This is a genomic window from Chloroflexota bacterium (assembly GCA_026710945.1).
GTDB lineage: Bacteria > Chloroflexota > UBA11872 > VXOZ01 > VXOZ01 > VXOZ01.
This window is the reverse complement of sequence record JAPOQA010000046.1, coordinates 1-57,671: the sequence shown is the minus strand read 5'-3', so window position 1 is coordinate 57,671 and position 57,671 is coordinate 1. Positions and strand designations below refer to the sequence as shown.

The 57,671-nt window shown below is 59.0% G+C and carries 47 protein-coding genes; 20 read left to right on the top strand and 27 right to left on the bottom strand.

The window, feature by feature from the left end:
• The first annotated feature begins 271 nt into the window (after positions 1-271).
• The 4 genes from OXE05_09380 (at position 272) to pstB (ending at position 4,265) form a co-directional block, all read left to right on the top strand.
• Positions 272-1,327, top strand: coding sequence for a PstS family phosphate ABC transporter substrate-binding protein (locus tag OXE05_09380; protein ID MCY4437527.1), 1,056 nt, complete (start codon positions 272-274; stop codon positions 1,325-1,327).
• A 253-nt stretch (positions 1,328-1,580) separates the two neighbouring features.
• The gene (pstC, locus tag OXE05_09375) at positions 1,581-2,474 is read left to right on the top strand and encodes a phosphate ABC transporter permease subunit PstC (GenBank protein MCY4437526.1); all 894 of its coding nucleotides are present in this window, start codon (positions 1,581-1,583) and stop codon (positions 2,472-2,474) included.
• 53 nt (positions 2,475-2,527) lie between these two features.
• Complete coding sequence (gene pstA / locus OXE05_09370) at positions 2,528-3,370, top strand: phosphate ABC transporter permease PstA (GenBank protein ID MCY4437525.1); 843 nt, start codon at positions 2,528-2,530, stop codon at positions 3,368-3,370.
• Between the two features lie 121 nt (positions 3,371-3,491).
• A complete protein-coding gene (gene pstB, locus OXE05_09365) occupies positions 3,492-4,265 on the top strand; it encodes a phosphate ABC transporter ATP-binding protein PstB (protein MCY4437524.1) in 774 nt (257 codons plus the stop codon).
• Positions 4,266-4,941: 676 nt separating this feature from the next.
• Here the strand turns inward: pstB and OXE05_09360 are convergent.
• From OXE05_09360 to OXE05_09310, 11 genes are all read right to left on the bottom strand, one after another.
• The gene (locus tag OXE05_09360) at positions 4,942-5,622 is read right to left on the bottom strand and encodes a DUF433 domain-containing protein (protein ID MCY4437523.1); all 681 of its coding nucleotides are present in this window, start codon (positions 5,620-5,622) and stop codon (positions 4,942-4,944) included.
• Positions 5,623-6,398: 776 nt separating this feature from the next.
• Positions 6,399-7,463 (bottom strand): Gfo/Idh/MocA family oxidoreductase, encoded by a 1,065-nt coding sequence (locus OXE05_09355; GenBank protein MCY4437522.1) that lies wholly within the window; start codon positions 7,461-7,463, stop codon positions 6,399-6,401.
• A 308-nt stretch (positions 7,464-7,771) separates the two neighbouring features.
• Entirely contained in the window at positions 7,772-8,836 is a 1,065-nt protein-coding gene (locus OXE05_09350) for a Gfo/Idh/MocA family oxidoreductase (GenBank protein ID MCY4437521.1), read from the bottom strand.
• 57 nt (positions 8,837-8,893) lie between these two features.
• Positions 8,894-9,658, bottom strand: coding sequence for an aldolase/citrate lyase family protein (locus OXE05_09345; protein ID MCY4437520.1), 765 nt, complete (start codon positions 9,656-9,658; stop codon positions 8,894-8,896).
• Between the two features lie 524 nt (positions 9,659-10,182).
• A complete protein-coding gene (locus tag OXE05_09340) occupies positions 10,183-11,175 on the bottom strand; it encodes a mannonate dehydratase (protein ID MCY4437519.1) in 993 nt (330 codons plus the stop codon).
• A 315-nt stretch (positions 11,176-11,490) separates the two neighbouring features.
• Entirely contained in the window at positions 11,491-12,696 is a 1,206-nt protein-coding gene (locus OXE05_09335; GenBank protein ID MCY4437518.1) for an MFS transporter, read from the bottom strand.
• 63 nt (positions 12,697-12,759) lie between these two features.
• Positions 12,760-13,290, bottom strand: coding sequence for a transposase (locus tag OXE05_09330; GenBank protein MCY4437517.1), 531 nt, complete (start codon positions 13,288-13,290; stop codon positions 12,760-12,762).
• A gap of 195 nt (positions 13,291-13,485) precedes the next feature.
• Positions 13,486-16,443, bottom strand: coding sequence for a glycosyl hydrolase (locus tag OXE05_09325; GenBank protein MCY4437516.1), 2,958 nt, complete (start codon positions 16,441-16,443; stop codon positions 13,486-13,488).
• A 203-nt stretch (positions 16,444-16,646) separates the two neighbouring features.
• Positions 16,647-17,660, bottom strand: coding sequence for an AAA family ATPase (locus OXE05_09320; protein MCY4437515.1), 1,014 nt, complete (start codon positions 17,658-17,660; stop codon positions 16,647-16,649).
• 13 nt (positions 17,661-17,673) lie between these two features.
• A complete protein-coding gene (locus OXE05_09315; protein ID MCY4437514.1) occupies positions 17,674-18,885 on the bottom strand; it encodes a putative DNA binding domain-containing protein in 1,212 nt (403 codons plus the stop codon).
• 52 nt (positions 18,886-18,937) lie between these two features.
• Positions 18,938-20,275, bottom strand: coding sequence for a PQQ-dependent sugar dehydrogenase (locus OXE05_09310; GenBank protein ID MCY4437513.1), 1,338 nt, complete (start codon positions 20,273-20,275; stop codon positions 18,938-18,940).
• Positions 20,276-20,601: 326 nt separating this feature from the next.
• Here OXE05_09310 and OXE05_09305 point away from each other — a divergent pair, with 326 nt between their 5' ends.
• Positions 20,602-21,018 (top strand): hypothetical protein, encoded by a 417-nt coding sequence (locus OXE05_09305; GenBank protein MCY4437512.1) that lies wholly within the window; start codon positions 20,602-20,604, stop codon positions 21,016-21,018.
• A 752-nt stretch (positions 21,019-21,770) separates the two neighbouring features.
• Here OXE05_09305 and OXE05_09300 read toward each other — a convergent pair.
• From OXE05_09300 to OXE05_09290, 3 genes are all read right to left on the bottom strand, one after another.
• A complete protein-coding gene (locus OXE05_09300) occupies positions 21,771-22,430 on the bottom strand; it encodes a methyltransferase domain-containing protein (protein MCY4437511.1) in 660 nt (219 codons plus the stop codon).
• A 242-nt stretch (positions 22,431-22,672) separates the two neighbouring features.
• Positions 22,673-23,074, bottom strand: coding sequence for a hypothetical protein (locus OXE05_09295; GenBank protein ID MCY4437510.1), 402 nt, complete (start codon positions 23,072-23,074; stop codon positions 22,673-22,675).
• Between the two features lie 9 nt (positions 23,075-23,083).
• Positions 23,084-23,728 (bottom strand): hypothetical protein, encoded by a 645-nt coding sequence (locus tag OXE05_09290; GenBank protein MCY4437509.1) that lies wholly within the window; start codon positions 23,726-23,728, stop codon positions 23,084-23,086.
• Positions 23,729-24,024: 296 nt separating this feature from the next.
• On the opposite strand from OXE05_09290, the gene polA reads away from it, so the two are divergent.
• The 3 genes from polA to OXE05_09275 are packed head-to-tail and all read left to right on the top strand — an operon-like array spanning position 24,025 to position 28,177.
• Positions 24,025-26,736 (top strand): DNA polymerase I, encoded by a 2,712-nt coding sequence (gene polA, locus OXE05_09285; protein MCY4437508.1) that lies wholly within the window; start codon positions 24,025-24,027, stop codon positions 26,734-26,736.
• Positions 26,733-27,461, top strand: coding sequence for an NAD(P)-dependent oxidoreductase (locus OXE05_09280; protein ID MCY4437507.1), 729 nt, complete (start codon positions 26,733-26,735; stop codon positions 27,459-27,461). Before polA ends, OXE05_09280 begins: the two co-directional genes overlap by 4 nt.
• Positions 27,458-28,177 (top strand): NAD(P)-dependent oxidoreductase, encoded by a 720-nt coding sequence (locus tag OXE05_09275; protein ID MCY4437506.1) that lies wholly within the window; start codon positions 27,458-27,460, stop codon positions 28,175-28,177. The genes OXE05_09280 and OXE05_09275 overlap by 4 nt, the downstream gene beginning before the upstream one ends.
• A gap of 126 nt (positions 28,178-28,303) precedes the next feature.
• Here the strand turns inward: OXE05_09275 and OXE05_09270 are convergent, their stop codons facing one another.
• From OXE05_09270 to OXE05_09260, 3 genes are all read right to left on the bottom strand, one after another.
• Positions 28,304-29,137: a sugar phosphate isomerase/epimerase gene (locus OXE05_09270; protein ID MCY4437505.1), complete on the bottom strand. Its 834-nt coding sequence runs from the start codon at positions 29,135-29,137 to the stop codon at positions 28,304-28,306.
• Between the two features lie 461 nt (positions 29,138-29,598).
• Positions 29,599-30,267 carry a sulfite oxidase-like oxidoreductase gene (locus OXE05_09265; GenBank protein MCY4437504.1) on the bottom strand — a complete coding sequence of 223 codons (669 nt, stop codon included), beginning with the start codon at positions 30,265-30,267 and terminating at the stop codon, positions 29,599-29,601.
• A 324-nt stretch (positions 30,268-30,591) separates the two neighbouring features.
• Positions 30,592-31,632, bottom strand: coding sequence for a dipeptidase (locus OXE05_09260; GenBank protein MCY4437503.1), 1,041 nt, complete (start codon positions 31,630-31,632; stop codon positions 30,592-30,594).
• Positions 31,633-32,012: 380 nt separating this feature from the next.
• Here OXE05_09260 and OXE05_09255 point away from each other — a divergent pair, with 380 nt between their 5' ends.
• Positions 32,013-32,663, top strand: a complete 651-nt coding sequence (locus OXE05_09255; protein ID MCY4437502.1) for an NYN domain-containing protein — start codon at positions 32,013-32,015, stop codon at positions 32,661-32,663.
• Between the two features lie 457 nt (positions 32,664-33,120).
• Here OXE05_09255 and OXE05_09250 read toward each other — a convergent pair whose 3' ends face one another.
• Together OXE05_09250 and OXE05_09245 are read right to left on the bottom strand one after the other, a co-directional pair.
• A complete protein-coding gene (locus tag OXE05_09250; protein MCY4437501.1) occupies positions 33,121-33,273 on the bottom strand; it encodes a hypothetical protein in 153 nt (50 codons plus the stop codon).
• A gap of 140 nt (positions 33,274-33,413) precedes the next feature.
• Positions 33,414-34,376 (bottom strand): mannonate dehydratase, encoded by a 963-nt coding sequence (locus OXE05_09245; protein MCY4437500.1) that lies wholly within the window; start codon positions 34,374-34,376, stop codon positions 33,414-33,416.
• Positions 34,377-35,224: 848 nt separating this feature from the next.
• Here OXE05_09245 and OXE05_09240 point away from each other — a divergent pair.
• On the top strand, positions 35,225-36,283 hold the full coding sequence (locus OXE05_09240; protein ID MCY4437499.1) for a hypothetical protein: 1,059 nt from the start codon (positions 35,225-35,227) through the stop codon (positions 36,281-36,283).
• Positions 36,284-36,363: 80 nt separating this feature from the next.
• Here the strand turns inward: OXE05_09240 and OXE05_09235 are convergent, their stop codons facing one another.
• From OXE05_09235 to OXE05_09225, 3 genes are all read right to left on the bottom strand, one after another.
• The gene (locus OXE05_09235) at positions 36,364-37,524 is read right to left on the bottom strand and encodes a Fic family protein (GenBank protein MCY4437498.1); all 1,161 of its coding nucleotides are present in this window, start codon (positions 37,522-37,524) and stop codon (positions 36,364-36,366) included.
• Between the two features lie 137 nt (positions 37,525-37,661).
• Positions 37,662-38,033, bottom strand: a complete 372-nt coding sequence (locus tag OXE05_09230; protein MCY4437497.1) for a VOC family protein — start codon at positions 38,031-38,033, stop codon at positions 37,662-37,664.
• A 254-nt stretch (positions 38,034-38,287) separates the two neighbouring features.
• On the bottom strand, positions 38,288-38,512 hold the full coding sequence (locus tag OXE05_09225; protein ID MCY4437496.1) for a hypothetical protein: 225 nt from the start codon (positions 38,510-38,512) through the stop codon (positions 38,288-38,290).
• Between the two features lie 230 nt (positions 38,513-38,742).
• Here OXE05_09225 and OXE05_09220 point away from each other — a divergent pair, with 230 nt between their 5' ends.
• Positions 38,743-38,973 carry a hypothetical protein gene (locus tag OXE05_09220; GenBank protein MCY4437495.1) on the top strand — a complete coding sequence of 77 codons (231 nt, stop codon included), beginning with the start codon at positions 38,743-38,745 and terminating at the stop codon, positions 38,971-38,973.
• A 129-nt stretch (positions 38,974-39,102) separates the two neighbouring features.
• Positions 39,103-40,170, top strand: coding sequence for a serine/threonine-protein kinase (locus OXE05_09215; GenBank protein MCY4437494.1), 1,068 nt, complete (start codon positions 39,103-39,105; stop codon positions 40,168-40,170).
• 73 nt (positions 40,171-40,243) lie between these two features.
• On the opposite strand, the gene OXE05_09210 is transcribed toward OXE05_09215, so the two are convergent.
• Together OXE05_09210 and OXE05_09205 are read right to left on the bottom strand one after the other, a co-directional pair.
• Complete coding sequence (locus OXE05_09210) at positions 40,244-43,078, bottom strand: hypothetical protein (protein MCY4437493.1); 2,835 nt, start codon at positions 43,076-43,078, stop codon at positions 40,244-40,246.
• A gap of 209 nt (positions 43,079-43,287) precedes the next feature.
• On the bottom strand, positions 43,288-44,106 hold the full coding sequence (locus OXE05_09205) for an amidohydrolase family protein (GenBank protein MCY4437492.1): 819 nt from the start codon (positions 44,104-44,106) through the stop codon (positions 43,288-43,290).
• A gap of 804 nt (positions 44,107-44,910) precedes the next feature.
• Between OXE05_09205 and OXE05_09200 the strand changes: the two genes are divergently transcribed.
• The 8 genes from OXE05_09200 (at position 44,911) to OXE05_09165 (ending at position 54,814) form a co-directional block, all read left to right on the top strand.
• The gene (locus OXE05_09200) at positions 44,911-45,927 is read left to right on the top strand and encodes a hypothetical protein (GenBank protein ID MCY4437491.1); all 1,017 of its coding nucleotides are present in this window, start codon (positions 44,911-44,913) and stop codon (positions 45,925-45,927) included.
• 19 nt (positions 45,928-45,946) lie between these two features.
• Positions 45,947-46,714 (top strand): type III pantothenate kinase, encoded by a 768-nt coding sequence (locus OXE05_09195; GenBank protein ID MCY4437490.1) that lies wholly within the window; start codon positions 45,947-45,949, stop codon positions 46,712-46,714.
• A 267-nt stretch (positions 46,715-46,981) separates the two neighbouring features.
• Positions 46,982-48,187 carry a bifunctional phosphopantothenoylcysteine decarboxylase/phosphopantothenate--cysteine ligase CoaBC gene (gene coaBC, locus OXE05_09190; protein ID MCY4437489.1) on the top strand — a complete coding sequence of 402 codons (1,206 nt, stop codon included), beginning with the start codon at positions 46,982-46,984 and terminating at the stop codon, positions 48,185-48,187.
• A gap of 212 nt (positions 48,188-48,399) precedes the next feature.
• Positions 48,400-48,705, top strand: a complete 306-nt coding sequence (gene groES / locus OXE05_09185) for a co-chaperone GroES (protein ID MCY4437488.1) — start codon at positions 48,400-48,402, stop codon at positions 48,703-48,705.
• A gap of 397 nt (positions 48,706-49,102) precedes the next feature.
• Positions 49,103-50,716, top strand: a complete 1,614-nt coding sequence (locus OXE05_09180) for a molecular chaperone GroEL (GenBank protein ID MCY4437487.1) — start codon at positions 49,103-49,105, stop codon at positions 50,714-50,716.
• Between the two features lie 628 nt (positions 50,717-51,344).
• Positions 51,345-51,770 (top strand): DUF6069 family protein, encoded by a 426-nt coding sequence (locus OXE05_09175; GenBank protein ID MCY4437486.1) that lies wholly within the window; start codon positions 51,345-51,347, stop codon positions 51,768-51,770.
• Between the two features lie 165 nt (positions 51,771-51,935).
• Complete coding sequence (locus tag OXE05_09170; GenBank protein ID MCY4437485.1) at positions 51,936-53,444, top strand: sulfatase-like hydrolase/transferase; 1,509 nt, start codon at positions 51,936-51,938, stop codon at positions 53,442-53,444.
• Between the two features lie 602 nt (positions 53,445-54,046).
• Complete coding sequence (locus OXE05_09165) at positions 54,047-54,814, top strand: type 1 glutamine amidotransferase (protein MCY4437484.1); 768 nt, start codon at positions 54,047-54,049, stop codon at positions 54,812-54,814.
• Positions 54,815-55,410: 596 nt separating this feature from the next.
• Here OXE05_09165 and OXE05_09160 read toward each other — a convergent pair.
• From OXE05_09160 to OXE05_09150, 3 genes are all read right to left on the bottom strand, one after another.
• Positions 55,411-55,800, bottom strand: coding sequence for a type II toxin-antitoxin system death-on-curing family toxin (locus OXE05_09160; GenBank protein MCY4437483.1), 390 nt, complete (start codon positions 55,798-55,800; stop codon positions 55,411-55,413).
• Entirely contained in the window at positions 55,797-56,024 is a 228-nt protein-coding gene (locus OXE05_09155) for a hypothetical protein (protein ID MCY4437482.1), read from the bottom strand. The genes OXE05_09160 and OXE05_09155 overlap by 4 nt, the downstream gene beginning before the upstream one ends.
• A 289-nt stretch (positions 56,025-56,313) precedes the next feature.
• Positions 56,314-57,228: a M55 family metallopeptidase gene (locus tag OXE05_09150; GenBank protein ID MCY4437481.1), complete on the bottom strand. Its 915-nt coding sequence runs from the start codon at positions 57,226-57,228 to the stop codon at positions 56,314-56,316.
• Positions 57,229-57,671 lie beyond the last annotated feature (443 nt).

Sequence of the window (57,671 nt, the reverse complement as noted above, 5' to 3'; positions counted from 1 at the left end):
CTGCTCTTTCCCAGTCATAGCAACAATGTCCGCATCTTTATCTGATTGTTAACATGGCCCAACTGTGCGTTGACCGCAATTCGGAGCCCGTGATACTTTTCCTCACTGTTGAGAGAAGAACTTTGTTCCCTGCCCGCGTTCACTGGCGTAGGTTTGCACAGGGTGGCACCCTCCCTGCCCACGGCGAGATGAGGAAAAGGGGAGTGCACCACGTTCGGTTGGCGGGCGCGAAGGGACAGACTGCTGTCGCACCAAGAATGGGAGGAATGAAATGACAGCACCGCTTCGGATGAGCAGACGACGGTTCACTTTTGCCGCGGCAGGCGTGGCAGGCTTTGCCCTGCTGGCTGCGTGCGGAGGAGATTCCGGCGCTGGCGAGAGTGATGGACTGGCTGGCGAGAGTGATGAGCTGAAAGGAGACATCATCGTCGATGGCTCCAGCACGGTCTTCCCCATCACCATGGCCGCTGCCGAAGAATTCAGCATCATGCATAGCGGCGTGCGCGTGAGCGTAGGCGTCTCCGGCACGGGCGGCGGCTTCAAGAAGTTTGCCGCCGGCGAGACTGACATATCGGACGCTTCGCGGCCCATCAAGCCCTCCGAGATGGAGGCGGTAACTGCCGCCGGGCTTGAGTTCATCGAAATTCCGGTTGCCTACGACGGCCTCACCGTGGTCGTCAACCCCGAGAACGACTGGGTAGACTGCCTGACGGTGGACGAACTGAAGAAGATGTGGGAACCGGCAGCGCAGGGCGAAGTCACGAACTGGAATCAGATTCGTGATAGCTTCCCGGATATGCCGCTGGACCTCTTCGCCCCCGGCGTGGATAGCGGTACGTTCGACTACTTCACCGAGGCCATCGTTGGCGAGGCCCAGTCCAGCCGCGGCGACTTTCAGGCCAGCGAGGACGACAACGTGCTCGTGACCGGCGTCTCCGGCAGCAAGAGCGCCATCGGCTACTTCGGTCTTTCCTACTACGTGGAAAACACCGATAAAGTCAAGGCCGTCCCGATTGACTCCGGTAACGGCACGTGCGTGGAACCGTCCTTCGCAACGGTCGCCGACGGCAGCTACCAGCCGCTAAGCCGCCCGATCTTTATCTATGTGCGGAAAGACGCGGCAGAGCGTCCTGAGGTGGATGCGTTCGTCAAGTACTATCTCAGCAGTGAGTTCACGCCCCTGATTTCCAGTCCCGAGGTTGGCTACGTGCAGCTCTCCAGCGAGATCTACGCGGCGCTTACCCAGCGCTTCGCTGATCGCGTCACCGGCACGTTGTGGCCGAACGGCGCTGAGGTCGGCGCATCGCTCGACCGCTACATGCAGTAAGAGCCGTCTTCGCCGCAACCCAAGCAGCGTTACTGCGGCGTACATCAATCCAATTGAAGACACGCTACCGGCATTCTCCCGCGCGGAGAGTGCCGGGGCTGGCTCCCCCGCCGCGTTGCGCCTGGTGAGAAGCCAGCCTTCGAATACAGTTGAATCGTAACGCAGCAACTGCATGATGTCGGCAGTTGTGAAGAGAGGAGCTCCGATGGCAGAGGACGTATCCCCGTTCTCGCACTATCCGTCGCGCAACGACATGAGCAAACGGGCGAGCCGCAACTTGAAAGAGGAAGCCATACGCTATGCGCTCATGGCAACGGCAACGCTCTCTATCGTTACGACCCTCGGCATCCTCTTCTCCCTCATGGGAGAGACGTTGTTCTTCTTCAGGGAAGTTTCAATCTTCGAGTTTCTCACCGAGACCGAGTGGACCCCACTCTTCTCAATAAAGAAGTTTGGGATCTGGCCGCTGGTCACTGCTACCGCGCTTGTCGCCTTCATCGCGCTGGCGGTGGCTATCCCCACCGGCCTGCTCATCGCAATCTACCTCAGCGAATTTGCTCGACCGCGGGTACGCGACGTCGTCAAGCCCGTGCTTGAGGTACTCGCCGGTGTGCCCACCGTCGTTTACGGCTACTTCGCCCTGACGTTGGTGACGCCAATCCTGCAGGAGTTCATTCCGGGATTGCGCATCTTCAATGCACTTAGTGCCGGCATCGTGATGGGCGTCATGATTATTCCGATGGTAGCCTCCTTGAGCGAGGATGCCATCGGCGCCGTGCCGCAGGCATTGCGTGAAGGGGCGTACGGTTTGGGAGCGACCCGCTTTGAGGTGGCTACCCAGGTCGTGGTCCCGGCGGCGCTCTCCGGCATCGTGGCCTCGGCAGTGTTGGCGCTTTCACGCGCGGTTGGCGAAACCATGATTGTCTCTATCGCGGCGGGCCAAAACCCCACATTTACGCTGGACCCCCGTGTGCCGATAGAGACGATGACCGCGTACATTGTGCAGGTAAGCCTTGGAGACACGCCGTTTGCCTCGCTTGAATATCGCACGATCTTTGCCGTGGGTACCATGCTCTTCATCTTGACCTTTGCCATGAACATCTTCGCTCACTGGTTTGTCCGCCGCTTCCGGGAGGAATATGACTGATGGCTGAAGAAACCCGTACGGTTAGCCGCAGCGAGCCAATCTTCAAAGCCAGCATGCAGTGGCGGCGCATCAAGGCCCACTTCTTTGTGGTGTTGGGCCTGCTGAGCGTGTTGCTCGGTGTTGTCACGCTGCTCGTGCTTCTGGCAGACGTAATTATTCAGAGCACCGGTTGGCTGGACTGGCAATTCTTTACCAGCTTCGACTCGCGTTTTCCGGAACGTGCCGGGATTAAGGCGGCACTCTTCGGCACGCTCTATATGATGCTCTTTACCATGCTGCTCGCCGTGCCCATTGGAGTTATGTCGGCAATCTACCTGGAAGAATATGCCGGCGATAACTGGTTTACCCAGTTTATTCAGGTGAACATTGCCAACTTGGCCGGGGTGCCATCTATCGTGTACGGATTGCTCGGCCTGCAGGTGTTCGTGCGTTGGATGGAGATGGGGCGCAGCGTGCTGGCCGGTTCATGCACCATGGCGCTGCTTATCCTACCCATCATCATCGTTGCTTCCCGCGAGGCGATACGCGCCGTGCCGCCAAGCATGCGGGAAGCTTCTTTTGCGCTTGGCGCTTCCAAGTGGGAGACCGTACGCCACCACGTGTTGCCGTATGCCCTGCCCGGCATGCTCACCGGCGCCATTCTGGCGGCGGCGCGCGCCATCGGCGAAACCGCGCCGCTCATTACCATCGGCGCCCTGACGTTCGTGCCGTTTCTCCCTGAACATCCGCTCGATCGCTTTACCGTGTTGCCGATTCAGATTTTCAACTGGGTCTCACGCGCACAGTCGGAATTCCATGAACTGGCGGCAGCCGGCATCATAGTCCTGCTCGTCGTACTCATTGCGCTAAACTCCGTAGCAATCTATCTGCGTCAACGACTTCGCACTAAATATTAGCCCAGGGGAAGGGATGAACAGTATGATAAAGGTGCCATTAAAGAAGGCCGATGCGGAAGAAAGCACTGTCGAAGCTGTGGTGACGCAACCTGCCCCTGCGGAATTGCCGAAGGACGCTCCAATGGAGATTCCCGATCCGGCCGTTGAAGTGAATAACTTCAGTCTATGGTACGGGGATTTCCAGGCCGTTACTGATGTCTCCATCAGGTTTCCGCGCAAGAAGATCACGGCCGTCATCGGTCCCTCCGGCTGCGGCAAGAGCACGCTGCTGCGTGGGGTCAACCGCATGAATGAACTCATCGGCGGCGTGCGTACTCAAGGCAACGTGCTGTTGGAAGGCACGGACATCTACGCGGATACGGTGGACCCGGTTGAGGTGCGGCGGCGCATCGGCATGGTCTTCCAGAAGCCGAACCCGTTCCCGCGCTCGATCCGCGACAACATCCTTTTTGGCGCGCGCGTCAACGGCTATCAAGCCGACGAGGATGAACTGGTGGAAGCGGCGCTGCGCGGCGCGGCCCTCTGGGATGAGGTCAAGCACGATCTGAAGCAGAGCGGTCTCGCACTTTCCGGCGGTCAGCAGCAACGCCTCTGCATCGCCCGCGCCATCGCGGTCTCACCGGAAGTGCTGCTCATGGACGAGCCGTGCTCCGCGCTGGACCCTATCGCTACGCTGAAGATCGAAGACCTCATGCGCGAGCTTGCCAAGGACTTCACCATCATCATCGTTACCCACAACATGCAGCAGGCCGCCCGCGTCTCCGACTACACGGCCTTCATGCTCTCCGACGACACAGCCCGGGGCAAGCTCATCGAGTTCGGCCCCACCACCGACCTCTTCACAATTCCCACGGACGAGCGCACCGAGGCGTACATTACCGGCCGCTTTGGCTAGAAACTTTGCCGGAAGGTTACGATCAGATACAAGACAGCACCGCAATTCGGCGGTGCTGTCTTGTATGGCTAATGGGTTTCAAAGAAGAAGGATTCCCGGGGAGCACCTCTGCCACTTGTCGCCTGCTGTGGCAATGCAGAATGCGGATGTAGTTTGTCCTATTACCATCCATTTAGGATTTCTACGGTTCCAAAGGGTGTGCAAGAATCGGCCGGAGGCATCGTGTGCTGAGAGTACAGGGGCGACCAAAATGCGTCCCTAGAGCGATCAACCGATGTCATCATCCCTAATTGCCATTAGCCTCGGACCTGCCTTGGTAAGTAAAATCGTAAAGTACAGTGGGCCACACGCACTCTCAAATTGCCGCAAGAGTGAATCCAGTTTTGTTGTCAACAGCAGGTGCACATCCCTCGCGGCTAATGCACTCTCTCTTCCAACGTGACCGCGCAGCCAAATCACTGAAACACCTAGCTTTTTCATTAGGACCCCATGCTCACGCTGCGCACCTAGATCTTTGGTCACCCAAATGTAGTTCTTCTGCGCCATCCATCTTAAGAGTTCTGGGTCTTTAGTTCCCCGTTTGTCTTCAGGAAATGTGTCGACTGGGTAACCTACAAGGCCAAGTGCTTGTGCAGCTCTCTTGGGTAAGTTCTCGTCAAGAACAAACCTCATGCTCTTAGGCCGCACTGTTTAGATGGGTCTCCCACTCAAGTGCACATCTTACTTGGTCTCCTTCCAAGTCGAACATTTCAGCAAGAGAAGCCTCGCTATTGCCATCTTGCTTCAATGACCAAATCGTCTTGGTATCAATTCGCGTGCCTTCGATGCATGGCGATCCAAACTGAATTTCAGGGTCGATTAGTACGCTCTTCTTGGGACGCCAGGATTCTGGTGTTTTATCGGCTCCAAACGAAAGACCGTGGTCGGGAACAGGGATTAGGATTTGAGTCAATAACTCATCAAAAGCAGTCTGGCCATATTTCGAGGCTGCAATCAACTTTTCCTTAGAGCTTACAAACAACTCCAACTCGGCAGTCCACATATCCTCTAATAAGAACGGGTGTTCGGTATCGCAAACTTCACTAATGTACTTTTCCGCAAGTTCAATCTTTCGGTAGGATATTCCTCTGGACCGAACAAGTGCAATCATTCGCAAGCGTATAAGGTCGAAAAACGTTATTACACGTTTTTTCTTTGACATCCCGTCCCGACGCGTCCACCGTGCTAAGTGCCTTGCAGTTGGCTTAATGGACGCACCTTTGGATTCAATAGTGGCAGGCGTCGTTGCCCGCAGTAGCCTTGCAGCATCCGGTAAGGTGTAAAGTCCCCTAAAGAGTTCTTTTTCTGTCTGTGTCATTGTAAACCGTCCAAACCTCGCTCTGACTTTGAGAAACCGAACATACCAAATGCAGGACAATTCGAACCTACAGTTAGAATGTCACAGAAAAGACTCAACTAGGATTATGGTTCGGCCCTCAGCAAACTACTGCCCAAGTATCCGCCGGATGAATATAGGACCGCCAGATAGGGTCTTGATAAACAACGGGGTTACTAGCGGAATGAGTCCGGCTGTGGCTAATTTCCAGATATCGAAGGGCACAGCATGTCAATTGCAATCGTTGCTACCACCAGTGGCCAAATGCAGACTAAGTGCGAACCACGAGTACTCTTGGGCACTAGGCACCTCAATCGCTAGCAAGCTGTTGCTATTCGGCGGAAATGTAAGTACGCTCTTTGCCGCGTTCTTCGACGCGTCTAGCATTGTTGGTGGCATGACACTGTCTAGAGGGCGTCATGCTTTCTACTTCTCAACGAGCTCGGCTTAGGGCCCTTCCTCAGACTTGCCTAACTGCTCCTAGACCGAAACGTAACACTTGTACATTCCACTGTCAAGGAACAATCAATTGGGTCTCGGCACTGCTCATTCCGGCCCTCCATGCCCCATTAGACGTACTGCACTTGGAAATTCGCTTCGGAAGGACGTTCGAAACGGCAGCCAGAAAATCCATTCACATTCAGTCCTAGACGCTTCATGCCAAGTTGACACTCTGTGCTCATCTGCATTCAACCTGGAACCGTCATTCACGATTCTCCCTATTGAAGCCTTCCAGTATCTCGTTCATTTTTTAACTGCTAGTCCCGCTGTAACTGATATTGTGGTATCTCTACCGGCTGGCCGCCGTTGGCGGCGGATTCGGCGGCGCAGACGCCCGGCAGACTGTACATGATGCCGTCGTAAACGTCGATGGGCGCGGGACTGCCCTCGCGGATGGCCTTCATGAAGTCCTTTAGCATGAACCACTCGGCGGTGCCGTGACCGCCCAGAGCGGCGGTTTCCGGCGCATCGGGGAAGTTTGTGCCCAGGGGGAGATTGTCTGGCACGACAAACTCTCGTTCTCCGGCGTAGCGGAACTTCGGTTCGTCCTTGCCGATCCAGCCGGAGTCAAACGTCGCCTTGGTGCCCATGAACACCTGCCGATGGTTGCCCCAGTGGGAATTGGCAAACGAGCAGGAAATGCGCACAACGCTATCATCGGTCATGCGGAAGATCGCCACCTGGATGTCGTCGAGATCCGGTTCGTAGTGCTCTTTGGTCCCCAGACACACGACCTCCACCGGATACTGTCCGGTGACCCACATGATCGGGCCCAGGCTGTGCGTGAGATACGTGATTGGGGGCATGGGCGACCGCCAGATACGATTGCCATGCTCGTCGCGCCGCAGTTTGGGAATGTTGTGAATGTACTCGGCTTCCGCGGCGAAGATCTGTCCCATGTCCCCGCGTTGGTTGAGGTGCTTGAGAGTGTGTACATACGCCCAGTAGCTGCAGTTTTCACCGCACATATAGAGGGCGTCACTCTTTTCCGCCGCGGCAACGAGTTGGTCGGCCTCTTCCCGCGTGGCAAGGATGGGAATCTCGGAGATGACGTTCACGCCCGCCTCGAGCACCTGTATGGAATGCTTAGCGTGCTGGGGCGCCGGTGTCGCCACCACCACGAGGTCCAAGTCCTCTACCAGCATCTCCTCTAGCGTGGCGTAACCCTTAGGCACGTTGTGCTCTTCACAAATCGTTTCCCGCCGTTCGGCGTTCATATCGGCAATTGCCGTAACGCTCACGCCGTCCATGGCCTGCAACACGCGCACAAAACTTCGCCCGCGCCGCACGCCGAATACGCCCGCACGCAATTCGCTGCTCATAGCACTCCTCGCTCCACTTTGCCGAAGATTCTATTCGAGTCCAAAATTGGAACCGCCTAGGCCTCCGTGATCATCTCCTCAAGGAAGTCTCCCACACCGTTGTTCACAAAGACCGCGCTGGTGTCGAACCGGAGGAAACTACACCCTTCATCGACGCGCATCCTTCTCTTTCACTTTCAGTACATCGCTCCGCTGGGGATCTGCTGCGCCCGCGGCTTAGCTTAAATTCCCTCACCTGGGGGAGAGGGTTAGAGCCTGCCCCGTACGTGATACGGGGGTGAGGGCGACAAATCAGGCTGCGCCCTGCGCTAACCGCCGCGCTGCAGTTGGTACTGGGGAATTGCGACCGGCCGGCCGCCGTTGGCGGCGGATTCCGCCGCGCAGATACCCGGCAGGCTGTACATAATGCCTTCGTAGACGTCGATGGGCACCGGTCCGCCGGTGCGGATCGACGTGAAGAAGTCCTCCAGCATGTACCATTCGGCAGTGCCGTGTCCACCGAGGGCAGCGGCTTCCGGCGCATCGGGATAGTTCGTGCCCAGCGGCAGGTTATCGGGTATGGTGAAGTCTCCTCCCGCGTAGCGGAATTTCGGCTCATCCTTGCCGATCCAGCCGGAGTCAAACGTTGCCTCGGTACCCATGAAGACCTGACGGTGGTTGCCCCAATGGCAGTTGGCGAAAGAACACGTTATGCGCACGACGCTGTCATCAGTCATGCGAAAGATGGCCATCTGAATGTCGGTGAGGCCCGGTTCGAAGTGCTCCGCTGTACCCAGACAGACCACCTCCACGGGATACTGGCCGGTGACCGACATCACCGGGCCGAGGCTGTGGGTGAGGTAGATGATCGGCAGCATCGTCGCCCGCCACGTGGGATTGCCGTGTTCGTCGCGCCGCAGACTGGGGATGCTGTGAATATACTCGGCTTCCGCGGCGAAGATCTGTCCGAAGTCTCCCCGCTCATTGAGGTGCCGGAGAGAGTGCACGTACGCCCAGTAATTGCAGTTCTCGCTGGTCATGTAGAGCGCATCGCTCTTTTCAACGGCGGCTACTAACTGGTCGGCCTCCTCCCGCGTGGCGAGCGTAGGAATTTCGGAGAGCACGTTCACGCCCGCCTCGAGCACCTGTATGGCATGCGCGGCGTGCTGGGCTATCGGTGTGGCTACCACCACGAGGTCCAAGTCTTCTGCCAGCATCTCCTCAAGCGTGGCAAAGCCGTGGGGCACGTTGTGCTCGTCACATACCGTTTGCACCCGTTCGGCGTTCATATCCGCTACGGCCGTCACATTCACGCCATCCATGGCCTGGAGCACACGGACAAAGCTCAGCCCCCGACCTACGCCCAAGACTCCCGCCCGCAAATCGCTGCTCATGGCACTCCTCGCTCTGCTACACTTACGAATTCACATCCGCTCCGAACACAACGCTGCCTATCCCAGCGTCTCAATTTCCTGCCGGAGATTCTGCATGCCGGTACTTACAAAGACACTATCGTTGCCGAACCAGAGGAAGCGGAAGCCCTCAGCAACACGCTGCTGGGCTTGCTCGTAGCTCTGGCAGACGTAGCCAGCCGCGGTGCCGGTGCGTTTGCCGGCGGCGGCGACCTGCTGCACCAGCGCCTCATGGTGGGCCTCGTCATGGCCGTGGGCGTGCACGTTGATCATGAGGTCGCCGGGGCCGATGAGCACGACGTCCACGCCCTCCACCTGCATGATGCTCTCCACGTTGGCAATGGCCTCTTCACTCTCCACCATGACGATGACCATGACCTCATCATTGGCGGCGGCAAAGTAGTCCTGCGCGGTACCGCCCCCGATGAGATTGAGGCGCATGCCGCCGCCGGAGCGGGTGCCAGCGGGCGGGAATCGCGCCGGGCTCGCAGCGGCCGCGGCCTGTTCGGCGGTCTCCACCATGGGGACAATGACGCCCAGTGCCCCCATGTCGAGCACGCGGTTGATGGTACCGGGCTCGTGACCTTTCACGCGTACGATGGGCGCAGTATCGGTGTGGAGAAAGCGCGCTAGCGCGTTGTTCAGCGACAGTTCGGTCCACTGCCCGTGCTGCCAGTCAAAGCTCACGAAGTCGAAGCCCACGTGGGCGACTTGCTCCGCCAAGTCCGGCGAGTCGATGCCCATCGCGGGTCCGGCGGTGACGCCCCCGGCGCGGATCTTCGCCAGCGCCCGATTCTTCTGCATTTTTTCTGTGCTCCTTGCTCTACCCAAGAGTGAATTTGGATCTTGTCTCGTGACTTGTATCTCTGTGTCTTCAATCCAGCCTTGTGCGTTGCAGCGAGTTTCTGCGGATCCAATAGCCCAACGCTGTGCCGCCGTGTACCCTTCGACTGTGCTCAGGGCGAACGGCTGGGGTCTCTCTCGATAGTCGTCAAGGACAGTCAGCTTAGTCCCCCTGTTCCGTTTGTGCTGAGCCTGCCCAGTGCCGTTTGTCCGGCTCCATGCCGTTCGTGCGGTACATCCCTAGCCCGCTGCTGTGCCGCCGTTTACCCTTCGACTGTGCTCAGGGCGAACGGCTAGAGTCTCTCTCGATTGTCGTCAAGGACAGTCGGCTTAGTCCCCTTGTTCCGCTTGTGCTGAGCCTGCCCGGCCTGAGCCTGTCGAAGGGTCGAAGCACTCTTGGCGCGTGCCTATATCAACAAACGGGGGTAAAGTCTCTCACAACCTACATCCAAGCAATGGTTCGCCGTGACATCGGGAAAGTCACCCTAATTCCCCAACCCCTGCAGCAGCGCCCGCACGTAGCCCACCGAGTAGGCAACGTATTGATGTCCATTCGCCGTGTCGCCGGTCAACCGCATCACGTGGTCGAAGTCAATGGCACCTTGGTAGTGTACCCCATGCAGTGCCTCCACGACTTGCTGCATGTGCATGTCGCCCTCATCCAAGAAGACCTCGCTGTAGCTGCCGTCTACCGGCAGCCTGCCGCGCACGTTGCGGAAGTGCACGTGGACGACTTTGCCCTGCCCGCCGAAGTGGCGGATTCCCTCAAAGATGCTCTCGCCTGATTCGTAGCGCGTGCCGACGCAAAACGTCATGGTGTTGTGCGGGCTGGGAACCTCGCTGAAGAGGCGGTCGAAGTCGGCAAAGCGGCAGAGGATCTGCGGATTGCCGTAGAGTTCATACAGCGGCGGATCGTTGCCGTGCATCGCGACGTTTATGTTTGCGCCTTCAGCCACAGGTATTAGTTGCTTGTAGGTGGTGAGAAGATTTTCCCAGAGCTGGTCGGCGGTAACGGTGAAGCGCGGGGCGGTTTGCCCTGCCTCTTCATCCGCGAGGTCGAAGTGGTAGTAGCGGTAGCCGCCGCGGCCCTCCGGCCAGGAGCGCCCGGTTGTGGTGCTGCCCCCGGCATTGGCGGCTTGAAAGCACTGGACGCCCATCACGGGCACGTCCACCTCACCCAGCAACTCCGCCATGGTGCAAAGGTGTTCGCGCTGCCGGGCCGCGTTAGGGCCGCCGATAAGGGCATCGAGGTGGTGAGAATTGGTGGCATTGGCACGCTCGATGCGCAGACCGGCCGTGGCAAAGCGCGTCACGATGTCGTGCAATCCTTCCCGCGTAAAGCACCCGGTCTCGTCGTATCCTGGCACCATCCCAAGTTCGATATCGATACAGTCCACTCCGATCTGCTGCAGGAAGCGCAGGTAATCGTCTCCGCCACTCTTTAGCGACTGCCGGTTCGCGCGTACACCGATCTTCATGGCGATTGCTCCTTTGCTCATCTCAAGCTCTAGTGAGAATCTCTCTGCCGCTGTGTATTGCTTTCACTGAATGCCCTTGTATGCTACATGGTATTGCTCATGCTGACACTGTGCAGGCGTCGTATGCCGTCCATGTGCACTGGTTCCGTAAGGGAAACGCGCGACAGTCCATCATCCCGGCGCAAGCCGGAATCCCGACAATTGGGGAAGCATCAAAGGCAGGCCGCCAAGACTTATCTAGACCTAACGCCAATCATCCCCAAGTTAAGATGATAGGTGCTCCGCAATTGACCCCGTATTCTCGCGTTTGCCGCGCTATCCCGCCGCCTGCTCCGCCGGTCTCCGCTTGATGAGCACGAGCGCCGTCAGCGCCGCGAAAACCGACACAGCGCCGGAGAGAATGAACGCACCGCCCAGACCGAGCAGGTCGGCCACCGCGCCCGCCGTCATAGGGCCGACGAACATGCCGATGGCGTATACGGCTTGGAAGACGCCCATGGCGGTGGCGCGGTCTTCGCTGGAAATCTCACGAATGCTCAGCCCCATGAGCAAGGGATAGACAATGCCGCGCCCGATGCCGTTGATGCCCTGGGAGGCCGCGAGGAGCGGTATGTCTTGAATTAGCGGCACCACAAACGTGGTAGCGGCCATGATCATCATGCCGGTGAAGACTGCCCAATTGTCGCCGAGGCGTTGGGCAAAGCGGTGGTTGACGAGTGACGCCAGCGTATACGGCACCAGCGAGACCACGCCGATGATGCCCAGCGTAAACTTGCTTGCCCCCAGGTCGTCGGCGTAGACGGGCACAAAGCTGAACGTCGTCGCCCAGAAGGCGTAATGGTTCAGCGCCGTCACCGAGGCCACGATGATGAGCGCCGGATGGGTCATGATGCGCCAAATCTGCCGGAGGGTTGGCGGTTTGCGCGTAACGCGCTTTTCCTTGATCGGGACGGTCGAGATCAGACCGATGACGGCCAGGCCGGCGCCGGCGTAGAACGTGGCTACCATGCCCAAGGATTCGGCGATTTGGCCGCCGGCAAGATTCACCACGATCAGCGAGACGCCATTAATCGCCGACATGATGCCCATGGCCTTGGGTGCCTCGTCGGCCGGAAAGTAGCTGGCATAAAGCACCGTAAACGCCACCCAGGTGGCAGCGCTGATGCCCAACACGCCGCGAAACACGGCCAAATACGTGGCGGTAGGCGCGAGCGCCAAGCCCAAGCAGCCGACGATGTTGAAGAAATGTCCCGCGTAGAGAAACGGCAGCCGCCGGCCCCAGCGGTCGGATAGTATGCCCAGCGGTATGCGGAGCACCATTTGGACCAGGCCGTAGGTGCCAACCACGATGCCGATGAGCGTAAACGTCGCTCCCAGCGACTCTGCATAAACCGAGAGGATCGGCGAGTAGATGTACAGCGCGCCCCAGTAGAGAAACGTGCCGACATAGAATGCCCAGATGGTCAGCCGATCAGGCTGAGCAGGGGAGTCGGTTGATGTCTCTTGCTGAGTTGCTGCCACGGGGTAGAATCTTGCTCTAGTGGGTAGGGGCACGATATATCGTGCCCCTACGATTGAATTGTCTCAATGCGTACCCAACGATTCTTTGGTTCGAACTGCTGGATTCTCAATATCCAAATCCCATTTCGCTGGATTGTTGGCAATGTATTTGCGCACTTCTTCGAGTTCCCTTTCGTCGCGAATTACCCGCTCATAGTACCCTCGCTGCCAAACCTTGAAATCCCCATGTTCCCTAATGCTGCGCGCGTACCTTGTGACCGCCGCCTTAAAGGTCCGAATTACTGTTGGCAGCGATCCCGCAACTGGCTGAGAAAACTGCTCTTTTCCGGCTTCGCTAGGTGAATCGATTCCCACCGTACCACTCAACGCCTCAGTAGGGGCACGATATATCGTGCCCCTACCGGTGTCGGTAAATAGGAGAATGCCGTGCAGGTGATTAGGCATCACGCAGAATTGGTCGAGCCTTACGTGGGGAAAGTGAGCAGGTATATTCTCCCAGCAATCTTCAATGATGAGTCCAAGGTCGTTGAGCGAAACGTCTCCACCGCGCACCTTGCCCCATACATCCCTCCAGTCGTTCGCACAGACCGTCACAAAGTACGCTCCTGGTTGCGCATAATCGAATTCTTTCAAGCGAACGGACCGTCGCTTAGGTCGTCGAGTAGAGTCAGCCACCATTCCCCCAAGCAAGTTTCTCTTTCAAGCATTTCAACCTGAGTCTGTCGCAGTCGTAGGGGCACGATATATCGTGCCCCTACGACTGCGGTTCATTCTCTATTCTGTTTCAATTCATCCTTGCAAAATCCGTGCGCCCTCCAAACCGAAGCGCACGAAAGTATAGTCGTCCGTCCAGTTGAGCCAATCGGAGAACGTGGCTGGCGAGACTGCCAGGATTTCGCCGTCGCGGTGGTGGTGTGGGCCCAGCAAGTTGTGGAGCGTGCCTATCAGCTCCAGTTCCAAGGTGTTTTCGCCCGCGACCAAATGAGATGAAATGTCCAGTTCGTGGGGCCGCCAGACGATTGTGCCGGCCTCTTGGCCGTTTACGCGCACGATCGTCACCGTAGCGTCCAGCCCATCGAGCGCGAGTGCCGCGGCATCTCCTTTTTCGGATACCTCCACCTGCTGGCTGAGTCGCACGCGGCCGGCATAGAAGGGCAGTCCCTGAGGCGTAAGGTCGCCCGACTGCGCTTGAGTCGGAGCCGGGACGAGCCTGAACGCATTGCCATTCTGTTCAACCCCAAAGTCGCCAATCACGTAGCAGGCTTCAATCTCCATGTCGAGACTCGTGACGCCCTCCAACGTGATCGTGTTCGCCCCCGGTTGGGCGAGCGCGCCGATGGGAATGCGCCGGAAGGTCGAATCGAGCCAATAGCCGTCACTGGCATCATGCGCGACCGCCGTGCCGTTCACCGCGATGCGAAATTCATCCGGACGTTCCACCACCAGCGTGAGTTCGTGCCCCGCCGCAAGACCGGATTCAAAGGTGTACCGCACGGAGAACGGCACGCCGCTGCCGGTTATGCGTACGTGTTCCAGAGTGCCGGCTTTCCGCAAATTCTCCAGGGCTTTCAGGTGGGGTACGGGCTCCTGCCAGTCGCCGTCGGCAACGCGATACGCGCAGTAGTCAAGCGTGAGCGCATTTGGATCCAGCAATTCCACGTCCCAGGTATCGCCCACAGCGACTGATTGGGTAAAGTCCGGCGCGGGCGCCGCCTCGGCGGCGGGGCCGTGCGCAGCGTTGACGAGCAGGTATGAACCCACCGGAGCGAACGGCAGCGTAACGGCGCCGTTTGAAGCCCCATTCCGTGCCGGCAGCGGTTCAATCTCGCCGGTCGCGGCGTCCCAGAGCTGCCAATTGCCACCGTTCGGCAGGTGCACGGTGTAGTCGCCGCCTTCATCTTGGCTCGTGTTTGCCAAGAAGAGAGTCTGGTCCCCGCCGTTGCGCCGCAGGTTGTACCAGACGTGCGGCACTGTGCTGCCGTCCCCATTGGTCACCCGTACCGGTCGTGCCAGGTGCGGCTCCAGCGTCGCGGCCAGGGGTGCGTCGCCGAGCGATAGTGTGTCGCACGCGGCAATCAGCGCATCCACGGACTCGTCGCGTTCGCCTTCGATAAGCGTCGGCTTCTCATCACAGAAGAACACAACGCCGCCAGCAGCCCTGAAGGCCTGCAGCAACGCCACCGTAGAACCTGCCAGCGTAATGCTCGGTGGCACGATGACGACGCGGTAGCGCATTTGACCGACGACGAGGCAGTCGTCTTCCACGCGGGCGTGCCGTGCCATGATTGATTCATCGCCAAAGTGAAAGTCGAAGTGTTCCTCCAGGAGCCGCGTGGAAAGCGCGACCCATGGATCGTTAATTGCTCGCGCTGATTGGGGATTTTGCGGGCGATAGACGGACCACGCACTGCCTATGGGGTGCACGACGAGGAGGTCTACCACACGCTCCCCTTGACTGAGCGCATAGGACAGCCGGGCGTAGTAGTCGTCGATCAAGGCATTGTGCGGCCACCACGGTTGCTGGTAGAAGATGTCCGGCGGATAGTCCCGCTTGCGCGCGCCGCGCAACGTATACGACGACAGGTGCGGGTTGAGGAAATTGATGCCCAGTACGCACTGCCAGTCGCCGATCCACTTGCGGCCTTCAAACGAGAGGTTTTGCCCGGAGCAGCCGTAGGTCTCGGAAAGCGCCCGCTCTTTGCCAAGCTGGCAGACCACGCTATCCAATTGCTTGGGTGTGACGAGGTCCGCAATGTTGCGGCGCAGGTGGTCTATGCCGGGGTAGTGCATATATTCATAGTGGGGCATCACCGCGCCCGAGACCGGTACTTGCTGCTGTAGCGAATCTTCGTAGAGATAGTGCCCGGTGAGCTTCAGGTTGTGAGCGTCGCACCAGTCGTAAATCTGCTTCGAGAACGCCTCGACGAACTGCTCCGTGATGGCGCGCCAGTAGTGGTAGCGCACTTTGCGATAATCACCGACTTCATAGAAGAGCGACGGCAGATGCGGAATCAGGTCATAGCCAAACTTCCCCGCGAATATCTCGGCAAACCCCTTAGTCCAGGGTACGGAAATCTCCGGGTGCTCCTGGTGGAAGGAGCAGTAATTCGGCTCATCGGTAAAGATGCCGGGAACCACTGAACCGAAATCGTCGCCAAGGACGTCGCGATAGGCGACATAGGTGTTGTCGATGAACTCACCCACGGCGTCAACGCTGAGCTGGTCGCTGTACGCAGCGCCATTGAACCAGGGGCTCCCGAGCGGCGCGATCCATTCGTGAAACTGCAGGTACGTGAGATGGGCGTCGTCCTGCTGCGCGTCCACCTGCCGCACGTCGGTGAGCGCGCCGTTGCTGAGGTTGCCCGCAAACACCGCCACGCTCTCGGGATAGGTGTCATAGCGATTGAACACCCGGAGGGCGAGCACCCGCATGCGGTAGTCGGGGTTTTTGAGCGCGGTCATGCCGCCGGCGAAGCCGCTGGGCCACTTGTCTTCATCGTAGAGCCAGGCGTGCATGCCGCGCTTGCGGGCTTCCTCCACGCACGTGCGAATGCGGTCCATCCACTCCGGCGTCATGTAGGGCGTCTCGAGGCCCAGCCGCGAGTGCATGAAGAAGCCGCCCCACCCGGCCTTCTCCATCTCGTCGATCTGCCGCACCAACTCGTCGTCCTCCAACCAGTCGTTCCACGACCAGAACGGCACAGCGCGATACTCGACACCGGGATGCTTAAATGTCTCTCTATCCATTAGAGGAGCCTCCAAACGGATTGCACAGGCAGCGTTTCAACGCATCTTTAGGGTGCATTGTACGCATCAATGATAGCGAGAGACAAGCGGCATACACCGAAGAGAGGACTATGCGACCCCGAGTGTGGCGTGAAAGCGGTGGCCGAGCAAGACACGAATGGAGAATGAAAACTGGTAGGCGCAGATTCAGCAAGGAGCGTGGTTCAGACGGCTACGCTACCCGCAAGTTCCCGTGACCAAAGCGCCTTAATCTTATCAGCCAACGTCTTGAAGTCGGTGTAGGCATCCCTGGCAGCGGTGGCGTGAGCGCCGCGAGCGCCATCCGCAGGTGCGAGCTTGAAGATTGGCTTGCGTGATTCCTGTGCCATGGGAACAAGGCTCCGGTAATGCTTGACAGTAGCAAGAGAATTCTCGTCATCCTCTGGTGTGCCCGGGTAAGTACCGTTCTCATTGCCCAAAAGACTCTCCGCGTATTCCTCTGGCATCCGGTTGATCCACTTATCATACGCTTGTACTGGACGACTCAGACGGACTCCATGTTGCTGTACTACATAGCCGATCGGTTGCATACGTCCTTTGGGCATCGGGAGGTCTGAGACCGGGTTGCGGTCGCTACGATCGCTCCACTCAGCCCGCCAAGTTCGGAGTGTCGGGCCTAGATTTCGTAGACCCTGAAGGGAATATAAGTCGGCAGCTAGCGGTACGACTACGAAATCTGTAGCTACCAGCACTGCTCGGTTCAATGCACCCAGGTTAGGGCCTACGTCTACAAGCACGATTTCTGCATCACTTTCTGCTGCTGCTTTCTGCAGAATGCGCCACAATGCCGAGATAACGCGGAAAGCACGAGGTTGGCGATCAAGACAAGCCGGCCATTGGCTCGACAACTCACCCTCGGCAGAGGACAGTTTAAGATCCCCCACGACGAGAGCTAATCCTTGACCAGGCTGCTCAAGGCAGGGTGGCGTAACGTCACCGGTACCATCTAAGAGCGGCTGCAGAGCTCCATAGATTGTCTTTTCTGGCGAACTCTTGAGCCAAAATGCCTCCAGACGCTCCTCCGCAAGAAACATGCTAGTAAGGTTCGCTTGCGGGTCAAGGTCTGCCGCTACAACACGTACACCCAATTCAGCGTACATCCACGCCAAGTGATAAACGAGGGAGGTCTTGCCAACCCCGCCTTTGTTGTTGAAGAAGGTGAGAACAGGGACGCTCATCTCAGATCACTTTCTAAACCTTATGTCCTGGTATCGTAACCAGTACGTTATATTGATCAACGTCGAACTGAATCTCAGGGTGCCCCGCTTCACTTAGCAATTTCCTTGCCAAAGGGATACCCAGTCCAAAATGCTGCACAAAGCCCAGCGTTCGCATGGCTTCCGCAAGGTTAGGGTTACGGTATGCAGTAAAGCCCGGAGAGCCAAAGCTTCCCTCGTTTACCGAGCCAAACGTGCCCCCGGGACTGATAATCTCTATGCGATCATCATACCAATACACTCGAATTGGTGCGTTATTACCCTCGTACGAACGATGCATTACAGCATTGCGAGCAATTTGCTGTATTGCTTCGATTGGATAGGTGCTTGTCCGTTTTTCGATGGGTCCGGACGTAAAGTCAACTGAAGTCCGGTTATGCCCTCGAAGCTTGTCCTCCAACCGGCTAATGACGTCCGTAATTGTGCCGCTGAATGCCTCTTCGTCGGCGATGGGGTCCGTCGGATCCGAGCCGTCGAATCTCAAGAATTGAACATATGCCCCGGGCAGGTAATCCAGAGTCCGTCTTCCTAATACGAGCAGGCCTAGTACCGTGGGTAAAGGCTCATTAGAAGTAGCGACCATTTTTGCAGCAGCCAACTGCTCTTCAATACTGCGCTCATTGGCATCCAATACCTCTCGAGCAAAGGCTTGAGGAAGGTATTCATTCATAAACTGAGTCAGATGGAGATCACTTAGCGAGGCAGACGGAATAGGCTGAATATCGAACGGAATATCTCCATAGCGGCGCTTCTCGGTGAGAATGCGTTCGTCCTGCGCTGTTGCGATTCCGCGTCGCGAGCCGATGCGGACGTGCACACGACCACTGTAGCGAACCGGCGGTGAATCGGATGGCTGGACCGTGACGATGGCCACATCCTTGCCGCCAATTGAGCGTCTCTCAACCGTCAGCGAGGGCGGCGGTAAGGTCTTACCGTCGGTCTTCATGTCCGCCAGTTGCCGGAGCAACTCGTCCGTGACCGATAGACTTGACGGGACGCCATCATCCTCAACACCGACAAAGACATAGCCGGGTAATCGATGGTTGGGCAGATCATTGGCAAAGGCGCAGATGGCTTCACGGGTCCGGTTGGGCGCATCGCCACCCAACGACTGCTTGAACTCGACGCGGTCCGATTCCCCTTCACGCAATAGCTGCATCCAGGCATCGCTATCCAGGTCTCTCAATCCACATCTCTCCACTGTTGAATCAAGCGGTCACGAACACGTACGATGCAGGCTACGTGCTCGTGATGCGGTAGATCGTGCCGTTACGGATGATCACATACACTTCACCGTCGGCGTCCTCGCCGAAAGAGGTGATTTCCGATGGCGCGACGAATAGCACGGTGCGCAGCCAGGCGCCGTCGGCCTGGGGTGTCAGGGTCCAGACGATGCCGGAACAGTAGTCGCCAAAGATATAGTTGCCCGCGAGCGCCGGGAGCTGCTGGCCGCGATACATGTAGCCGCCGGTAACGGAACAGCCCTCGTTGCGGCCGTATTCCGCAATCGGAAAGACCATCTCTCTACGGACCATGCCCTCCGTACTGCGGTTGCCGTAGGGCTGGCTGCCCTCAAACCGGTTCCAGCCGTAGTTCTCGCCGCCCGGACTGGCAGCCGGTTGGAAACTCACCTCTTCCAGCTTGTTTTGCCCCACGTCGGCCATAAAGAGATCGCCGGTATCGCGGTCGAACGAGAATCGCCAGACGTTGCGCAGTCCCCATGCCCAGATCTCCGCTCGCACCCCCTCACGTCCGACGAATGGATTGTCCGCCGGCACGGCGTAGCCGCCGCCTGTGCGCACGTCGATACGGAGCAACGTGCCAAGCAACGTTCCCAGGTCTTGTCCGCTGTCTAACGGGTCGCCGCCGGAGCCGCCGTCACCCAGGGCGACGTAGAGATAGCCGTCGGGGCCGAACTTGATCAAGCCGCCGTTGTGATTCCCATAGGGTTGCTCCACGCGCAGGAGCACTTCTTCGCTATCGGGATCGGCCGCGTCGGGATTGTCGGCAGAAACGCGATAGCGCGCGACCACCGTATCTCCCCGGTTGTCCGTGTAGTAGACGTAGAAAATGCCGTTCGCCGCATATTCCGGATCGAATGCCATGCTCAAGAGGCCCTGCTCATTGGCACTGGAGCCGACGCGCGAGTCTATATCGAGAAACAGCGGCTCCTGCCGTCGACCGTCTTTGAGAATTGCGATCGTGCCGTTCTGCTCTACGATGAAGAGCCGTCCGCCGGCGTCGCCGGGCGCATAGGTGAGGTAGAGCGGACGCTTGAATCCCGTACCTACGGTCTCCAGGCCATAAGCGCCTTCTGCCGGCGGCATTGGCGTGCGAACGGAGGGAACGGGAGCCGCCGTTGGGACGACCGCTGCGGTTGGCTGCGGCACTGCAGTTGCAGGAATTTGTGTCGGTAAGGCCGTGGCGACGGCCGACGTAGTGGCTGGTGGCTCCGGCTCGTCGCCGCCGCACGAGCTGATGAGAGTGGCGCCAAGGACGACCAGCAGCGAGAGTAGCCCCAGCTTCAAAGCTGCCAGCCTCCAATTCGGGAGATGCGCTTCTGCGCTTTTGTTCATGCGGCTTCCTTTCCTGCAACCCAGCACCTAGCCCAAGACGACGGTTGTTTTCTTGCACCATAGAAGCAGGGAAACAAGCACCCGCGCTACGGCTTGCTGACGAGAATTAGGTTTGGTTCGACAGGAGATCGTTGACTTTGCGCCAGCGGCCGGGAAGGCAGAACGTGCGCATGTGTCCATCTGCTTGTCGTCCGATTCAGCACTCGAATAACGGACGCACGACCCCCAATCACCGCTCCTCATCTTCCATGATACACTGGGTAGCGCTGCCGCGGCGGCGGCCGGTTGTGCCGGTCTCATAATGCGTAGAGAGGCTCAGACCCTCGATGTCCGAAGCCGAGCCGGAAAGAACCCATCCATTTCCACCAGGCTACGTCCAGCGGTGCCGGGCGGCGCGCAGAGAATTGTCTGGGCAGTGGACGCCGACCGTCGGCGATTGGGTGATGCAGGATGACGCGGTAAGCCTGCTCGATGATGGCGCCGCGAAACGCGGAAGTGAACTCGTAACCGACCGCACCGTTTGCTGGCTGCCCCGCCTCGATCAGCTGCTTGCAATGCTGAACGCGGTCTCGCCCCACACCGTGCTAGATTGCTATCAGGGCGACTTTGCCTGCATCTGCTTTGACGAAGTGAGCCGCCGCATCGCCGACGTGGTAGCGGAAACGCCTGAACTGGCCTGCTTGCAGGCGTACCTGTTCATTCGTGCTGAGCTCGCGGCGCAGGAGAATCCCTGGGAATTGTAAGTGTTGAGTAATTTGTTGACAGAATTCGCTTTCCCGTAGAAAGCGCTACAAGGCCTTGTCATTCCGAGCGTAGCGTCGAACCCTGTTCGCGGAATCTAGGGTCCCTGCTTAACACACTTTCACGGCCTCAGCACTCTAGATTCCGCGCTAAGAGCGACACTCCGCTACGCTCCGTTCGGAATGACATGTATGTAGGCAAGCACAGAGTTCTGCTCCCATGTTTCTTCTACCAAATCTGTCAACGAATTACCTGACATTTACGGGAATAACCTCTATTTGAAGCCGGACAGAAGCAATGCGGGGGCATCCTCTTGGGAGACCTTGGCGCATTTCCGGACGGCGGAGCGAGAAATACTCCCTCTAACCAGAAGGCCGTCCCTATAAATGCATCGCTCCGGGTAGACTTGCCCTTCGACCCATCGACAGGCTCAGGACGGGCTTGCCGAAGGATCGAAGCACGATCTCGCCTATCGAGTCGACTTATGAGACCGCCTCCCGGGGAGAGGGGGTAACACACTTTCCTCAGGGGCTAGTTACGCGAAGGTCACCGATGAGAGAGTTGGAGTGTTACGATCCTCGCCCCAACGACTACGTCGAGCGCGGCGCTAACTAAAGTTCATCCCGCGCCCGCGGGGAACCCATCCGCCCATTGATTAGGTGGATTTCCCAGAGCGGGGGACAAGCCACCGAACTGCACGAGGTTTGAACGAAGGATGCCGAATTCGAATCTCAATAGTATTGCAGGCTCTCACTTAGAGGTCCTTCACCCCCACCGCAATCTTTGTCGGCAGACCCCAGAGATTCTCTCTTTCGCTGTGAGTTAGCTGGAAACCGGCCTCTTTGAGCGCCTGCTCCACGTAGATGGGCCGGCAGTCTATGAGCTGCGGCAGGCGTTGGTGCAGCCATTCATACACCCGCACCATCAGCGAAATGCCGTCCTCTCGCGATAAGCTGACCACGCCCAGCCTGCCGTTCGGCTTCAGCACCCGCCTGATCTCGCCGAGCACGATTGGGATTTCGGGCGTATCGAACAGTTCCAGGGTGAAACTCATGAAGACGGCATCGAGGGTCTCATCTGCATACGGCAGATGTGCCGCGTCGCCGCAATGCAATGCCACTCTCTTCGACATTCCAGTCCGGTCCAGCCGCCGTTGGCTGACCTCACGCATGCCGGCGGAGAGGTCCACGCCGTGCACGCGGCCATTGGCGCCCACGGCTTGAGCGATCTGCACCAGACTGTGTCCCGTACCGAAGCCGATCTCCAAGGCAGTCTCGCCCGTTGCTATGCCCAGCCGCTCCAACGCTTGATCGCGCAGTCGTTTTTCAAAGGCGCCGGCAAAGAGGTCGTACGAGCGGCTCATCCTGTCGTAGCTTGCCCGTGCCTGCGCCTTGGTTCTGGGTACCGGTAGCATCACATAGCTTTCTGATTTGAGACAGCGCCCCTAATGTCATAGGTGCACGTATGTGTGTAGAGTATGCCATGCAGGTGGGCCGTCCCGCCGTGTTATCCATCTCTTGGCGGCTTTCCCCGCAAAACCCGGCCAAACTACCGGTGAGGGAAAACATGCATGGCAGACTGCCGTAGTGCCTGCCTTTCCCCATAGGGCCGGAGCACTGCGGCGCAGCCGCTCTTCTTTGCGGCGAAGAGCGCTTCTCAGGATTTCCCCTCGGCCGGCGCAGTCGGAGCCGTTGCACCCGATTCAATGCGTTGCTCCTGCTCGATCATGATCTTGAGCGCGGTGTATATCAGGATGTCGAGCGAAAAGCCCCAAAGCGCCGAGAGTTCCGATTCCAAGAACGTAAACACCTGTGTCACGAAGATGCTCACCAGCACGCTGCGCACAAACCAGTGGTAGGCGGCAAGTCGCGAACGTCTTAACTGAAGGATGCCAATGAGCGTCAGCAAACCGGTAACCGCCACAGAGCAAAGGGTGGCAGTGCCTGTGAACCCTAGCTGCATCTCGTCGAACCCGCCGGCAAGAAGCCCGGCCGCACCAATGAGCAGCACTATGGCAATCTGTACAACGGCAAACAACAGGAAGAATCCAATGAGCACCGGCCTGAACTACCGCGACAGCACCACCCGGCTGTAGAGACGCACGGCGTAGTCCCGCACCCGAAAGTAGAAGCCCATGTCCGGTACGGGCTGCGGTTCGATAGTCCGCACAAACCTGGTTAGCCCTTGGACAATTGGGTCGGACGTATCGGACTTCGCCAGCAAATCAAGGGTTGTGCGCTTGGTATCGGCGTCGAGCGGTCTGCCGGCGGCCAACTCCAATTGGTTGAAGGCGTTCGCCAGCGCCTCCGTCGGTCCCGGCTCCTGCCGTCGAAAGGCTTCGAGCACCAGAAAGATCGCGATGAAAATAATGTAGATCAGGCCGATGGTGGGCTCGTAGAAATAGTCGTTGTCGCTGGTGATGAATTTGCCCAACTCATCGATGAACGTGCCGAACCCTATGCCGCCCAAGATTGCGGCCAGCCGTTGGGCCACCCGGCCCAACGCGGCAAATAGCAGGAGCAGGGCCACGGTCATGAACAGGCCGCCCCAGAGCATGTGCGCAATGTGCAGTCCATCGCCGCCCAACTGCGGATAGCCGGTGGCGGCAAGGGCGCCTCGGATTGCCAACACCGACGCGATGCCCGCGACGAGAAAGAGCTCGATGAGTTCCGGGGCGTCGCTATTGCGAACGAAGAAGTGTCTGAGTTGCACGACTTCTCCTGACGTTCACTCCGCCCTCGCCGCTAGGTGCGGGACCAGTGTGGACACGGCAGTCCTCGCCAACGGAGGGAGGCGGCGCGCTGCAACTGAGCCGGATACTCTTCACCAATTACTGAATGCATCTCCTTGCAACCCTACCAGAAAACTTCGTCCCCTTACGCCCCCGCTGCCGCTGGCAGGCGCTTCGAAATCGCGTTGTAGTGTTGCCCAGGGCATCGTGGCGGCGTATGCTAGAAAACGAGAAGTAGGCGCGCCTGGCAGCAAAACGAGCAATAGGATTTCCCCCGATGAGTCCCACAAAAGCCAAGATGCCGGCCGATTCGCTTGTCCTCATAGACGGACACTCCATCGTCCATCGGGCGTTCTTCGCGGTGCCGAAAGAGTTTGCGAGCGCTTCCGGCGAGCCGACCAATGCGGTCTTTGGCTTCACGAACACATTGCTCTACGTGATCAATATGATCAAGCCGAAGTACGTCGTCGTGGCCTTTGATCTGCCGGGTCCCACTTTTCGCCACGAGCAGTTCGCCGAATACAAAGCGACGCGTCCGGAAGGCGATCCGCTGCTCTATCAGCAGATGGACCGGGTGCGGCAGGTGGTGGATACATTCAGCATTCCCATCTTCGCGGTGGAGGGCTATGAGGCTGATGACGTGCTCGGCACCCTTTCGCGCCAGGCGGCGGAGCAGGAGATTCCCACCTTTATCGTGACCGGCGACACCGACGCCTACCAGCTTGTAGACGACGTGGTGCACTTGCTCGTGCCCCGGCCCCGCACCGGCGAGCTGGCAGAGGTCGGCCCCGCGGAGGTAGCGGCGCGCTTTGAAGGACTCACCCCCGCACAAGTCATCGACTATAAGGCCCTGGTGGGCGATACTTCCGATAACGTGCCGGGCGTGCGCGGCATCGGCAAGAAGACCGCCGGAACGCTCCTGCAGAAGTACGGTGATATCGAAGGTATCCTTAGCAATGTCCATGAGCTGCCCACGCGCCAACAGAAGGCGCTGGCGGCGGACAGGGAGCAGCTTGCGCAGAGTCGCGGGTTGGTGACGATTGTGCGGGACGTGGACATTGCGCTCGATCCCGGGGCTAGCGAATTGGGGGATTACGATCGGGAGCAAGTGCTCGCCTTGTTCCAAGAGTTGAGTTTTCGTTCATTGCTCGATCGCCTGCCAAAACCGGCCGGGGCGCCGGAGCAGAGCGCGCTCTTTGGCGAGACCAAGACTGACACACAGGCTCAGGTTCTGAGCGAGTCCGGCGCCATAGAGCAACTGTGCGCCGCGCTGCGTGACGTCGGTGAAGTTGCCGTGACGCCAGTCCTAGACCCCGATCCACCCGCCTGGCCCCGGCTGCTTGGTCTCGCACTTGCGTGGGGTGACAGCGAAGCCGCATACGTTGACGTGGCCGATGCTTCTGCGCTTCAGGCCGTCAGGCCCGTGCTCGACGACACGAATGTGCCTAAGGTCGTATTCGATGCCAAGACTTTGAGTTTGGCTTTGCTGGCTCAAGGCATCTTCCTGTCCGGTGTCGTCTTCGATTGCCACCTGGCCGGCTATCTGGCTAACGTCACCGGCACGCGCTCCACCGCGCTTAAGCACGTGGTCTTTGACGTACTCGGAGCGACGATGGAGAGCGTGGACGACTTGCGCGACCGCAAGAAAGCGCTGGCCGGCGCCGATCCCGCTGCCTTGGCGCAGACAGCCGCGCATGAAGCAGAAGTGCTGTTGGCTCTCCGCGCTGCCCTGAGCAAAGTCCTCGATGAACGGAGCGTGCGCAAGCTGCATGATGAGCTTGAGTTGCCGTTGGCCACCGTGATTGCGCACATGGAGTTTGCAGGCATCGCCGTGGACGTGGACCTGCTCCAGCGGCTTACAGAAGACATGGCAGGGCGCATCGAGAAGATCACGGGCGAGATATATGAGGATGTCGGGCATGAATTCAAAATCAACTCGCCCAAGATACTCGGCGATATCCTCGTCAACGAGCTTGGCATCGAGTTGACCAAGAAAACGAAGACCGGGTTTTCCACCGATTCCTCGATCCTGGAAGCGCTTCGGGAGGCACATCCCGTAATTGGGCACGTACTTGAATACCGCCAGCTTACGAAGCTCAAGTCCACCTATCTCGACGCGCTGCCGACCAAGGTGAATCCGCAGACGCACCGCATCCACACGTCATTCGAGCAGACCGGCGCGGCCACCGGGCGGCTCTCGTCAAACGATCCCAACCTGCAGAACATTCCCATCCGCACCGACGAGGGGCGCAAGATTCGCAAGGCGTTCGTCGCGGGCGCCCCCAATCACGTGTTGCTGGCCGCCGACTATTCGCAGATCGACCTGCGCGTGCTGGCGCACCTGAGCCAAGATGAGGAGCTTTGCAAGGCGTTTCGCAACGAGGAGGACATTCACTCCTTCACTGCCAGCCAGCTCTTCGACGTGGCGATGGACGACGTTACCGCTGCCATGCGGCGCACGGCGAAGACCGTGAACTTCGGCATCATCTACGGCGTGACCGCTCACGGGCTGGAGCAACGTACCGACCTTGACTTCAAGGCAGCGGCGGACTTCATCGAGAATTACCTAAACACCTATGCCGGTGTGCGGTTGTACATGGATAAGACGAAGCAGTTCGCACATGAACACGGCTACGTGGAGACGGTCTTGGGACGCCGCCGCTACATACGGGAGTTGCAGGCATCGAATTTCAACGTGCGCCAGGCCGCTGAGCGGATGGCCATCAACATGCCCGTGCAGGGCACGTCCGCCGACATCATCAAAGTAGCCATGCTGCACGTGGCCGAGCAACTGGCGGCAACCGGACTGCCGGTGCGCATGCTGCTGCAGGTGCACGATGAGCTTGTCTTTGAGTGCGATGAGGCCGTTTTAGATGCGAGCGCCGATCTGGTGGTGCCGCTCATGGAGAATGCCGTCGCACTGGCCGTGCCGGTTAAGGTGGATGCGAAGGTAGGGGCGAGCTGGGATGAAATGGAGCCGCTGGGGTGAACATTCTCATTACTTCCGCCGCTTCCGCGTTGGCCGCAGACCTGGCGGCAGCGTTCGCAAGTGAGCATAACGTACGCCTGACCGATGTCGGGGACGTGTCAACTCCATTCCCTTTTGTGCGCTGCGACCTCGGTCACGCTGCGGCAACCGACCGGCTGGTGGAAGATGTGGACGTGCTCATCCATCTGGCCGATTGCTTTTCAACGTACGCTGATGATGCAACTGGCAATGCAGCAGACTCAGCGAACCGGCTGATCGACTATCAGACCCGCTGCACCTATAACCTCTTGCTCGCCGCCAGCGAGGCCGGCGTGCCTCGGTGCATCTACGCCAGCAGCCTGAGCCTGTTTACGGGTTGTGAAGAGGATTGGGCCGTCGACGAACAGTGGCGGCCCCGGCCTTCCCCGGAGCCGACGATATTGGCGCAGCACCTAGGTGAATTCACCTGCCGCGAATTCGCGCGGGAAGGACGCCTTGCCATTACCTGCCTGCGCTTGGGGAAACTGGAACATTCAGACGACGCTGACGCGCAGCCGGATGATCCGCTGTGGCTGGCTCGTGCTGACGCCGTGCACGCTTTCCAGTGCGCGTTGGCAGCGCCGCCGGAACCGTGGGCGGTCTACCACATTCAGTCCGCATTCCCGGAGGCGCGCTTCAGCACGGACAAGGCGCGGGCTGCGCTCGGCTATGCTCCACGCCAGCGCCACGCGGGGGAAGCATCATGAACGTCTTGATTCTCGGCGGTGCGGCGCGTCTCGGACCCTACGTCATTCGTGCGCTCGAAGGAGAACATACGCTGTGCGTCACGGACATTATTCCAGTGGACACACCCCATGAGTTTCGGCCCGTGGATATTGGCTCACCGGAAGAGGTGCTCCGCGCGGCGGAGGGCATGGACGCCATCGTCAACTGTTCAGTGGTGCGGCCCGACCGCCAGGTGGCTTTCGACGTGAATACACGCGGCTGCTACAACATGATGCGTGCCGCCGTCGCTCATGGCATCCCGCGCGTGCTCAATACCGGCCCGCACTTTACGATCGAGGGCGATACCTACACGACCTTTGACTATGAGATCAGCCCCGACGTGCCGCCGCATCCCAGCACCAATCTCTACGCGCTCAGCAAAGGGCTGGGACAGGAGATCTGCAAGGTCTTCACGGAGAACCACAACGTCCACGTGCTCTGCTTCCTCTTCTTCAGCTTTCGTGACCACGACGCGCCGGAACCGGGCAGCAACCACCCCTTCGCCATCACGTGGCGCGACGCGGCGCAGGCCATTCGCCTGGGTCTCACGGTAGACCTGGCAACGCTCCCCTCCCGCTGCGAGGTCTTCAACATCCACGCCGACCTGCCGCACCAGCGGTATTCCAACGAAAAGAACGAGCGACTCCTCGGCTTCACGCCACAGGACCGGTTGGAAGCAACATGGCGACGGCGATAGAGGTCATTTCGGCGGCGCTTGCCAAAGTAATTGAATTGAAAGACGCGGTTGACCACGGAGCTGTCACTCCGGCGCAAACCGGAGTCCAGGGGGGTGTAGCCGGGGACCACCTTCGCTCTCAGGCTGCTACAGCCATCCGGCCAGCCAGGCGCTGATTTCCCCGGCCAGTTCTTCCAGACTCTCGCCGCGGCTCGTCTTGGAAACTTCCATGGTCCAGGGACCCGCGTAGCCGATTGCGGCGAACGCCTGCCGGATTGCGGCCCAGTCATAGGAGTTGAGGGCCGGCGAGTGGTGATCGACGTCGCCGTTGGGCGAGTCGAGGTCGTGGATGTGCGTGCCGCAGAGGCGTTCTCCGGCAGCGCGAATCTCGTCCGCCGGATCGCGCCTGACCTTGCCGGCGTGTCCTAGGTCGATGATGAGACCCACCGCATCACTGGGGTAGGGAGCTACGACCTCGCGCAGTTCTTCCATGTTATTGAGCGGCATGTCCGGATACGGCAGGTTCTCCAACGTCACGCGCACCCCTGCTTCTTCGATGACGGGCAGCAGGGCGTCCAGAGAGCCCTGAATGCCATCACGCAACCGCTGCGGCAGTGCCGGGTCGTCAGTGTCGGGAACATAATCCGGATTTGGAATGGGATGAATGACCATCTCCGTGAGGCCAAGACTGCCGGCCAGCCGCAGGTATCCGCTCAGCACGGCAACGCTCTCCCGTCGCCACTCGTCATCCAACGCGGCCAGGATGCTGCGGCCCGACGGCGCGTGCATCGTCCGCGCGTGCACCGCATGCCCCGCAAAGAGCTCCAGGAGACGGCGCTCTTCTGCAGCATCCGACCCATGGACGTGGGGCTCCCGCACGTTGAGTTCCACCTGAGGAAAGCCCACCGCGGCAATGGCGTCAAGAGCGGCAGGCAGTTCGCGGTCTCGAAAGAGCGCCGTGGAGCAGCTTGTGTTCGTCATTTCAGATCCTTTGAGGTTTTCTCCCGAATTTCCGTTCGCCGCACGTAGGGGCACGATATATCGTGCCCCTACAACACCTGTTCAATACCGTAAGACGCCGCTTCGCCCTCGCCACTCATCCGGGACACCTGGGCGCAGGTTGCAAACCTGCGGTACCGGAGCGGGACAACCTTCATACACAGTTTATCGCCCCGGCGGGTTGTAGCGGCACGACATGTCGTGCCCGTACGTTTACCTCTCAAGAAGCCGTGGACGCAGGTTACAAACCTGCGCTACCGGAGCGGGACAACCTACATCCACAGTCATCCGCACCGGCGGGTTGTAGCGGCACGACACGTCGTGCCCGTGTGTTTGTTTCTCTAACAACTGCGGACGCAGGTTGCAAACCTGCGCTACCGGAGTGCAGGGTCCGCCATACTCCGCAACTCGATCTTGATGGCCTAGACTATTGCACCGCTGTGCTATCCGTAGCGCTCTTCGGTCCAGGGGTCGCCGCGCATGTGGTAGCCGCGCTGTTCCCAGAAACCGGGCGCGTCGGCGTTCACGAATTCCAAGCCGCGCAGCCATTTGGCGCTCTTCCAAAAATAGAGGTGGGGCACCATCAAGCGCAGCGGCCAGCCGTGGTCGTGCGCGAGATTCTCGCCGTTGTGCTTGTACGCCAGCAGCACGTCGTCGCGAAGGAAGTCCGCCAAGGGCAGATTGGCGGTGTAGCCTTGTTCGGCGTGGGCGATGACGTGGGTGGCGCTGGGCGATATCTGGGCTTGTTCGGCTACATGCAGAGCCGGCACGCCCTCGAACACATTATCGAGCAAGCTCCACGTGGTAACGCAGTGGATGTCGCAGAGCACCTTCTTGGTAGGCAGATCCATAAAGGTCTCGTAGTCCCAAGTGAGCGGGTTCTCCACCAGGCCGACGATGCGAAGGTCCCATCTGGCGGGATCGAAACGGGGCGTGGAGCCGTACGTGAGCACCGGCCAGCCGCGGGTTATCCACTGGCCCGGCGGCACGCGCGATTGGTCAGTGGGCCGGGCGTCGAGCGCGTCTGCAGCTTCTTCGCGCACGCTCTCCGGCATTACCGCGTCGTCGCCTGACTGTCTGCCAAAACTTGAAAGGAATCGTCCGAGTTCCATCGTAGTTCTCCCTACTTTCCACACCTGCCCAAAGTCCAATCCGCATCTGCCGCTTGATCAGGTTCTTACGCTGAAGTATGCGCCTCAATGGCCGCTATTTTGGCAATAGCCGCCAAGCTAAAAGACGCAATCCAATCGAGCGCACCTACCCTATGCCGAGATCCAATCCCCGGTAGCGCAGGTTTGTAACCTGCGGAGCACGGAGTAAGAGCCTAAACCGAAATATGATCAGCGCGATACCGTAGTGCTTCATCATCGGCTCGTGCCGGATACAGCCACTCTCACTTCCCAGATTAGCATAGCTGCTGGGGAGCTTGTGCGCGCTCAGCCGCACACCTGGCGGAAGACACGCAGGTGGTTGAGGCCCAGCATTTTGCGCAGGTCGTCTTCCTGCCAGCCGCGGGCCAGCAAGCCCTCGGTGATCTGCGGCACCACGGTGGCGTCTTTCAGCACGTCGCCGCCGCCATCGAAGTCCGAGCCCAGGCCGACGCAGTCGGTGCCGGCTACCTGTGCGATGTGGTCGAAGTGATCGAGCAGCCGGTCCAGCGTGCGCTTGCTTTCGTCGGCATCCACGAACGCGGGCACGTACGTCACGCCGACCACGCCGCCGTTGTCTGCCACGGCGCGAATTTGGTCGTCGGTGAGGTTGCGCGGATGCTCGCACAGGGCGCGGCAGGCGTTGTGGGAGCCGATGATGGGTGCGTTCGTCACGTCCATCACATCCCAGAAGCCCTGATCGCTGATGTGGGAGATGTCCACAATCATGCCGAGTTCGTTCATGGAGCGCACCAGATCGCGCCCAAAGTGCGTCAGGCCGCCGCCGGTCACGTTTTCAAACGCCCCGTCGGCGGCATGGGCGCGGTAACTCCACGTGAGCGTCATAGAGCGCACGCCAAGCCGTTGGAGCACCGGCAGCACCCAGAGGCTGCGCTCCAAGACCTCGGAATTCTCGATGGTGAGCACGGCGGCGATCCGGCCGCTCGCCGCGATGGCTTCAATCTCTTCCGCCGTGGTCGCAATGGCAATCTGATCGGCATGGGCGTCCACCTCGGCGAGAAACCAGCCAAAGGCATCCATGGCGTAGAGCAGGTGATTGCCCCAGGCGCGGGTGACGTCCACCGCGCAGTAAACAACGTCTATGCCGCCCGCGCGGAGCTTCGGGATGTTTACCTGCATCTCGCGCCCGCCGGGCATGAGCGAACCCCGCAGGAACGTCACCACGCTCTCGGGCTCCGAGCGCGCCGGTGCATCCGGACCGGCAATGCTTTCCCCTTTGCGTAGCAGATAGGCGACGATAGCGTCGTTGTGGGAGTCGATAACGAGGGACGAGTTGTGCAACTGAGAGGCTGTAGATTCGGTAGTCATGCTTGCTCCTTATGAACTTGAAGTGAGAAAAACCAAGGCGTTCAAAACAAGTGAGCTAATTCCATGTACTGTGCTTTGTCTGGTCGAATGCCTCAGAATGTGAACGGCTCCCAAAGCGTAGCCAGTGGAGGGCGATCTTTGGAAAAAACCCGGCTTGGCGCTACAATTCAACGCCAAAATTGGCAGAAACTTGCGCTTATTTCATGCAGAAAAGGGGCTAAGAATAGTCTCAAATCTGTCTCAATTCCTTTACGAATAGTCTATAATGGATGCATACAAACCCATCGGCGGCATTAGTAACCCACTTCGGGCAGCTGCTGATAGTCTAAACCCCAAGGGGTGCATTAGAATAATGCACCCCTTGAATCATACATATGCCCATGGCTATCGAACAACAGTTCCAACCTCACAGACGGGACCGCGTCAGAGTTTTCATTGACTTCTGGAACCTGCAGCTTGCCTTCAACAGTAGAGAGGCAGAGTCTACTGGGAACGCCGATGCACGTTTCGAGATAGATTGGAGATCGTTTCCTCAAGCCATGGCCTCCGAAGCTGCGAGAATAGTAGGCTTGCGCGACTACTCGTACGATGGCGCTATTGTCTATGCCTCCTACAAAGTTGGCGATACAGATGCCCGACTCAAGAAGTGGCTGATGACATGGCTTGACCGACAGCCAGGCATTCAGGTAATGGTAAAGGAAAGACGCCGGAAAAGATCTCCAACGTGTCCAAGTTGCAGAAAGTCAATCGAACAATGCCCCCATTGCGATGAGCCGATAGCTGCGACAGAGGAGAAGGGGATCGACACCGCTATGGTAACGGACATGGTTCGGCTTGCATGGGAAGATGCCTATGACGTCGGTGTCGTTGTCTCGTCTGATAGTGACTTCGTTCCGGCTGTTGAGTTCCTTGATTCACGTGGCCTAAAGCTGATCCAGGCGGGCTTTCCTCCTTCCGGTGCCCACCTTGCCACGTCATGCTGGGCGTCTTTTGACATTTACCCAATGAGGGAAAAGCTCCGCAGGCAGTAGGAGAGTGCCCCCATATTTTTGGCGCTAAGGCCCGGGTCACAGCCTTTCTAGCCGGTAAGCACCAGGTTTTCTTGACCGCGCCGTGGAATCGGGTTAGACGCTAGCGTTAAATTCCTCCAAGCAAATGACCATTGGAGGATATGGGGGCGCCCTATAAATTGTGACGAACTGCAAGTGCCATGTTTCCTCCCCACATTTGGGGCAGGCCACAATTTTAGGGCAGCCGAATCCAAAGTCTTGGGTGTCGTGTCCGCAACGTGGCTTGTAGCATCCCTCAAATGTCAGGTCTTGATCATGGTTGAGCGGGGCCCTTGTGCCTGCACGCACCCCTTCCACAGCCGCTTCGATGGCTCGCTCCGCAACGCGTCGCGGCGCTCCTTCCGATATGAACTTGCTTATTGTGGTTTCATATTGTTCCATTTGTTACATCAATGCCTCCTGTTCATACCGGCTAAACCTACTCATCGCCGGCCAGGTTGTGTATGTCGCTATCTCCTCTATCGCCATCGTCTTCGGGTATCACCATATAGACCAACCCGATGATGCCGGCGGCGAAGATTAGCAGGCTAATCACGACGGCCAGCGGGTCGTTCCAGTTGATGTCTATCATGTTTACTTAGGTACTGTCCTCACCTTGGGCACTTGTGCCTCACATTTTTAGCTGGACAGATGAACCCTTGCCTGAATAGCTGTTCAGCGCATTCAATTGGGACAGGATTGGCCTACTATAAGTCCAGTTGAAACGCCCCGTCAGCTCCCCTCTTTCGTCACCACGTCAATCAACGCTTGGATGTAGCCGTTGGCGAAGGCGCGACCGCGGTGGCCCCAGGCTGAATCGCCGTCGGTCTGCGGCACGTGGTCGTCGATGAAGAAGCCATCGAAGCCCACCTCTTGGTAGATCTGCATCGTCTTGTGCATGTCCACGTAGCCGGTATTGATGAACTCTTCCTGGAACTTCGGCACCGGACTCGAGACGTTGCGGAAGTGGACATAGAGAATCTTCTTGCGCTCGCCAAAATAGCGAATCATCTCGTAGATATCCTCGCCCTGCATCTCGGCAAACGTGCCCTGGCAAAACTCGATGGCGTTGCAGTCGGAAGGATAGATCTCGATCAGCCGCTTGTAGGAGTCGAAGTTGCGGAAGAGCAGTGGGATGCCGCCGAGCCGCTCCATGGGCGGATCGCAGGGGTGAATGCCCAGGCGGATGCCTTCTTCCTCGGCGATGGGCGTGATGAGCTTGATCCAGTACTCCAGGTTTTCCCAGACTTCCTCTTCGGTGTACTCGCGCCCGTGACTGATCGGTTGTTGCTCGGCCTCGGCGTAGTCGAAAGCGGTCGCGACGGCTCCACAGCGAATCTCCGCGGGCGTGGTGCGCCAGACGTGCGACGGCATCCAATGATAGCCAAAGATAGGAATACCCGCCCGTGCCATGTTGCGGATAGTGGCGACCATGTTCTCAATCTGTTCATCGCGGCGCGGACCGCCCAGCATCACGTGGTCGTAGAACTCGACCGGCACGTTTTCCAAGGCCGAGAGCTTCAAGCCGTACTGCTCGATAGTCTCGCGGAGCTTAACGAGGTCATCCAGCTCCCAGCGCCCGTTGTCGCCCGGCAAATTCGCCGTGTTCACCAGCACGTCCGTTGCGCCGTATTGTGCGGCGAATTGGAGATATTCCGGCGACGGGTCACGGAATTGACCAAATCCTACTCTCATGCGTGGTCCTCCTTGTGCTAAACAAGACGTGACGGGAAACAGCCTGTTTGTCCATGCAGGACAAGGAATTTCGCGCTCTCAAAAACTACCCACTCTCCCGGCGGAAACCCTTGCACTACTCCGGTGTGGCATGCGGCGCGGCTCTTTGGGTTGGGTAACACAGCTTCCTTTTCTGTCCGCAGCCTCAAATCGCTGGCAGAGCGGTTTAGATTGTGCCTTTATTGCCGTGGCGAGCGCGAATCCTCTGCTCTTTCCCTGTTGTTGTTACACTTTATCTTGCCTCTGCCGTCAGTGCCACCACCTTCCTCAGGTAGAACGCCATCAGCGCTAATCGCACTGCCAGTCACACTGTCGCGTGCCAGTCCACGGTACCGTACCCGCTGGTAGTTGTGCCCCCGCTGCTGCGTCCTACTGTCCCTCAATCCGTGCGTTAGGTTGCCAAAGCGGTGCGTCCTTGACGCAGTCAGCCTTTATCACAGTCCCCGTACCAACGTGGCCGTCCACTCCCCAAACAACCGCTCACTTCTCTGTGTCCCAACGATTCCGGCAGTAAGGACCCCGCCAGTGACGGTCGACGCAATTCGCGTGCATTGCGTCCTCCCCACGGCTTGGGGTTGAATTACCCTATTTTCGCCCCTACACTGGTAACTACGCAAAGGTCTCCCTCATGAGTGGAGACTGTCTCGCCTCGGCAAGGACTAGGTAAGTCTTGCCGTGGGAGAGGGCCGGAGTGAGGGCACCCATATGGCCGGCTAAAGTCCTATTCTGCCAGTTAGTCAATTTCGCGCAGGAGATGCTTCCTGCAAAGGCAACGACGAGCCAAGTAAAGCAGCGAAAGAGGAGTGAAGATGAGCATAGCCACGCAACTACCGACCGAAAAGAAAGTACTCCAAGACGAGCGGACCGGCGCTGCCATCTGGCAATTGACCGACGCGCCGTGCGTGAACCACGCGCCGTACTTTCTCAATCCCGCCTGGGCGGGGGCCAACCACGACATGCTCATCATCACGTCTTTCCGCGCCGGCGCGCCCAATCTCTACGGCATTCAATTGCCCGACGGCGCACTGCAGCAACTCACGACGAGCGGTGACGTTTCTCCGTGGTCGGCGTGCGTTTCGCCCGACGGTGGGCACGTCTACTATGCCGCGACGACCCAGTTGCGCGCCATTGACACGGCAACGCTCCAGGAGAGGGTGCTCACCAACCTGCCGCCGTCGTCCTGGCTCGGCAACTGCTCCATCAGCCCCGATGGCTCGGAAATCCTGCTGGCGGCCCAGAGGGACGGCAAGAACATCATCCTGGCGGTACGCACCGACGGCGGCGGCGAACGCGTGCTCTTCGGCACCGATCAGCTTGTGGCCCACGCGCAGTGGAGTCCCGACGGCCGCACGGTGCTTTTTTCGTCCGACCTGCCCCGCATGTGGCTGGTGGAAGCCGACGGCTCGAACCCGCGTCCGCTGCGCGACCAGACCCGTGAAGAGTGGATTACCCACGAAGCCTGGCTCTCCAACGACGAGATCATCTTCACGTACTGGCCCCATGCGCTGAAAGCCATCCGGCGTGACGGCAGCGGCGAACGTGACGTAGCGGCGTTCAATTGCTGGCACCCCGCGCCCCGCCGCGACGGCGCGCAGATTGTCTGCGACACCACGCTGCCCGACGTAGGACTGCAGCTCATTGATCCGACGTCCGGCGCGCGCGAGGCGCTCTGCCACCCGCAGGCTTCTTCGCAAGGTTTCCAGTGGGCGGAACCGCTGCCGTATTTCGGCGAGACCGCTCCCGACGACGCCTACGGACCCCAGTGGTCGCATCCCCATCCGTCGTACACCCCCGACGGCCGCGCGGTGGTCTACACGTCGGACATCACCGGCCACGCGCAGGTGTACTTGGCGTTTGTTCCAGCGTAACGCAGCGTGACTAGGTCTTCCTCCAAGCGCCGCCATTGGCCATAGTCGGCAGCGGCGCATTGTCTGCATGTTCAAAGTCTCTAATTTGCTAGGCGCAGCGGCTCCTCCAGTACACTGAGGATCTTCTCCGCTCGATAGATGCGATTGCGCCGTCTCCGCCCAACCTGGGAAACGATGCCCGCCGCCTCTAACCGGTCGAGGGTGCGTTGCGCGGTCGTGAACGCCACCTCCAGCCTGCCTGCGACGCCGCCCACAGTCCAGAAGGGATTCTCGGCAAAGAGGTCGAGCGCCCTTACTGGGAGCTGAGACCGACCGCGTGCCATTTCTTGTTTCCAGCGAGAGAAGTGGTGGTCGATGCGTCGAATCCGCTCCACGGCGTCTTGTGATAGGAGTGCGACACCTCTCAGGAAATAGGTCAACCACTCTTCCCATGCGCCGCGCGCCGTCACACCCAGCAGGCGCGCGTAGTACTCATCCCGCGTAGTCTCGAAGAAAGCGCTTAGATAGAGCAGCGGGGAAGAGATGACATCCCGCTCGATGAGCAGCAGTGTGATGAGCAGGCGGCCCACGCGCCCGTTACCGTCGAGAAAGGGATGAATCGCCTCGAATTGGGCATGCGCCAGACCGGCGTGAATGAGCGGCGGCAGGGCGTCGTTGTGGAGAAACCGTTCCCAGGCGTCCAGGCAGGCCATGATGTCCGCTGGCGGCGGCGGGACGTATGTAGCTTCGTTCAGGGTGCATCCGGGCGGCCCGATCCAATTCTGGCTGCGCCGAAACTCCCCGGGTGTGGCGACGTCTCCACGCACGCCCTGCATGAGCGCTTCGTGCAACTCTCGTACTAGGCGCAACGAAACGGGCAAGGTCTTGAGTCGTTCTAGTCCGTACTCCAAGGCCGTAACGTAGTTGGCCACCTCCCGCAGATCGGCAGATCCGTGCACTCCGGCCGCGCCAGCCTCGGCGGCCAGCAGTTCCTCGAGGGTTGTTTGAATTCCCTCGATGCGGCTGGAGAGAACGGCCTCCTTGCGCACAAAAGGCCGGAGCAGAAGATGGGGATTGGGCAGCCGCCTACCTTCAGCCGCGAGCTCGCCAATAGCCCGGTCCGCTGGAGAGAGGCAGACGGTGAGTTCCTGCCCCCATGTCAGAGGCGGCGGCAAAGGAAACGGCACATACGCCCGGTAGCCGCCCGGGCAGTTCACGAGACGACCGTGAGGACGGCGGTTGGTTTCGGACGCAGTTTCCACGGCGCTTCCCATTAGCGATAGTGAGAATAATCGGTTCTCTTATTATCGCATGTTTATCTTTTCGAAAACAACGCTCTCCGCCAGAGACCCTCTTAACCGGTGCACATCAATCTTGGGACAACAGGATGCCCGCAGACTCAAACGTGCTGGTCCACCAGGATGGCATTGCCGTCCGGGTCCACCGCCACGAAGCTCGCCGGGCCGGTGGTGTCCTCATCCGCCTCGTTCAGGAGCTCCACGCCCTGCGCCTTGAGCTGCCGCTGCAACTCGCGCACGTCGGAAAAGCTCTCCACCGGCTGCGCCTGCCAGTCCCACCCCGGATTGAAGGTGAGGATGTTCTGCTCGAACATCCCCTGAAAGAGCCCAATGGTAGTAGTGCCGTTCCTGAGTATCAGCCAATTCTGCGCCGCATCGCCGCCCACCACCTCAAACCCAAACTTCGCATAAAACTCCCGCGAAGCCGCGATGTCCTTCACTGCCAAACTCACCGAAAACGCCCCGAGTTGCATGAAATGCTCCTGTCGAATGCTGCATCGAATTCACTGCGTACTTAACCACAATAAATGCCCCAAGTACGGGCGGTAAAGACTGCGCCTCGTAGTCCGCCATTTGTATGTTGGAGAAGGCGTGCAAATGAGCAAAGGTTAAGCGGGTAACGTGAGGGGCGCGTAATCCGTCATTCCCGCGAAAGCGGGAATCCATCTTCTCTTCGACCGGCCTTCTCTTTGAACGGCAGACCTACACACATGTGACTATACAACCACTACCGTTCGTTCATCTCATCCCGCGTGAACTTGCGCCCACCGGTATCGATCGTCTCCTGCAACTCGCGTATCACCGCCATAGCCCTATCAGCCTGCTGCTCGCGTCCCACGTACTCCGCCAGCCACCGCCGAAAGAGCGCATCCAGAGTCGTCCCCTCCGCCGCAGCCCGCCGCCGCGCCGCCTCAATCAAGCCCGCGTTTGCGCTCAGGATTACGTTCTTCATGTCATCAACCTCATTAACATGCTTATCGTGTGCAACATACCTCTGTGAAAACAGTCCCGCGGCTGTGCGATACTCCCGGACACGCGCAGCATAGCTTGGAGTGAGGTGTTTGCGCAGTAAGCGTTGGGTTTATTGGAGTGCGATGTATTAGTATAGATGTATTAGTATAATGGACAGTGTAGAGTAGGAATGGTTCGCTACGAGACGGGACGAACGATCAGAGGCGCCCTATGAAAACGCAAGAGAAAGCTATCGAGGAAATCAGCGCGCAAGATGAATCCGCTTTGTTGCGGCACTTTGTCTTTGTCGCTATTTTCCGCAACTTCTTGAAGTCGTCGCACCGGTACCTCACCCAATCCTACGACGACTTTGGCAAGGACTGGGAGGAAGATTTCTATGCCTGGCCAGGCAGCGCCTGGAAACGAAACGGATCGGCCATTGGCGGAATCTTCCGCAGATGAAGCCTCCGAGCCAAGCCAGCAATCTACTGAAAAACCTGCCCCTTGATGCTTCCCGCACGTGTCATCAGGCGCTCCTAGGTTTGGACCAAATTGGGACACTGGCCCTAGTCAATTTTTGGAGAGTTAGTCATGGGTATCCCGGAATGTGTGCCTTGGCGCGCAATAGGTGAAACATTGGGCGAGGGCGGACAGGGCCAGGTGCATCTCGTCGTGGCAAAGAACGATCCTAAGGGACCCAAGTATGCTCTAAAGGTGCTCCGCTATGTTGATTCCGAGCAAGCGCGAGAGCGCTTTCAGCGTGAAATCGAGGCTGTGAAGCAACTAACTGATCTAGAGAGTGATTCGAATGATTCCGCGATCATTCGAATTCTTGATCACTCCAAGCAGGACGATGAATTTCAGTATTACGTGATGGAGTATCACGATGGCGCTAAGACGCTTGCTGACATCATCTTCTCAGAGTGCAACCCGTTTCATGGGAATGCGTTGAAGAGCCTAGATTTATTTGAGCAGATAGTCTTAGCGATTGGGGAATGTCAGAAGGCCAGTCGTCCAATTATCCACCGTGACATCAAGCCCGACAATATCCTCGTCCTAACGGATGGCAGCATTCGTCTAATTGACTTTGGAATCTGCCATTTCGAGGATGGCAATATAATTACTCTGACAGATGAAGGTGTAGGGGCTCGGGATTATACGGCGCCAGAATGTGAGTCGGGCAGCGACGACCGCCTCATTGGGATATACGCTGACCTTTACTCGGCTGCGAAAGTACTCTGGTCGGCGATTACATCTAAAAAGGCCTTTGCCCGTGAACAACCTGTTTTCCAACACCGGTCGATGACGAAGATGTTTCCGCTGCAAACTGAAACGTGGCACTTAACCTGTATTTTTGAGAAGACAATCCGCGAAAGACGTGAAGATCGACTTGATTCTGCTCGTAGTGTTTGCGACTTAATACGCGAATTACGCTATCTAATCCATTCTGGGTACCCGCCTCTAGAAGACACATGGGGACGATGTCCTTCCTGCGGACGAAGGGAACTCACGGATTTCCCTCAATCACACCTTGTATTTGGAGTTTCGAGACAAGACACTGATTTCCGTGCCCTCATGTGCAAGTCCTGTGGATTCGGATTCCTTCGCAACAGTGAGGTCAATCGATCTCAAGTCGATAGAATTAAGGAACTGACTTGAGAACGCCTGGCAGCCGTCAACTGCCAAACCTCTCCTATTGTGCGAATCTTCCGAAGAATGTCGACCAGTCAGTCTACAAACGCCGGTTGGAGATAACTGGCTCGGAGGCGAGGAGGTGGCGGAGGGTGCTGAGGTCGGGGAGGTCGAGGATTTGGGAGATGCCGTCGTCTAGGGCTTGGCGGGCGGGGCAGTGCGCCATATTGGGGAGACGCTCGAATTCGGCGGTGGCGAGGCTGTCGAAGAGGCGGGAGAGCGCGTGAAGCTGGGAGGCGGAGAGGCAGCGCGGGTCTAAGACGGGCAATTCCTTCAGGTCGGCCTTCTTCATGGCGACCCAGCCGCCTTCCGTGCTGGTACGCTGAGCCGCGATAGTGAGCAATCCCAAGGAGGAGTTCAGCCAAACGGCAAGCGCCTTTTCGGTCGTCGCATCCTCAACCTGGACTTCCCACCACACGTTCGACAGTACCTTTGACTCTGACCGCATAGCGACAACTCGGGCAGTATCAAGCCGCAGCCTTTCAGCGACTATTAGCCGGGCTGCCCCTTGCCACAGTTGGGCAGACTGCTTGAGGCGTCGGCCCGGACGAGATTGTGCCAGTGGCGCCAGGTACTTATCCGGCTCAACGGTCATGCGCTTCCTTTGTTCAGTGTCGTTGCCTACCACCATTGGGTAGGCCGTTACGGAGTCTGTCTGTTCGAACCCGTCCAATATGTCACGGCGGTCTGGGCCGATAGAACAGATTGCACCGAGTCGGCGGAGCTGAACGCTTGCAGTTGCCACTACGCCGGGAATCCAGACTTCCCCTTTTTCAAACAGCCGTGTGGCACTGCGGGTCACGTCGGCGCGAGCGAATTGGACGCCGAACCATTGCTTGCCGGACAGGTCCGCTTCGGCAATCGAGACCGCTTCGCCGATGTGTTGGCCGTCGACTGCCAGGAGCGCCGTGCCCGTTTCTTCTAGTTGCGCCGGAGTCGTGGCGGTGACAGCTTGGGCTACACGGTGGGCGTCCAGCACGCCGTCGGGATTCTGCCAGAGGTTGACGAACGTGGTGCGGTGACCAGCTTTTGCCGGTGTCCGAGCGCGGCGTGTGGCAATTAGCAGCGCTTCCGAAAGAGCCGTGCTGTCCGAGAAGTTCCAGCGTTGTGGGTCGTGGGACGAAATAACCATGTCAAGGCTGTAGTCCTGCTCTATCAAGGCGCGGGTCTGTGCCCACGACCGTCCTGTGCAGACGGTGAGGGGCAGCACCAGCGCCAAGCGTCCCTCGCCGGGCCGCAGGCTAGGCGAGACGGCGGCTACGAAAGCGGCGCCCATGCCTGCAATTGCCGAGGCTCGCCGAGTCTGTAGACGACGCTTGAGTTCCTCTTGGATCGCCCTCCGCTCCGCTGTCGGCAAACTACCGAACATGAGGCTAGAGCGCGTAAAAGGCGGATTCATGATAGCCAAGTCAAGTTTTGGCAGCTTCACTTTCTCAGCCTCTTCCGCGCGACCAGATTCGCTGCCAGTCACCCTAGTTACGTCCCCGGTGGCTTCCCCTTTCTCCTTCCGTGACAGCGCGTATTGTACTATTGCCTCGCTCGATCCCAAGAAATCCAACGATCCCAGCGAAACGCGCTCGCCATCATCTCCCAGGGGCATTACCACCAAGTTCATGTGGTCGAACTCAATGTGCGGATTGAGCATTGCCAGACTCGTAGCGGCAAAGTGCACGGCGGAAAGCTGCACGTCGTAGCCGTGCAGGGCTTGCTCCACCATGGCCTTATGGAGCGCGGCGGAGCGCTTGCCGCCCGCGGCGGTATGGCGGCGTTCCGCTTCTGCGGCTACCGCCATCAGCAGCGTGCCGGTGCCGCAGGCCAAGTCTGCCACGTTAAGCGAGGCGGGAAACTCGTGGTCGCCCCAGTCAACGCCTGCCGGCCACTCGTGAAAGGCAATCCGTGTCAATAGCGTGGCCGCCGGCACTGAGGTGTAATAGGCACCGGTGAACTTGGCGTCGGACAAGAGGGTATGGAAAAGCCGTCCGGAGAGATCGTGGCCTTCGACTTTCTCAGTCTGATCCACTGCCTTAATCAGAGGAGCGATGACGGGCGTCCGCACGTCAGCCGGACCGTCCTGCAGCACATCCAAGATGTCGGCTGCTAAACCAAACACCGGCACATAATCTATGTTGTCGCAAATGTATTGCCAAGCGCTCTGCAAACTGGCAATGTCTTGGCGCGAGGTCTCAAGTGCTGTCTCCACGTTTTTGTTGACTTTGGCGAGGCGGTCTTGAAATGCTAATGCGTTGAAGAGCGCCAGACAACCGATGCGCAGCGCGGCGGCGCGGTTCTTCTCTTGGTCGGTTTCCGCAATGATGTCGGCGATGCGGCCGGCGATGCGCTCGTGCCGGGCAAGCTGGTACGCCGCCTGCTCCAGGGCGTACTCCACACTGCCAGCGGCGGCTTGCACCTGGTCCACGCCTTGCAGATCTAACGGCAGGATGCGCAAGTGATCGGCAAGATCGTCAACCGACCCGCTGCTCATGCGGCGTGGCTCGGTGGGCGAATCCTTGGCCAGGTCGAGCAGCGTCGGCAACGACGCCTGCCACCACTGGAGATCGTCAGCTTCTTCCAGCGCGGCTAGGGTATCCTCCGCATGCTTTAGCCGCTCGGGATAGAGCACGCCGAGCACGGCGAGCGCCTCAGGGAATGCGGCGCGGCGTTCCTGGAGTTGGGCTTCCAATGAACTCTCCGATCCCTCCCACTTGCACTCCAGGAGGATTAGGAAACTGCGCAACGTCACGCGCACATCGGGCACGCCCTGGCGGCTGCGGCGCTCGGCCTTGGCCTTTAGGCCGCGCTGCGAGAGCAAGAGGGCAAGATGGACGTTGACCTCTTCTTCCCGCGTGGTTTCGGGTTCTTTGACACTTGATGCCACTTTCGCAGTTGCCTCTTCACGCGCGTCCAAAGGCGTGCAGCGTGGTTTTCCAACTTTAGAATACTTAGCGTTTCGCTAAACTATATGGCCCACTAATCAATACAGATGGATTCCCGCTTTCGCGGGAATGACGGATCATTCGCCTTGCGTGGTGAAACTGTCAGACCTGTAAGAGAGCTTATCGAAATCGTTGCAAAGTGCTCTGCTCCCTAGCACTTGGTCTTGAACAACTCCGCCAGGTTTTCGCCGAGGATTAGCTTCTTTTCCGCCTCGGTGATGGGGGAGAGGAGGACGCGGCCGAGTTGGTAGGTGGCGCAGGTCCAGGGCATATCGGAGCCGTAGAGGATCTTGTTGGCGCCGGCGAGGCGCACCATTTCGGTGAAGTCGCCCAGGTAGCCGACGGAAGCCGCCGTATCCAGGTAGACGTTCGGTTCCTCGGCCGCCACCATTACCAGGTCAATGGTCTTGCTGGGACTAGCACCGGCGGCGTGGGCCACGATAAAGTGGCAGCCGGGGTATTCGCGGGCGATGCGGCGCAGCGTGTCCGGGGTGCCCGTGCCGTGGCTGATAAGGGGCAGGCGGTGGCGGTCGGCCAGCTCGAACGCGGGCCGATAGCCGGGGCCTTCGAAGGGGTATTGGGACACACCCGCATGCATCTTGATACCCACCGCGCCGGCATCTATGCACCGCTGCAACTCGTCCCGCACCAGTTCCGCCTCGTGGGGATCGGGGACGCCGTAGGCCAGCAGACGCCCGGGGAACTGCCGGGCGGCCTCCAGGCTCATGTCGTTGCCCTCGCGCATGTCGAACAGGATCGCCATGGATGAAAACACGCACGCCTGGTCCATGCCGACGCGGTCCATGGTGGCCACCATGCCCGCGGCGTCGTTGTAAGTCTGGTAGAAGTGCGGCGCCGGGCCCAGGTGGCAGTGGTTGTCGATTACTAGCGTGCCGTGAAGGGGTGTTCCATCGAGCGCTTGCTCGCGGAGCGGACTGGCGGTGGTTTGGGTTGCGGCTCCTGCTGCCATGGCGGTTTCCTTGTCTTTCGTGGGGTGTTAGCTGATCTGGGTGAAGTGCTGCCTACGATTATACATTGCCGGACGTAACAGCCGTATGTGCTTAGATGAGACTCATGAGAACACTGCGGCAAGCTCAGCTCAGGCTTGCCGGCATGCCCGGCGCGGACTGCATTGCGCTACACAGCGGACCCTTGATTGACACTCGTATTGCTGTGGGGCCTAACGCTCGCCGCAGGCTGGCGGCATTGGATGAAGGCGTACGTCTTAGATTCCGCGAACAGGGTTCGACGCTACGCTCGGAATTGTAAATGTCAGGTAATTCGTTGACAGACTTGAGAACAAAAGCAGCTGAACGCAGCACTCTACATAAACAGTACACATGTCATTCCGAACGGAGCGCAGCGAAGAGAGGAATCTAAGATTTTGAGCCTATTGGGCGACACGTTGCATGGGCTCTAGATTCCGCGAACCCTGTTCGACGCTCCGCTCGGAATGACTTGATCTGTCAACGAATTACTCAACACTTACAGGAATGAAATGCTGGCAGGCACAGAGCCCTGCTCCCATGTTTCTTCTACCAAATCTGTCAACGAATCACCCGACTCTTACATGAATGACACTTCGCGGCATGCTTTGGCTTTAGATGTAGTCAGCCAAACGGATGCGCCGCTCAATAGAATCGCCGCTCGCACATGCCTTCGCACAGGTCCAAACGGCCACGGGTTCCGCTCGTGGTAGGATATTTGTAGAGCAATCAGCGCGATGCAGGGAGCGCCGGTTAAGCAAAGTCTGTTACGAGGACGGAACGAAAATATGGACACGCCGTCTGATCCCAACACGGAGCCATCGGTCGCAAAGCGCTTGCAGGAGGGCACGCTCGAGGCCGGAACCTATGTGGCAACCCTGCCGGAGCGGCTGGTGCGCACTACGGCGGCTGGCGCAGGCGGCCTGGTGCATGAGACGTCGGAATTCATTCTGCCGCCGCCGGTGCGGCGCTCCCAGCTCTATCAGTCCACCATTGGCCGCATGCTGCGCATTGTTGTTGAATTCGTGGGTGGGGTTGCCAGCGGAGAGTCGGCGGAGTCGCTCGCCGTCAAAGACCTCGCCGTGCGCAAGCTGGCGGGCAACGCCGTAGAGATGGCGAGTCTCTTTGCGGTGGGATGGTCGCCGCTGTGGCTCTTGGCGGCTGCATCCGACGTAACCGGCGGCACCCGCGCCTATCTGGATACCTTCGTCCAGGAACTCAAGCGTTCGAACGTCTTGGCAGCGGATGCAGATGTTTCCTCCGTAGATGACTTGCTGGCTGCGCTGGGAGGCACTTCAGGCCAGATGGCGGACACGATAGATATACCGCCCCTGGCCATCGATGAAATGCGCTCCAGCCTGGGTCAATTCCGGCAAAATGCGGGAAAACTCCCTGACCCGCGCGACATGACCCAGATATTCACGGAGATGAATAGAGCGGCAGCCGAGCAGAACCGTTCGCTGATCGTAGTCTCATCGTTGGTTGCGGCGGGCGCGATTCAGGCGGGCATTCAACTCGGCAACGTGCATCTCTTTTCCTTCTATCGCGACTCTCTCGGCACCATCCGCACGGAAGGCGTGCCGGCCTACCTGCAGCGCATCAGCCAGCCGTACCTGGCGGCCGCCGCGCAACATCTGCGCCCCAGCAGCGGCACGCATACGCAGCGGTGGCTCGGCAGGGTTCTTGAGGTCTTGCGGCGAAAGCGCAGGGAGAATTTAGGTCTTCCTCCTGCTGCTGAGATCACACGACATGAGCCTGCCGACGAGCAAGGAAACTCTGGCGGCGAAGAAGGCAGCAAGCCATAGCCTGCAAGGATAGTGTTCCGTGCTTCTTGTAGTTGACGTGGGCAATACCAATATCGCCGTGGGGGCTTTTGCCGGGAACGATCTCAAAGGCTCCTGGCGCTTGAATACCGTCATTGGGAAGACAAGCGACGAATACGGCGTGCAGATCGTTGGGTTCCTCCAGCAAGCCGGTCTGAGCGTCGAACAGTGTACGGACGTCATTGTTTCCAGCGTCGTGCCGCCCTTGGCCCGTGCGATTCACGATTTCGCGACAAAATACCTCGGCCACACCCCAATCCTGATCGACCCGCACCGAGTGCCAGGCGTAGCCGTGGAGATCGACCGGCCGGAAGAGGTGGGCGCCGACCGGGTGGTCAATACGGCGGCGGCGTTTGTGCGACACGGCGGGCCCTGCATCGTCATCGACTTCGGCACGGCGACGACCTTCGACGTGGTCTCGTCGGAAGGAAATTACGTCGGCGGCGCCATAGCGCCGGGTCTGGGTCTCGCCACGGAGGCGCTCGTGGCGCAGGCCTCGCGGCTCTACCGCGTAGAATTCGAGCCACCGGCGACCGTGGTGGGTAAGAGCACCGACCATGCCATGCAGTCCGGCATCATGCTTGGCTATCTTTCACTCGTCGAAGGCATGATTGAGCGCTTTCACAACGAACTTGGCCGGTGCAAAGTGATCGCTACCGGCGGCTTTGCCCAACTCTTTGCCAGACACACGTCAGTAATCGACGCTGTAGACCCGAACCTGACGCTGGAAGGGCTACGCGTTATTTACGAGCGCTTGAAGCAAGCATAGGTACGGGCCGCAAGGCGATCCGCTGGCCTGCAGGATTTGATTACGGCGCTAGAGTTGCCTTATTGACTGAGACGCTCAATCCATGCCAACGCGAGCCTACTCCACATGCCAATTCCTGTGACGGCACAACCTTGGCGCAGTGCGGAGTGCATTGACAGCTAGCTGTATTTTGCCTGCGTCTTCAATTCTGATTGCGCGCCTACCCTCCGCTGCAGCACTGGTGTAGAGTGAAAGACAGACGGGGCGACGGTATGAGGTTGTGTATCAATGAGTGTCTTGAGAGAAAAACGCATTGTACTCGGCGTCTGTGGGAGCATTGCCGCGTTCAAGGCGGTAGCGCTCGCCAGCCAGCTTACACAAGCCGGAGCAGCGGTCACAACCATCCTTACCAGAGACGCCGCACGGTTCGTAACTCCCCTTTCTTTTGCCAGCGTGACGCAGCGTCCGGCCCATTTGGACCTCTTTACGCCTGACCCCGGCCGCATTTTGCACATTGCCCTGGCAGAAGAGGCCGATCTGCTTGCGGTGGTTCCTGCCACGGCCCACACGCTTGCCCGGATGGCGCAGGGACTCTCCGATGATCTTCTTACCTGTACGTTTCTCAGCACGCAGGCGCCGGTGCTGGTTGCACCGGCCATGGACGGCGGCATGTTTACCCATGCGGCCACGCAGGCGAGCCTCGCCACGCTGCACGCACGCGGTGTGCGCGTCGTCGAGCCGCTCGAGGGCCGGGCCGCCTCGGGACTCGTTGCCAAAGGACGCATGCCGGAAGTGGATGCGCTCATGGCTGAAATGCGCTCCTTGCTGGGCAAGAGCGGTCCCCTGGCGGGCAAGACGGTCGTGGTGACCGCCGGCGGCACCCAAGAGCCGCTCGATCCGGTGCGGTACATCGGGAACCGCTCCAGCGGTAAGATGGGGTTTGCGCTCGCCGAGGCGGCCCGTGACTGCGGCGCGCGCGTAATTCTTATCCAAGGCGCTACCACCGAGCCGCCGCCTGCCGGCATTGCCGCGGTGTCTGCCACCACTGCCGCCGACATGCTCGCTGCCGTAAGGGAGCACACCGTCCAAGCCGATGCGCTCATCATGGCCGCAGCGGTTGCCGACTACCGCCCGGAGACGTCCGGGAGCCGGAAGACGAAACGCACCGGCGAGCCGCTCAGCCTCACGCTGATCGAAAATGAAGACATTCTCCGCCAGGTTCCTACCACTCTCGTCAAGGTGGGCTTTGCCGCGGAGACCGAAGGCCTGCTGCAGAATGCGGAGATCAAACTCGCCCGCAAGAACGCGGACATGATTGTGGGGAACGACATTTCGCAGCCCGATAGCGGCTTTGGCACAGACACGAATAAGGTTGTAATCCTGAGCCAGGGTTCTCCTCCTGAGCCATTGCCCCTGCTGCCCAAATCTGAGGTCGCCGCCGTAGTCCTCGAGCGTGTGGCTGCGCTCGTCCGGCAGCGATGCACTTCGCGCTAGCCAGCGCGTGTCTGCCTTTGAGTCTACCTGCGGCGTAACAGGCTGCGGTCCCTGGCATCCTGTTCCATCAAGCGCGTAATACCTTGACCTCGCGGGGTTCGCTCAGTATAATAGCGATATCACTACCCTGCGTAGAGTGCTGGATAAGTGCGCACTCTGCGCTGTGACGTATTGGTTGTATAATTTTCTACGTATCGGGAGGATTGTTACGGATGTCCACAGCGACGAGTACCAAGATTACCCCGCTGGGTGATCGTGTGGTTGTAAAGGCTCTTGAACAAGAAGAGAAGACCCGCAGCGGGATCGTCCTGCCGGATACCGCCAAAGAGAAGCCCCAAGAGGGCGAGGTGGTAGCAGTAGGAGAAGGCCGCACGCTTGACAGCGGTGAGAAGGTAACTGTGTCCGTAGAGCCGGGCCAACGCATTCTCTTTGCCAAGTATGCCGGGACCGAGGTGAAGCTGGGCGACGACGAGCTATTGATCCTTAGCGAAAAGGACGTGCTGGCGATTCTCGACTAGCCGGTGCTGTCTTCGACAAGGTCGCCGGTGTTCGCCGCTATATACACGTTCTAAGCGGATATGCCGGCAGCGTGAATGCAGACCTTGTCGGACGCAATACAACGGCTGAAATGATCACGCTAAGGCGCACGATCTAAGACTTTTAAGAGGCCGGGGATGAAGCGCATCACATACCCAAGACGCGCTCGCTCCCCGGTTCTTCTTTCTTTGCCCCCTTGCGGTTAGCTGCCTTTCTTGTGTATCGTACATACGTGGCGCTTTCCATAAGGTAGGGCCGCAACAATAACTGAACCATCTCCGACGTGCTCGTCTTCGCTAGCACGCGTAAGTTGTAATATACGCTGTGGCTTAAGCGGAGAACACCACAGTTGCTCATTGATTGGGAGACAGCGAGTAAATGCCACAAGAACGCTTGCTATTGGAACCGGAAGCTCGTGAAGCCTTCAAGCGCGGCTTTGACACCATGGCGAACGTGCTGCGGGTCACGCTGGGGCCCAAGGCGCGTACCGTCGCCTTGGAGAGCATGTCCCAGCGCACTGCGCCGCCCGAGATCATGAATGACGGCGCCACCATCGCCCGCCGCATCGTGGAACTGCCGGACCGCTTTGAGAACATGGGCGCTATGCTCATACGCCATTTGGCGTGGCACGTAGGCGAACAGGCCGGTGACGGCACCACCACGACCGCCGTGATTGCGCAGTCCATTCTCGACCAGTCGTACAAAGCAATGGCTGTCGGATTCAATCCCATGGCGCTGCGCAAGGGCATCGAGCGGGCGGCCAAGGTGATGCTGGATGAGATAAGCGAGTTGACCGTTACGCTCGAGACCCGGGATGAGATCAAGCGGCTGGCGAGCGTAGTCTGTCTCGATGAATACATGGGCGCGTTGATCGGCGAGATCGTCGAAACGCTGGGTCGCGACGCCATCATCGTGGTGGAAGAATCCCGCAGCATGAATCGCGTCGACCGCGAGTACGTGGAAGGCATGCAGTGGGACAAGGGGTATCTTTCTCCCTACTTCATCACCAATCCCGACCGCATGGACTGCACCATTGAGTCGCCGTTTATCCTGGTGACCGACCGCCAGCTCAAGCGGGCTGAAGAGGTGATTCCGGCGCTGGAAGCGGTGAAGTCGGTCGGCGGCAAGAGCCTCGTGGTCTTTGCGAACACGGTGGAAGCCGAAGCCCTCGCCACGTTGGTGGTAAACAAGCAAGAGGGAGATATCCAAACGCTGGCCATTAAGGCCCCTGGCGCTGGCAACCGTATGGTGCATATCCTCGAAGACATTGCCATCATGACCGGCGGCACCTTCGTCTCAGACGACTCCGGCGACCTTACCGAAGACATTACCGCAGCCGATCTGGGTCGCGCGCGGCGCGTCTGGTGCAACCGCGACTTCTTTACCATCGTGGGCGGCATGGGCAGTGAGGTGGCCATCCGTCGCCGTATCCAGGAAGTCAAGAAGCTTTTGCCCGACGAGAAGAACGAGTTCGAACGCAATAAGATGCGCGAGCGCATGGGCAAGCTCAGCGGCGGTATCGCAATCCTCAAAGTTGGCGGGTTCACCGAAGGCGAAATGAAAGAGAAGAAGCTGCGCGCCGACGACGCCATGTTGGCCGTGCGCGCCGCGCTCGAAGAAGGCGTGGTGCCCGGTGGCGGCATCGCATTCATCCACGCCGCCAAAGCGCTGCGCAAGCTCAAGGCTGCCGACGAGGAAGAGGCCTACGGCATTAGAATCATGGCCGAAGCGGCAGAGGCGCCGCTGCGCCAGATCCTCTTGAATGGTGGCTACGATCCTGAGGCCATCATTGCCGACATCTACCGCAGACGCTATCCTACCGGCTTCGACGCGCACAACGGCAAATTCGTCAACATGATCAAGGCCGGCATAGTAGACCCGATCAAGGTCGTGCGCGCTTCCCTCACCAAGGGCGCCAGCGGCGGCATTATGGGCATGACTACCGAATCCCTAATCTCGCCGGGCAAGTACGACATGAACGTGAACCCGTAGCGTAGGAATCGCCCACACAACACCAATTGGCTAGGAATGCCCGCGTCAGCGCCGTGAATACCGGACTTTGCATGGCTGGGACCGCAAGCAAGCGGCGCTCGCTCTGAGGCCGATTATTCGCTCTCCCCGAGGAGACCATTGCATAACCCTTGCCGAGGTGAGAAAGTTCACTCTCCCGCCGGGAGAGGGTTAGAGCCTGCCCCGTACTCGATATGGGGGTGAGGGGGAAATACCCGCAATCGGGGAGCTTTCTTGTTGATGTTGCACATTTTCGTGTAGGTTCTATAGGTAATGAGGACGGAATAGGCAGAAATCCCCTCACCCCGGCCCTCTCCCCAGGGAGAGGGAGTAAGTCTTGCGCCTCCGGCCGAAGCTACGCAGAGGCTTCCCGAGGGAGAGGTCTAGAGCTTGCCCCGTACTCGATACAGCGTATCGACACGATACGGAGGCGTGAGTTGGAGGCTTGGTTGAAGGTATGCGCTCGTCTGCCAGCAAGAGCGGCGGCGTTGGCAGCAGAGACAAGGGTTTTTCTGTTCCAATTGCAGGCGTCTTCGCAGGCGGGTATTTGATCGGGCTTCCATTTTCGATCATCTAGAGTCTTGCCGGCTCTCACGAGGAGTTTGCGGACATGAGTACGCCCTGGGCGGACCGGATAGCAATAAGTCGCGTGTGGCTGGCCGGCGGAGCCGCGTTTGTGCTCTCGCTGATCGCAAATGCCCTTGTGCGCATTGTGGTGAAGGCCGTTTTCCCCATCTCGTCGCTCTTCGCTGCGTTGCAGGAGTGGCAAGGCATTATCTTCCTAACATTTGTCGGCGTCTTGGGCGCGACGATTGTCTTTGCCATTCTGGCCCGCCTTACGAAACACGCCATCAAGGTCTTCCGCGGATTGGCGTTCATCCTGCTCCTGCTCTCCTTCGTGCCGAACATCCTGATGCTCACGACGAACGGCCCCGGCGCGACCGTCCCCGCCGTCGCCAGCCTCATGGTCATGCACGTCGTCACGGCCGCCATCACCGTGTGGCTGCTCACCACCTGGCCGCGGGTGCGAATGTAGGTTGGCCTCGTCCGTGCTGCGTTCGGAAATTTGCCCCGCTCCGCCCGGGAATTCGCCGCTCTTAGTCCGTATCAAGCTGCTACAGTGGGGCAAACGACCCAAGCCTCAGAAGTCTAGTGACATGACGTTTTCTAGATTCCCCCGTTGAAAGAGAGGGCATTTCAAATGGCTAAGCAACCGAACATCCTCCTCATCATGTCCGATCAGCAGCAGTACGCCACGGCGGGACCGGCAGCGGACGGGTATTCGCCTAATTTGGAACGGCTGGCGCGGGAGGGGATTTGGTTCCGTCGGGGTTACACGGTGACCACGCCCTGCGCTCCGGCGCGGGCCTCCATTGCCACTGCCGTCTATCCCCACGCGCACCACGTGCTGAACAATTGCCATGTGCCCTATGCCGTCAGCCGCGAGATTCGCGACGGCGTGCCTTCCTGGGGGCCGCCCATGAGCGCGGCGGGCTATCGCATGCGCTACGCCGGCAAGGCGCATATCGGCTGGGAACGCGGTCCGGTGGAATACGGCTTCGATACGGAAGAACGGGAATTCGACAAGGCTGCATACCTGCGCGACCACCGCATCCGCACAGAGCAGCAGGGCGGCGAGGCGAAGCCGAGCGCCGGCAGCGGGCCGCGGCCGGGCACGTGGGGCTTCCACGACGCGGCGGGCATTTACTGGCTCCATTACGGTGTGGAAGACGGGCCGCCGGAAGCCACTACCACCGCCATGCAAGCCGAGGCCGGCTTACAGCAATTGCGCGCCCTCGCCGATGAAGAAAGTGACGATCCCTGGTGCCTCTGGATGAATTTCACCGGCCCGCACAATCCCTACGTGGTGCCCAAAGAGTATGCGGACCGTTTCGACTGGCGCGACGTGCCGGTGCCGCCGAGCTTCTACACAGACGGCGCAGCCAAGCCCGCCTACGTGCGCCGGGCGCGCGAGACGTGGTTTCGTGAGATTGATGAGGAGCACACCCGCAAGTCCAACGCGCACTATCAGGCCTATAGCTCCCTGATCGACCACTACGTCGGCTCGGTACTGGATTTTCTGGACGAATCCGGCCAGGCCGACAATACGGTGGTGGTCTATACCTCCGACCATGGCGACATGATGGGCGCCCATGGTCTGTGGTTCAAAGACATCTGGCCTTACGAAGAGACCCACCGCATGCCGTACATCATGCGCTGGCCGGCGGGGTTTTCCGCGGGCCAGGTGTGCGACGACTACGTGCGTACGCTTGACCTGGGGCCGACCTTCCTCGATCTGGCCGGCGCAGAGCCGCTGAAGAGCGCCCACGGCATCTCGCTCGTACCGCTGCTTTCAGGCCAGGAAGGCGCCGCAGACCGTCCGGAACACCGGGAACTCTTCATGCAAGACCACGGCAACATCTTCTACTTCATGAACCGCACCATCTGCGACGGCCGCTACAAGTTCGTCTTCAACGGGTTTGATTACGACGAGCTCTACGACCTGCAGGAAGATCCCTACGAGACCTATAATCTCGCCGAGAATCCGCATTGCGCCGACGTGCGCGAGCGGCTGCAAGACCGCCTGTGGGACTGGATGCTGCAACTGGAAGATCCGTATGCCGGTCGCCAGTACGCCGCCAACGTTATCCTGGGCCGCAGCGAGCCGCCGCCAAATCGCAGAGACCCGTCACCGCGCAAGCTGCTCTAAAGAGAGCTTTCCCGTCACTTAAGCGGGCAGTCGCGGATTTTAGCCTGATGCATAGCCTTGGCCTGAAGGTAGGTTAGTCCCTTCCCCTATGGATATATCCGAGGGTGAGAGGAGACCCCTACTCCTCCCGATTTTTTGACGGATAGGGACAATTCGAAATCATAATAGACTGGTCACATGGGCCGCATATTCCGGGAAGATTTGCGCTCACCCCAGCCCTCTCCCGTCAAGGAGGTTGTCTCAAAAGTGCATCGCTCAGTGTAGACTTGCCCTTCGACCCTTCGACAGGCTCAGGACAGGCAGGCTCAGAGCCCGCCCCGTACTCGGATACGGGGGCGAACGTAACAGGCAAATCCCGTTCGTGCTGAGCGTGTCGAACACGATTTTGCTTATCGAGTCGACTTATGAGACAGCCTCCAAGGGAGGGGATCGGAGCCTGAAGAATGCGGAGCGACTCCGATCCCCTCTCCTAGGAGAAGGTGGCTCCGGTTCCCTCTCCTGGGGGAGAGGGTTAGGGTGAGGGGAATTCCTTGTCTGCTAGCCAATGTCATGCTGAGGTTCCTTACAGTGGCGTAATGTGACTTCCTAATTGAGGACAGTCCATGAAGCGAGCGTTGATCATCCGCCATGCCGCGCCGGAGACCCTGGCCGCCAATTTTACCGGCGTCCTGGAGCAGCACGGCTTTCACCTCGAACCCCTGAACGTCTTCGAGTCAGCCCCCGCACTCGACCACTTTGCACCGCCTCCAATGGAGCAAGTTGACCTGATCGTGGCGCTGGGCGGCCCGCAGTCGGCCAACGACGCTTACCCCGCCATTCACCAGGAGCGCGAATTTCTGCGCCGGGCCATGTCCCTGGATGTGCCGGTGCTGGGCATCTGCCTGGGGGCGCAGATCATGGCAACGGCACTCGGCGGCACGGTGGAGCCGACGGGCGGCTATCAATTCGGGCTGCGCAAGCTCGACGTGACTGCCGCTGGCGACGCCGATCCGGTTTTCAGCAAGCTCACCATCCCCCTGGTGCCCACCCTGCACGGGGAGTGTTTCTCCATTCCCCACGGCGCCACCCGGCTGGCGGAAGGACTCGTGCTCTGCCGCGACGGGTCCTACCGCAGAATCAACATGGCCTTTCGGTACGGCAAGTCTTACGGAGTCCAGTTTGAGCCGCAACTCACTTTGGAGGAGTTGCAGGTGTGGAACCGGGAGCTCTCCGGCGACTACGAGTTGATGGGAGACCGTTTCGACCCCAGTGAAGAAGCCGCCCGCCACCTGCGGGAGTTCACCCGCTACGAACCCCACTACCGCGCGCAAATGCGCAACCTGCTGACGACATTCCTGCACAACGCGGAACTGATAGAAGGCAGGAGCTAGCTCTAGGCTGCTACACGGTGTCCTTTGCGCAGTCCACGCCGCAGGCGTAGATTACTCCACCTTAGCCCGGTGAGACCCGCGCGCAACCTTTCACCAAGTGGGCAAGACTTGCGCGCTCTCCTTGGCGAGCCCCGCGCTACCTGTGCTGCCACGGTGAGCAGGCCTCCCACTCCCCGTGTAGACCTTTGCATAGCCATTCACCTTTGAGGGGGAAGGCTGGGATGGGGGTGAAATGAGTTGACATCATGCTATCTCTAGGTGTAAAGGCGCCCTGGATTCCGGCTTGCGCCGGAATGACGGAGTAACGCAAAATTCTCCTGGGGAAGAGGGCCGGAGTGAGAGGGGAGACGCGGCGACATTCCGAGCTAGACAGCGCGCCCGCCGGTATTGTATGATAATTCACAAGAGAAAGGAGGTGATGCCCATGGATGTAAGTTGTAAATCCAGGGCCGCCTCCGTCAGGTCTCGGTAACGAGACCACGGAGCGGCCTAAGGAATTTGAAGGAGCGCTTACGGTGCACGAGCACCGGGCGCTCCTTTTGTTATCTCTGGGTACTTGCTGAATTGCTTCCACGGGCAGTGCGGTTTGCTTCCGATTATTGAAACGTGGGCAAAGCCTTGACGTTTTCCTTCAACCATGTCTCCAAAGCCGCGTAACGGAACGAGCCTGCCTCAAACAACGCCATGAAGTACTTGTAAGCAGCTTCTCCCTCGCAGTCGATGAAGTATCCATTCATGCGAAGAAAAGTGTCGGTTACGTAGAAGGCGGCGCGTTTGTTGCCGTCAATAAAAGGGTGATTGTTTGCAAGACTTTCCATCAATGCTGCTGCCTCCTGAACTACGCCAGTGTAATAGCCCAGTTGTGGGCGCATGAGCGCCGATGCCAATGCAGCTTCGTCGCGAATGCCGGGGATCCCGCCGAATTCCAGTATTGACTGAGCATGAATAGCGATGACCTCCCCTGGCGTTGGAAACTCACTCTTCACTTGGCCAGCAACTCACCTAGACGGCGATTCTTCTCGAGGCTAGCCCGGAAGTGCGCCATGACAGCGGTGCGGGGCTTGTCTTGTCTGCGCGCTTCTATGTAATCGCGCATGGCATCTTCCAGAATTGCGTGAAAGTGTCGCCCATCCTGTTTGGCTATTGCGCGAAGAGCAGCCAAAAGCTCAGAGTCAGCCTGGCTGGAGAATTTCTGCATTTTTGTCGACATGGTCGGTTCCCTCCTAAGTCACAATTGTAGCTCTCACTACGTCATCAAGCAATGTCTTGATGAACCTTGATCAGTGGTTGGGCAATAAAGGGGAGGGTCTTGAATGACCCGAGGAGAGTGGGTAGCTCGCCACGCGAATCTTACGCGAGAGCGTGAATTCAAGCGCAACAGAGAACTGCGATAGGGCATTGAATGACATACTAGGCGCTGCACACATGTCTATCAAATGCTCGTAGCCAGGACTGGCTAAATCAACACGTTACATTTCAGCTACCTGGCTATGGCGGTTTTACCTCGACGGCGGTGGATATGTCGGTTTGCTCTCATACGGTTCGCCGCCGGTGCGGGTGAAGAAGCCGGTGGTTTGAGCAAAGCCGGAGTCTTTCGCGTAGATTTCCATCTCCGGCGCGCGCAGGTTGCCCAGGTTGTCGCGTACCGCCGCGATGCTCGGATACGTGGCAGCGACGGTGTGTTCGTCGATGCGAAAGGCGCCTGCCACCGTGCTCATGGCGTCGGTAGCGCGCTCGGCGAAGGTGTACTTGACCTTGAGCGTCACCGGTCCTTCCAGCTTGAGGGGTTTGACCGCGCCGATCTTGCCCAGCGCCCGCACTGCGCCTTCCGCTGCCGCCTCCGCCGCGGCCTGAGGCGTCATGGAGATGGCGCTGAAGTGGCTGGTGCCTTTCTTCACGGCGACCGTCTCGATGCCGGGCACCCGGTCTTCCGCTTCCCGGCAGGGCCAGTAGTCGCCCGTGTTGAGCACTGCCGGCACGTTGTGAATGCCCGCGAACGCCACGAAGATGCCGATTTCGCCGACGAGCAGGTCGTTCAGCCAGATGCCTTCAACCGCACTATACGCGCGCGTAATTGGGTGAGGCAGAATTGAATGCCGCCAGCAGCCCTTCTCGCGGTTGCCCGCCATCTCGTGGAAGCCGACGAGCATGCCGGCGTCGAAGCTCTCGTCGAGCAGTTCGGTGAAGATGTCGTGCCGGGGCAGGCCGTGAATAACTTGCACCGGTTTCGGCAGCTTGTGGTACTCCATGATGTGGATGGTGTTCAGGACGATTTCCGTGACGCCGTTGTCCAGGAGCGCCTCGCAGATCGCCGCCAGTTCCATAGTGGCGTACTCGCTGGCGTTCAGGTAGCCTTCCCGGCGATTGAAAACGCCTGCCACGCCCTCTTGATCGGCAAAGATGTAGATTTTCACGTTTTACTCGCTTTCTCCCGCTGGGCAATTGCCAGTGTGTGTCCGGCTCTCCTTAGCGGAACGTAGCGAGGGAGCTTGTCCCCCGCCTCTTGGCGCAACCGATGCCCCTACCTCGTTATTCAACTCGTCAATATAGACGGCATTGGCACCAACGTCCTGCCCCTGGCACCCCGCTCTCACAGGAACGACGGTCAAGGGCGCTCACCTCTCAGCAATTTAGGGCAAGCGAAATCAGTCCACTTGGCAGGGTGCCTAGATTCCGCGAACAGGGTTCGACGCTTCGCCCGGAATTGTAAGTGTTGAGTAATTCGTTGACAGAATTCTCTCCCAAATTGGCAGTGTTGACAGATCATGTCATTCCGAGCGCAGCGAGGAATCTAGGGCCCATGCAACGTGTCGCCCAATAGGCTCAACATCTTAGATTCCTCTCTTCGCTGCGCTTC

Bases quoted from the DNA above. Each gene is read 5' to 3' on its own strand.
- OXE05_09380 (MCY4437527.1), top strand. From the start codon at position 272: ATGACAGCACCGCTTCGGATGAGCAGACGACGGTTCACTTTTGCCGCG.
- pstC (MCY4437526.1), top strand. From the start codon at position 1,581: ATGAGCAAACGGGCGAGCCGCAACTTGAAAGAGGAAGCCATACGCTAT.
- pstA (MCY4437525.1), top strand. From the start codon at position 2,528: ATGCAGTGGCGGCGCATCAAGGCCCACTTCTTTGTGGTGTTGGGCCTG.
- pstB (MCY4437524.1), top strand. From the start codon at position 3,492: ATGGAGATTCCCGATCCGGCCGTTGAAGTGAATAACTTCAGTCTATGG.
- OXE05_09360 (MCY4437523.1), bottom strand. From the start codon at position 5,622: ATGACACAGACAGAAAAAGAACTCTTTAGGGGACTTTACACCTTACCG.
- OXE05_09355 (MCY4437522.1), bottom strand. From the start codon at position 7,463: ATGAGCAGCGAATTGCGTGCGGGCGTATTCGGCGTGCGGCGCGGGCGA.
- OXE05_09350 (MCY4437521.1), bottom strand. From the start codon at position 8,836: ATGAGCAGCGATTTGCGGGCGGGAGTCTTGGGCGTAGGTCGGGGGCTG.
- OXE05_09345 (MCY4437520.1), bottom strand. From the start codon at position 9,658: ATGCAGAAGAATCGGGCGCTGGCGAAGATCCGCGCCGGGGGCGTCACC.
- OXE05_09340 (MCY4437519.1), bottom strand. From the start codon at position 11,175: ATGAAGATCGGTGTACGCGCGAACCGGCAGTCGCTAAAGAGTGGCGGA.
- OXE05_09325 (MCY4437516.1), bottom strand. From the start codon at position 16,443: ATGGATAGAGAGACATTTAAGCATCCCGGTGTCGAGTATCGCGCTGTG.
- OXE05_09320 (MCY4437515.1), bottom strand. From the start codon at position 17,660: ATGAGCGTCCCTGTTCTCACCTTCTTCAACAACAAAGGCGGGGTTGGC.
- OXE05_09310 (MCY4437513.1), bottom strand. From the start codon at position 20,275: ATGAACAAAAGCGCAGAAGCGCATCTCCCGAATTGGAGGCTGGCAGCT.
- OXE05_09305 (MCY4437512.1), top strand. From the start codon at position 20,602: ATGTCCGAAGCCGAGCCGGAAAGAACCCATCCATTTCCACCAGGCTAC.
- OXE05_09300 (MCY4437511.1), bottom strand. From the start codon at position 22,430: ATGCTACCGGTACCCAGAACCAAGGCGCAGGCACGGGCAAGCTACGAC.
- polA (MCY4437508.1), top strand. From the start codon at position 24,025: ATGAGTCCCACAAAAGCCAAGATGCCGGCCGATTCGCTTGTCCTCATA.
- OXE05_09275 (MCY4437506.1), top strand. From the start codon at position 27,458: ATGAACGTCTTGATTCTCGGCGGTGCGGCGCGTCTCGGACCCTACGTC.
- OXE05_09270 (MCY4437505.1), bottom strand. From the start codon at position 29,137: ATGACGAACACAAGCTGCTCCACGGCGCTCTTTCGAGACCGCGAACTG.
- OXE05_09265 (MCY4437504.1), bottom strand. From the start codon at position 30,267: ATGGAACTCGGACGATTCCTTTCAAGTTTTGGCAGACAGTCAGGCGAC.
- OXE05_09260 (MCY4437503.1), bottom strand. From the start codon at position 31,632: ATGACTACCGAATCTACAGCCTCTCAGTTGCACAACTCGTCCCTCGTT.
- OXE05_09255 (MCY4437502.1), top strand. From the start codon at position 32,013: ATGGCTATCGAACAACAGTTCCAACCTCACAGACGGGACCGCGTCAGA.
- OXE05_09250 (MCY4437501.1), bottom strand. From the start codon at position 33,273: ATGATAGACATCAACTGGAACGACCCGCTGGCCGTCGTGATTAGCCTG.
- OXE05_09245 (MCY4437500.1), bottom strand. From the start codon at position 34,376: ATGAGAGTAGGATTTGGTCAATTCCGTGACCCGTCGCCGGAATATCTC.
- OXE05_09240 (MCY4437499.1), top strand. From the start codon at position 35,225: ATGAGCATAGCCACGCAACTACCGACCGAAAAGAAAGTACTCCAAGAC.
- OXE05_09230 (MCY4437497.1), bottom strand. From the start codon at position 38,033: ATGCAACTCGGGGCGTTTTCGGTGAGTTTGGCAGTGAAGGACATCGCG.
- OXE05_09225 (MCY4437496.1), bottom strand. From the start codon at position 38,512: ATGAAGAACGTAATCCTGAGCGCAAACGCGGGCTTGATTGAGGCGGCG.
- OXE05_09220 (MCY4437495.1), top strand. From the start codon at position 38,743: ATGAAAACGCAAGAGAAAGCTATCGAGGAAATCAGCGCGCAAGATGAA.
- OXE05_09215 (MCY4437494.1), top strand. From the start codon at position 39,103: ATGGGTATCCCGGAATGTGTGCCTTGGCGCGCAATAGGTGAAACATTG.
- OXE05_09205 (MCY4437492.1), bottom strand. From the start codon at position 44,106: ATGGCAGCAGGAGCCGCAACCCAAACCACCGCCAGTCCGCTCCGCGAG.
- OXE05_09200 (MCY4437491.1), top strand. From the start codon at position 44,911: ATGGACACGCCGTCTGATCCCAACACGGAGCCATCGGTCGCAAAGCGC.
- coaBC (MCY4437489.1), top strand. From the start codon at position 46,982: ATGAGTGTCTTGAGAGAAAAACGCATTGTACTCGGCGTCTGTGGGAGC.
- groES (MCY4437488.1), top strand. From the start codon at position 48,400: ATGTCCACAGCGACGAGTACCAAGATTACCCCGCTGGGTGATCGTGTG.
- OXE05_09180 (MCY4437487.1), top strand. From the start codon at position 49,103: ATGCCACAAGAACGCTTGCTATTGGAACCGGAAGCTCGTGAAGCCTTC.
- OXE05_09175 (MCY4437486.1), top strand. From the start codon at position 51,345: ATGAGTACGCCCTGGGCGGACCGGATAGCAATAAGTCGCGTGTGGCTG.
- OXE05_09170 (MCY4437485.1), top strand. From the start codon at position 51,936: ATGGCTAAGCAACCGAACATCCTCCTCATCATGTCCGATCAGCAGCAG.
- OXE05_09165 (MCY4437484.1), top strand. From the start codon at position 54,047: ATGAAGCGAGCGTTGATCATCCGCCATGCCGCGCCGGAGACCCTGGCC.
- OXE05_09155 (MCY4437482.1), bottom strand. From the start codon at position 56,024: ATGTCGACAAAAATGCAGAAATTCTCCAGCCAGGCTGACTCTGAGCTT.